Origin of the sequence: Paenarthrobacter sp. NPDC092416, assembly GCF_044755025.1 — a bacterium.
Classification (GTDB): domain Bacteria; phylum Actinomycetota; class Actinomycetes; order Actinomycetales; family Micrococcaceae; genus Arthrobacter.
In genome coordinates, this window is record NZ_JBIVQG010000008.1 from 113,007 (window position 1) to 170,677 (window position 57,671).

Sequence of the window (57,671 nt, forward strand, 5' to 3'; positions counted from 1 at the left end):
CCAGTAGTCCAGTTTTCGGTCCGCTAACCCAACTAGGTAGCAGTAGATGCCGTTTTGGGCGCTCAGAACGGCATCTGCTGCTACCTACTTTTCGCATGTGCCTTTTGCATGTGCGCGAGGCTTTGTGACTGATGTGGCTCACGGTCATCGGGCGTCCCCGCTTCGATTGGCCGAGCCTCCAGACGGTACCCTGAATGATGGTGGGTTTTAGGCCCTCCAAATCCAACGGAATATTTGGACCGTTACGGGGGTTGAGTCAGGTGGCTGCCCCGAAAGCCGCAGCATCTACTAAGGAAGAGGTTCACGCAACGTGAGCATTGCAGAAAACAGCGCATCGCAGGTGCGTGACGTCATCATCGTAGGTTCAGGCCCCGCCGGCTACACAGCCGCCGTTTACACTGCCCGCGCTAACATGAAGCCTCTGCTCATCGCCGGTTCCGTCACTGCTGGTGGCGAGCTCATGAACACCACCGACGTAGAAAACTACCCCGGATTCCCCGACGGCATCATGGGCCCGGATCTCATGGAAAACTTCGAGAAGCAGGCTGCGCGCTTCGGCACGGAGATCCAGTTCGAGGATGTCACCGAACTCGATCTCGACGGCGACATCAAGTCGGTCACCATCGGCACGGGAGAGACCTTCCAGGCGAAGGCCATCATCCTGTCAACGGGTTCCGCGTACCGCGAGCTCGGTCTTGAGAACGAGAAGCGTCTTTCAGGCCACGGCGTTAGCTGGTGTGCAACCTGCGACGGTTTCTTCTTCAAGGACCAGGACATCGCAGTCATCGGTGGCGGCGACTCGGCCATGGAAGAAGCACTGTTCCTCACCAAGTTCGCAAAGTCAGTCACGGTAATTCACCGTCGTGACACTCTCAAGGCATCCAAGATCATGGGTGACCGCGCCCAAGCTCACGAGAAAATCAACTTCATCTGGAACACCGGTGTTGAGGACGTTCTTGGCGGAGAAAAGGTCACGGGACTCAAGCTCAAGAACCTGGTGGACGGAACCGAGTCCGAGCTCGCCGTAACAGGTGTGTTCGTGGCCATCGGCAACGATCCCCGGACCGAGCTCGTGAAGGGCAAGGTTGACCTGACGCCCGAGGGAACCATCGCCGTCGACGGCCGCAGCTCACGCACCAGCATCAAGGGCGTGTTCGCTGCCGGTGACGTCATCGACCCCACGTACCGCCAAGCCATCACGGCTTCGGGCTCCGGTTGTGTGGCCGCCCTGGACGTCGAGCACTACCTCGCAGACCTGCACTCGTAAGCTGCAACCAAGCAACCATCCGAAGGGAAGAGTTATGAGCAACGCTAAAGACGTAACCGACGCAAGCTTCAGCACGGATGTCCTGGCTTCCGAGAAGCCGGTCATCGTGGACTTCTGGGCAGAGTGGTGTGGCCCGTGCCGCAAGCTCGGTCCCATCCTCGACGAGATCTCCGTGGAGTACAGCGACAAGGTTGACGTCGTGAAGCTCAACGTTGACGACAACCCCGCCATCGCTGCCGAATACGGCATCACGTCCATCCCGGCCGTGTACCTGTTCAGCGGGGGAGAAGTTAAGAGCACTGTCATCGGCGCCAAGCCGAAGCAGTTCTTCGAAAAGGAATTCGCGGACGTCCTTTCCTAGGTCTCCTAAGACTGTCTGCCAAAGCCGGCGGTTCCAGCTCCTCGTGGAGTTGGGGCCGCTGGCTTTCTTTGTGGTTGTAGATTCACATGATGATGTTGCCGCCGGCAGCCTTCGTGGTTGCACCCGCATCTGGTGAGGTACGAGCTGTATTCCTAATTGATTTTTGTTCTACCTGGAGAGCTGCACGCCGATAATCGCCGTCTAGTTGTCATACACTTCCGAATGAATCTCTGATGGGTTGCGTAAGCGGTAAATGTTCGTGGTGTCTGCTCCTGATAGGCACTGCAAGTTCTCCCTAACTGGTGTAGGCGAAACTCGCAGCGCTCCAGCATCCCGGCCCCTCCCGCCGAACCCCCACTCACATCCCGGCCCCTCCCGCCGAACCCCCACTCACATCCCGGCCCCTCCCGCCGAACCCCCACTCACATCCCGGCCCCTCCCGCCGGCCAAGTTCAAGGGCGTCATTCGGGCAGTCATTCGGTCGGTGAGCGAGGCAAGCACCCGTCCCCAAGCGTTCACACTTCCGATCTAGCCACCAATGAGCAGATCGAACGAACGGATGAGTGAACCTAACATTTCTTCGATCAGATGAGGTTGCATGCTCGACTGACGCAGCATCACTACGTTCCAAGGCGAGAGACTATTGCAGCCATAAGAGGGGCAGCAGTACATCGTCCCTGAGCGCATTCCCTAGCGTGGTTTCACGTGAAACGCCCTTCCCATCCGCCGCCTTCCTCGGCCGACTCTGTTTCACGTGAAACATGCGACATTTGCTGATCGGAAACACTCATCCAGGGACTGCCCTGCGCTCCAGCGTCTTCTCATTTCCGAGCCTTCTGCGCTTAGATGTGGCGGGCAACTTCGGAACGCCAAAGGGAAGAACCACAAAATACGGGCCGCCAGGCCCGCCTTCCCTAGACTACGCACAACCCCAACCACCGGGGACTCCCGATTGCGGGCACGTAACTCGTCAGTCTGCGGTCACACACGAGATTGGGTGGAAAAGGTGTCGACGATCGATCTCGCCGTCTATAACAGGCATCCCACCGTTGCAACTGCAGATGTTCATTCGTCGGGATAGTCGAAAGTCCGTTGGAAATGCCACTCTTGCCAGGATCTACGTTGCACTCAACCGCCCTTGATGAGCTCCTATGAGCTCCTTAGAGGCCAAACGGACGCGTGGGGCAGCCGTGCCCGCCGGGACCGCTGCGGCCCGTGAGACTGCCCGCCAGACTGCCCGCCAGATCCTACGGGGCATCGTCGTCCCCGGGAGGCGAAAGTTCCACCCTGATATCAGCAATGTGGTTCGAAGGCACTGCAGCCCATTCTTAGGGCAAACCTCGGTCATCCCGTCCCGTTGGCCTCTTCCGTCTCAGCCGAAAGCGCTTTGTGCTTCTTCTCGGGTGTCGACCGTTAGCTATGGTTACCTACTCGGCTCAAGTCCACAATGCCGCCGGACGATTCCTGGAACTGGCAGGTCTTTCGGACCTCCGTGCCGCCAGAAACGTGTCTGTCAGGAACGATATCCAGCGAAGAGCGTGAAGACTAGGAGAATTCGACAGTCTCGAAGAGAGACTGCAGAAAAGCGGACAGTCAAAGCCTCTGTCGCAAGCACGGTCGTATTCCAGGGCGTTGAGGCCCACCGTGGTATTCAGACGATGGTGGCATTCCAGATCCAAGCAACGACATTGGCCAAAGGGTCGCTGGAGGATCCGGTTCGGCGCCGGTCGAGATTGGTTTCGCGATTCCATGTAGATGCACGTAAGGACTACGGGGGAGTCAACGGCTTCCGCCGCTGACGAGTCTTTGAACCCCATGCCAACAGTCCTGCCACGCATGGACGGGCTCCCGTTAGCGGTCGGAGCCCTTTCCTCGCGAAGTCTCGTACGCACGCGTTCAGTCTGCGGTCACGCAGCCCCTGATCCCCAACCTCTGAGCCACTTTTGGACTGATTTCAAGGTGTCAGCCACCCGCAGCGTCTGATGAACTTCACTCCCACTGTCATTCACTGTTCCTCAGCCACCCCCTGCGGAGTCCCCGAAGGGCCTGGCGGTCCGGCAAAGCCTTTCACGCATTCTTCGACCGCGTGACGTCCAGTGAGCAGACTGTGGTCGAGCACCCAGGCATGCACTCGCTGCCTCCCACACGCGACGCTCTAACGGCACTCGTTAGGAAATACACCATTTTGGTCTGAGCTGGTTGGAGTTCGCCTGCTGGCTCGGCGAGTGTGTGCTGCTGTTCGTTTCACGTGAAACACTTCCAAGCATAGTTCTGGTGGATCGTTGGCAGCCCACAGCACAATTATGGACAAGTGCCGATACCCGCCTCAGCCCTCGAACCGAAGTAGCTTCGCAACGTAGCAATGGGGGAGCTGCTGGGGCGTACTCCCTACACGCGGCAACACTATAGCCGTAAAGGAAACGTTCGCTCCACAGAACGCAAGATCCATACTGGCCCTGGCCGGACGTGCAGGTGCGCATCGCCCAGGGTCCCCGACGATGCTAACCACTAGCCGTGGCCGACAGCCGGTGTGATTGATGTCGGAAACAACTCATCAGTCCCAGAAGAGCTGCGTTTGCCTCCGGCCCCGACCTAGGGCTTCCCGCAACTCACTCGTGGGTCTCACCCGAAAGGTGGCAACTCCCCAGCCTGGATCACGCGAACTGGCCGAATCCGGTGCACGCTCCCGGACCCGGCGATCCGTTTCACGTGAAACATCCAAACCGAGACACCGCCCATGGGGTTCCACCTTGCGTTGATTCAGACCTGACGTGCCGTCTCGTGCGAATACGGGTCTGCCCACCAGACGGCGCGAACCTGAGTGCGTGTTCCCGGCGATGTCCGTGCAGCCGCAGTCCCTCGTTGGTGTTCCAGAGAAGAGCGCCACTCTGTCGATCCAAAACATACTGACGTTGATGCAGTACTCACTGCTGACTTCCGCGAGCTGATCGGTGACGTCAGGCACGCTCCAGTATGGGGACGCCGATGAGAGTCTCGATGTCTCTTTCATGGACTCCAGAACCCCTAACCCTGGGCAGCCATCGGGCGGGCATCGTACAAGCTCGCACACGTCAAACATCGGATCATGTCCCGACGCGAGGGGGTGCGATACTCCGGCATATTGCTCTGGAGTGATGTCCGTGCGGGCCCTCGCCATCCGCAAACATGACTGACCGCGATTCAGTCACCACTCCTAGGGAAGCCAGACAGCTTCAGCGCATTGAGCCTAATCTCCCGCAGGGCAACGTCGCACTCTTCGCGCCACCATTCCCGTCGCTTGTGGAGTTGCCGGACTTATGCCTCGGGTGCCCTCCACGCACACGCATGCCGTCGTGAGATTAATCTCAGACAATTACCCACAGGACTTATCCCCAGAGTTATCCACAGTCATATCCACATGGTGGTCCGAGCCACGGATCGACATCACAGGAAGAGCGTCATCGCCTGTGATGCTGTTTCGGAAACGGCGATCTCCGCACGCGACGCCGACCGCTAGGAGATGATTGCGGACGCCACGTCAAAACACCGGAAATCATTCGTTTTCCGCGTCATATGACAAAAAATGAGTACCCACCGCGCGTCTTAGCGATGTTTCACGTGAAACACATCAGCGAATCGCGGATGCCGGAACCGCACGCCGCGCAGAGGCCCCACTGACCCACCTTGATAGAAGTCCGTGGATCGCAATATCCACAAAGTTATCCCCAGCGATATCCACAGGCTTATCCACCGCCCTATTCGCAAAAGTCAAATCCTTATCCTGCCTCCGCGGCCCTCTTCCACGGCAGGCGACCACAAGAGTCTCCCGTCCGTTTCACGTGAAACAGGCGCCCCTAAGGGACAAGCCGTTCGGCGCCTTCCGGTCCACGGCCATCTCGACAAGTGTCACATCCGCCGCTGACACGCTCACTGACCATGAAGTGCTGAATGTCGCGAAGTCCCGCAAGGGCTTTCGTGATCCACGCAGTTCGCGCGGCAGGGACGGACAGGTGTACAACATCAGATCAATGTCGATGAGGCACGTGAGTCGAAGGCTAGAACGCACGCCGCAGCAAACGAGAGGGGCCCCGCGCGCTCATCCATACACCCAAACCAGACAGGCCCACGGCATGGAGGAGAAGCGGCCAGGGAAGTCGAGCATAGGCCCGTCTCAGGGTCGCCCCAGAGCACGTCACTCCCACGTCAGACACAGTCCTTTGCACAGCAGCTTCAGGAGAGAATGGCCGTGGCGCGGGAGTCAAAGGATCGCGGGGTTGGGAGCACAACTTCGGAGCAGTTCGGACTGCGCCCCTGGACTGCAGCAGACCGAGGTAGGCGGGGGGTTGCTAGGCGGTGATGCCAGCGCAACCCCACGTCCCTGCTCCGTGACGACGGCTCTGTCCAATGTTGAAGCTCGTCCGTCCAGCGCTTTGTCCGCCAGCTACCAACGTCGCCTTATGGATCCCCGATGGGGCACGGGGGACTGAGCTCCCCATCGCTGTATCCCAGATGACTCTGGAGACAGACCTCGCTCTGATTTCCCACTCATAACCGCAGCCTCGACCACCCTTTGGCGCCAACACATATGGTCGGAGAGACTGTCCGATGAGGCGGGATGAATGCCGCATTTCTGATTCCCGACGCCGCCCTGCACGAGAGACGGACAGTAGCCCAGTGTTGAGAGGCGAGCGAAGGTTTGGTCATTTCCAGCCACCTGCGACAGTGTGCTATTCAAGGTCGCCGGCGCCCCCGCACACCGCAGACCGCAGACCGCAGACCGCAGACCACGCAAGGTCTTCGAGGCCACCTGCTGTACCTGGACGACCCGGTCCAGGCCACGGGTCGTTGCCATCTTCATTTCCTTGTGACATGGGCCGGAATGGTTCCTCGACGCCGACTCGGTTCGTGGCCAGGCAAGTCGGTCGATGGACTGGGGGGAATTGAACCACCGTCCGCTGTCGTTGTCCCCAGTCGCTGCCCGGTACTACCTGCGCAAAGCATCCTTGACCTCATGTCCAGAAACAGCTTCTGTCGTGTCGCATGTGGATGCACGGTAGCTCAAGCACCGGAGTTCACCTGTAGGGGCAGCTTGCAGACAGGCACGTTTGATCATCGTATGAGCATTCAAACTCACGTCGGTTGGAATTTGGGACGATGCGCTAACCGCTAGGGCAGGGCAGGAGTCTACATAGCGATCCTCATTGACGTTCCGTACTCAGCATTGGGAACTGTGCAGCTCGAACTGCTGCAGTCTGCGACCTGTGAAGCACCACTACCGGCAATTGGAGCCGGACGGAGTGCCGACCACCTTTCGGAAGCCTGGTATCCGCTAGATCATTGGTCAGATGCTGGTGGGGCCCCGGGCTGACGTCTTCGCTACCTTGGCGCAGTTGATTGCGACAACGCTCACCACAAGTCCTAGTCCAGGAAAGTACGTCATTAGGAACGAGACCCCCCGACTAGAGATCCTGACTCCGAGAAGGCTCCTAGGGAGAAGAGAATCAGGCCTTCGGTCAGTCTGCGCTGAAACCACCAGAAATGGAAAGCCGGCATCGCACTGTCTCGTATGTATCCGCCTCAGGGAATCTGAAATAGTTTGATATCGTTCCAGTCAGCCCCGATGGCCCGGGTAGGCGTCCATCCTTTATGTTTCACGTGAAACATCCGCTCGGAAACACATCATCATTGGTCAAAATGGGCTGTGCTCCTCTGCCCGAATTGCCAGCATGGGACCACCTGCCTACGCGTTTCACGTGAAACAAACGCTCACAGGGCATGAGGCGTTGTAGTGCCCATATATCCAAGACCCGCCTAGACTCCAAAAATGTCCGCCAAGCCCCAGCACGGCAAGACGCCAGAATCACGCAGTCCACATGTTCCAGGGGGCTTAGTTCCTACAGCCGGCAGCGAGAACCGGGCATCGATATGCGCAGGGGATAGTTCAGTGCAGGAAAGCCAAAAGGCTCCGCGATACGGATTAAACAGGCCAATTCTTCGCCCGTTTAGGGTCATCAAAACCATGGAACGAACTCCACGGCCTCGAAGTGGCAGTGCCAGTGGGAGATTTCATCCGTAAGGTTCGTTTCACGTGAAACGAAGAATCCAAAGCCGCAGATGATACAGAAGCACGGTATAGCGCCATAGTGCGGGACAATCCATTGCCGTAGAGGAAGAACGATGCATCAATTGTCCTAACTCAGAATCGGCAGGCCAGCCGGCCGCCCAACTACAAGACCCATGCCTCGGAGATCCAAACGACGCATACTCAACGCGTAGAAGGTAGAAAGTCTGCGTACTACGGCCGGCGCACCGACTGCCGGTCAAAGTTCCAGGGGTGTTGGCGGGACCTCAGCCACACCGCCACGCCACCACGCCACCACGCCTAACCCAGGCCTACCGCGGTCGCGAATCGACAGCGCCTACGCGGGCCAATGAACGCTGGGGGCGACCATGAGCTCACTGCGGCTCCCTGGCATATCGGACCGTGCAGGGAACGCTACGCGGGCGGCAGGACGCCGCTGACGTCCAACCAGGCCCTTTTTGCCTGTCCGATGCCCAAGAACATCATCGAGAGTAAGGACTGCACTCCACGCCAAGCACAGTTGGGTGCCAGCGGGCATCAAACAGCGCCGTACTTCAGGGCCTGGATACACGGTCGCGCAAACTAGAGTACGGCTGAGATAGCGGATATTGGCGCTAACCGTCACGAAGCCGGACTAAGCCGAACGGAGCCCACGCCTCTAAGCCGGAGGCACGGCCCTAGCCGGAAGCCACGGCAGAATGAGCCAGGATCGGTCAGATTTGGCTCCCCGGACCGTTGACGGGGCGACGCCACCGGCCAGAACCACGCCGACGCCACAAGATGCATGAGCGTTTCACGTGAAACTGCCTGCAGAGAGTCGACCGTCCACAGCAAAGGAGACGGAATCTGGCAAGAACCGCGTGGTCAAGAAGACGCCGCCAGCTCGTCGGCGATAGCAATCGAGTCCAGGGCAACAAAAATGGGGCTTGCTCCCACGGAGCAAACCCCATTCAGTTGGTCATCAAGTACTAACCCTCAGCGCTCGGACTCAATACATCCATGATTCGGTTAAGGTCTTCAACACTGGCAAATTCGATGCTCACGCGGCCTTTGCGGGCACCCAAAGTGATCTTCACGTTGGTGTCCAGGCGATCGGAGAGGGACGAAGCCAAGTAATCCAGTCGCTCATGCCGTGCGTTCGGCTTGGGGATTGCATTCTTCGCGGGCTCAGCGGGGTCCTGATACAGAGCTACTGCCTCTTCAGTCGCCCTCACGGACATACCCTCTGCAACAATCTTCTGGGCAAGGCGTTCCATAGCAGCGGCGTCAGGCAATGCCAGGAGTGCTCGCGCGTGGCCGGCCGACAGGACGCTTGCTGCAACCCGGCGCTGGACCAGCGGTGGCAACTTCAGAAGGCGGAGGGTGTTGGAAACCTGGGGGCGCGATCGGCCAATGCGGTCGGCCAATTGTTCGTGCGTGGTTCCAAAGTCCTCGAGAAGCTGCTGGTAGGCAGCTGCCTCTTCCAAAGGATTCAGCTGGCTGCGGTGGAGGTTCTCCAGCAGGGCATCACGGAGAAGGTCGTCGTCGGTGGTGTCACGGACGATCGCGGGGATCGTTTCCAAGCCGGCAGCCTGAACTGCACGCCAACGGCGTTCACCCATGACCAGCTCGTACGGTTCTCCACCCTTTTCGGTTGAAGTGCGTACAACAATTGGCTGTAGGACTCCGATTTCCTTGACGGAGTGGACCAACTCGGCCATGTCGTCTTCATCGAAGACGGACCGTGGCTGTTTGCGGTTCGGGTGGATGTCCGTCACCGGAATTTCGGCGAACCTGGCACCCGGAACCTCAACCAGTTCCACCTCTGGAGCAGAGGGAACCGAAGATGCGGTCGCCAAAGCAGCAGAAGCGTTCTTGCTGGAGGTTCGCTTGGACGCGGGCTTCGCAGCAGCTACGTCGTCGCCACCGGAGTCGCCATCGGAGTCGCTTTCGGAGGCGGCAGCAGTCGTTGTCTTCGCGGGACTCTTGGCCGGAGGCTTGACCGCAGGTGTCTTCGCAGCACCACGGGGCGCAGCCGCTGCGACACTCGGCGACTTAGGAGAAGCGTCAGTAACCGCGTCCTCGACAGGGACCTCGACCGAAGGCTCAGCCGTCTTTCGTGCTTCCGGGAAGAACAGATCCACAGGACGGGACGGTACAGCCCCATTTCCCTGTGCCGCGGCGGAACTAGGGATGAGAGCCCCAAGACCCCTGCCCAGGCCCCTTCGCTTTTCGCTCATTGATTCATCCCTCCGGTGGAATAGCCGAGCACGGACCTGCTCAGGCTGTTGCAGTGTTTCAAAGATTCTAGCGTTCAGCGATCTCGGCCGCGGCTTCCATGTAGGACAACGCGCCGCTCGACGAAGGATCGTAAGTCATGACCGTCTGCTGGTAGCTTGGCGCTTCAGAAATACGCACGGACCGCGGGACCACGGCACCCAGGACCTGCTGAGGGAAGTGTTGCCGGACCTCCGAGGCAACCTGGGCAGCCAGGTTGGTTCGGCCGTCATACATGGTCAACAGGATCGTCGAGACAACCAGGTCAGCGTTCAGGTGCTTCTGGATCATCTCAATGTTCTTGAGCAGCTGGCTCAAGCCTTCCAGGGCGTAGTACTCGCACTGAATGGGGATAAGTACCTCGCTGGCTGCACAGAAGGCGTTGACCGTCAGCAAGCCCAAGCTCGGCGGGCAATCGATGAAGATGAAGTCCAGCCTGCCCTCGCCGTGCTTCTCGCGTTCCTTCGCGTAGACGTCGATGGCCCTGCGGAGGCGCTGCTCCCGGGCAACCAAGGAGACCAGTTCGATCTCGGCGCCGGCCAGGTGGATGGTAGCCGGAGCGCAGATGAGGTTGGGGATGTCCGGGCAAGGAGCCACAACATCCTTCAAGGGGAGGTCGTTGATCAGTACGTCGTAGATGCTGTCGACATCCGCGTGATGCTCGATCCCCAGCGCCGTCGAGGCATTTCCCTGCGGGTCGATGTCGATAACCAGAACGTTGAGGCCCGCGGAGGCGAGGGCAGCCGCGATGTTCACGGTGGTGGTGGTCTTGCCAACCCCACCCTTCTGGTTGGAAACCGTGAAGATACGGGTGCGCTCCGGTTTGGGCAACTCGCGACCCACCAGACGCTCGCGTCGACGGGTCTCGTTGGCGAGCTGGCGTGCGATGGGGCTTGAATCGTCGATGGAGTCCATCACATTCTGCACGTCGTCCAAAAGAGTTTCACGTGAAACAGCAGCATCATCAACCGAATTCGTGCGCACAATCGCTGACTGAAGAGACGCCGAGGGTGCGGCCATGGCCCGCGCGGACCCCAAAGACATAAACGGGGGGATCCGCTGCGTGGAGGTTTCGCTACTGCCCACTGGTCACACTCTCACTCTCATTCGGCGCTTGCTGCCGTTCTCTAGCCTAACCGCTCAGCCGCCGACACGCGGGAAAGCAAACGACGACTAAGCAGTCTTTCCGGGCTTGTTGACGATGATCCTCACCACGGTGGTGGGTTCCTCCAAAAGCTCCTGTCCACAAACAACAACGGACGTCTCCACGCCGCCTAGCTTGCGGATGACCTTCTTGGCCTTCTCAATTTCTTCAGCCGCACTGCGGCCCTTGATGGCCACGACTTCACCACGGCCGTTCAACAAAGGAATGGTCAATCCAGCAAGGTTGGACAGCGCCGAAACAGCCCTGGCCGTGACGACGTCGGCGTCCACCAAACCCACGGCGAGCTCAGCCCGTGTACGCATGATAGTGACGTTGTCCAAGCCAAGGTCGTCCACGACTTCCTGAAGCCAAATGACGCGGCGTTCCAGTGGTTCGATCAACGTCAGCTCCAGATCCGGGCGCGCAATGGCCAGGCACAGCCCAGGCAGTCCCGCGCCGGATCCAACATCCGCTACATGACTGTCCTTGGCAATGGCGGACTCAATAACCGCACAGTTCAGGACGTGGCGGCTCCACAGACGCGGGATCTCCCGCGGCCCAATCAGGCCCCGCTCGGTTCCCGACGTCGCCAGGTGCTCCACATATCGCTTGGCGAGATCCAGACGCTCACCAAAGATCTTCTCTGCTGCCTGCAGCTCAGCTGCGGTGATTTCAACCATGATCCGTTAGTCAGCCGAAACCACGATGTGGCGGCCAGCGCCTTCGCCTTCGGACTCGGAAACGAATCCGAGGTCAGCGACGGCGTCGTGAACGATCTTGCGCTCGTAGGCGCTCATCGGTTCTAGGGCAACGGTCTCGCCGGTCTCCTTGACCTTGGCAACAGCGTCTTCGGCGATCTGCTGGAGGACGCCGGCACGTTCCTTGCGGTAGCCGTTAATGTCCAAGACCAGGCGTGAACGGTTTTCCGTGGCGGAAAGAACCGACAAGCGAGCGAGTTCCTGCAGTGCCTCAAGGACTTCGCCGTCACGGCCAACCAGGCTGTCCAAAGCGGCGGACTCTTCGTCGGCGCCGATGGAGATGTAGGTACGTCCGTTACGAACCTCAATGTCGATGTCACCGTCGATATCAGCGATATCAAGAAGTTCCTCGAGGTAGTCGGCTGCGATGTCGCCTTCCTCTTCCAAGCGGCTGGCGGTCTTGGACTGCGTCTCCTCTTGGACGTCGTCCTGGTCCCCGGTCACGGCGGTGGTTACTTCTTCAGTGCTCTCAGCAGACATTACTTCTTCTTCCTGTTCTTACGTTGTGGCTGGACGCGCTGGGCCTTGATCTCCGCGGCAGCAGCGGCTGCAGCCTCGGCTTCAGCGGCGGCGTCGGCGCTCTTTTTGCCACCCAGCAGCGGCGGCAGGCCCTTGGCAGCGCGGCGTTCCTCCAGTGCCTTGGCGGCAGGGGAACCCGGGGTGGGCATGCGGCGGATGACGAAGAACTGCTGGCCCATGGTCCAGAGGTTGGTGGTGGTCCAGTAGATGAGGACACCGATCGGGAAGTTGATGCCGCCGATGCCGAACACCAGCGGCAGGATGTAGAGCATCATCTTCTGCTGGCGCATGAACGGGCTGGCCAAGGCTTCTTCAGACATGTTCTTGGCCATGATCTGCTTCTGCGTGATGAACTGCGAAGCGGTCATGGCGAGGATCATGACGATGGACAGGGTCCAAACAGCGACCTCGTTGCCACCAGCGCCACCGTGCAGCAGCGACGCTGACAGGGGCGCACCAAAGATGCTCGAGGAATCGAACTGAACCACCTGCTGGTGGCTCATGGCACCGATTCCCTCGCCCTCGTTACGGGCTGCAGTGATGCCGGACAGCACCTGGAACAGCGCGAAGAAGAACGGCATCTGGATCAGCATCGGCAAACAAGCCGAGAAAGGGTTGGTGCCGTGCTTCTTGTACAGCGCCATCTGCTCCTGGGCCATGGCCTGGCGGGACAGCTGATCAGTCTTGCCCTTGTACTTGGTCTGAAGTTTCTTCAGGTCCGGCTGCAGCAGCTGCATACCCCGCTGTGCTTTGATCTGCTTGACGAACACAGGAATCAGGGCGGCACGGATCACCAACACGAGGCCGATGATGGACAAAGTCCACGTCCAGCCGTTCGCGGCGGGCAGGCCAATGAAGCTCAGTCCCTCGTGGAAGCCAACCATGATGATTGACACCAGCCACTTGAACGGAAACATGATTGTTTCAAAGAAGTCCATACGATATCCCTATTCGTTAGGCCGCCGAGCGGCCTTCTTCATCAGCCTGAGCAGCCAGGAACTGGTCCGGATTGTTCAGTACAACAATTGTGGGCGTCCGGCCTTCGGGCCAATGACGATGGCCAGCGGGGACATGGTCCACTCCACCAGCATTCCAAGGATGGCATTTGGCAAGCCTTTTGGCTGCAAGCCAGCTCCCCTTCACGGCGCCATGCACCGTCACTGCTTCCAAGGCATAGGCCGAGCAGGAGGGAAAGAATCGGCATACCTGGCCGTACAGGGGCGAGACGACCTTGCGGTACGTCTTCAGCAAAAGAATCAGGATGTTCCGGGGCAGGTTCCAGAGGAACGTACCGATCACCACGGCCAGGTTTCCAGGCGGAACTTCGCCGGATGCGTCGCCGGAGGCGGAGGGTTCACCAGAGGCCGACGGGTCACCAAAGGAAGGAACGACGGCGGTGCTTATGTCATGCACGCGGTGTCCCTTCCGTTGTGGTGCCGTTGCGATCCGGCGAGGCTTTGGGTGGAGCAGAGCCACCCAGTCGCTTCGTCGTCACTGCCAATGCGGCGTTGTAGTCCGAGAGCAGTTGCTCCCAGCTGGCAGATGCAGCTGCAGGCAACGCCCGGACCACCACCGCCAGGCCGGTTCCATGCGTGTGCAAGGACAGTGCGCCTGCTTCTCTCAGTCTCCTCTTAACGAGGTTCCTGGTCACGGCGTTCCCGACGGCTTTGGAGACAATGAAGCCGATTCGACTCGGCTCCCCGGCCTCGATAGAGGCCGTATATAACACTAAGTTCCGGCGTCCATTGCGGACGCCGGAACGTACAGTTGTTGAAAAGTCGGTAGACGTCCGCAGACGGTTAGGGGTGGCTAGCACCGTCGAACCCGCAAAAAGACCCTGACCGACAAGTCAGTTATTTACGCCGACAGTTCGACGCGGCCCTTGCCGCGACGGGCAGCCAGGATGGCGCGGCCGGCACGGGTGCGCATACGAAGGCGGAAGCCGTGCTTCTTGGCCCGACGGCGGTTATTCGGCTGAAAAGTCCGCTTGCTCACGTTAGTTACTCCAGTGGATCAAAGGTGCGCCCACCCGATCAAAAGGGGAAGAACTGGCCGACGCTAAGTTTTGTATGTGTCTGCCGCCGTTGCCAACCGCACGCTGAACGCACGGAGATACAACTGATCATAAAAGCGGACACAAAGGACTTCACAACGTTAGGCCAAAAAGGCACCCACAGTCAAACCGGGAGCCTCTCGCAAGTCTATCCACAGCTGTGCCCAACCGTTGTTCGCAGCCTGTGGATGAAGTGGCTCACAGGCCCGTTTCGAGAACAACAACGGTGTAATTATCCACAGGCAACTTCCCAGCTATCTTCTGGCGATTTCATCCCCTAGAGTGGCTCAGTAGCCCATTGTCCACCCGCTGTGTATAACTCTGTGGATTATCGCCCAGAACAACGCCGCCGGAGAGACTTCGGCTGCCAGCAACGCCGGCAAGCAAGTATTTAGGAACTGATTGATGACAGTAGACGAAGCAAACCACGCCAATACTGTCGGAAGTTCCTGGCGCAGGGTGCTGAGCCTCTTGGAGCAGGACGACCGGGTAACACCCCGTCAGCGTGGCTTCGTCATCCTCGCCCAGGCGCAGGGCCTGATCGGTTCCACCCTCCTGGTGGCCGTCCCCAACGAGCTCACCCGCGAGGTCCTGCAGACCCAGGTCAAGGACGCCCTCGACGACGCCCTCCGGAATGTCTTCTCGGACGATATCCGCTGCGCGATTGACGTCGACACCGATTTGGTACCAGTCCACGCAGAGCCGGAACCCGCCGTCGAACTTTCCTCGGTCCCTGACTTGGCCGCAGAGCCAAAGCCACAACCGACGCCACCCAGCACCTCACATGAGTTCGGCCGGCTGAACCCGAAGTACATTTTCGACACTTTCGTGATCGGTTCGTCGAACCGATTCGCCCATGCGGCCGCAGTGGCAGTTGCCGAAGCTCCTGCCAAGGCATACAACCCGCTGTTCATCTACGGCGACTCGGGTCTGGGCAAGACGCACCTGCTGCACGCGATCGGTCACTACGCCCGCCGGCTCTACAGCGGCATCCGCGTCCGCTACGTCAACTCGGAAGAGTTCACCAACGACTTCATCAACTCCATCCGCGATGACGAAGGCACCAGCTTCAAGACCACGTACCGCAACGTGGATGTGTTGCTGATTGACGACATCCAGTTCCTGGCCGGCAAGGATCGCACGCAGGAGGAGTTCTTCCACACGTTCAACGCCCTCCACAACGCCAACAAGCAGGTTGTCATCACCTCCGACCAGCCGCCCAAGATGCTTGCCGGCTTCGAGGACCGTATGACGTCGCGCTTCGAATGGGGCTTGCTGACGGACATCCAGCCACCGGAACTGGAAACGCGCATCGCGATCCTTCGGAAGAAGGGCCTCAGCGAAGGTCTTTCGGCACCGGACGACGCCTTGGAGTACATCGCGTCCAAGATCTCCAGCAACATCCGCGAACTGGAAGGCGCCCTGATCCGCGTCACGGCGTTTGCCAGCCTTAACCGCCAGCCGGTGGACGTGGCCCTCGCCGAAATGGTGCTCAAGGACCTGATCACGGACGACGGCGCCCAGGAAATCACTGCGAAGCAGATCCTTGACCAGACGGCCGACTACTTCAAGCTCAGCATGGAAGAGCTCTGCAGCAAGTCCCGCACACGCACCTTGGTGACGGCCCGTCAGATCGCCATGTACCTCTGCCGCGAGCTGACCGACATGTCTTTGCCGAAGATCGGCCAGGAGCTCGGCGGCCGCGACCACACCACGGTGATCCACGCAGATCGCAAGATCCGTGAGCTGATGGCTGAACGTCGTGTGATTTACAACCAAGTCACCGAGCTCACCAACCGCATCAAGCAGCAGCAGCGAGACTCCTAAATCCACATCGGGGCGCGCACTACATACCTTATTAACAGGTGCATGTGGATAAGCCTGTGGATACTTAAGGGGACAAGCGCGGTTAATGGGCTTAAAACCCTTAAGCCGTCTGTGGATCGTTAAAAACCGCCCTGGGAGTTGTCCCCATCCACACCCTGTTTAAAACCCAGTTAACGCACAGTCCATGAACAGGGCTTAACCGCGGAACGGCGCGGCGAGAGCCGGTTATCCACAGTTTCCACAGCAGTTATTAACACTACGAATCCCAAAAAATTGAAATCCCTCAAATAACAATCTCGTTGTGCCACCCACCGGACCTGCCATCGGCAGACCAATCAGCCGGGCGAGTGGTCAGCCTGCGGCTGTCCACATAGGCGGGGTTCGGACAATCGGGGATGGGTTAATCGCGGATCTTCCGGCTAAGCTGTCAGCAGCGCTCCCATCCTCGGGTCTGTTGTGTAGTTCGTTGAGTGCGGACCATGCAGGTTCCTGAGTTGGATCGCGAAATTTTGGTGGGTTCCAAGCAGGAATCCGCAGCTACACCTGGCAGCAGCAATGAAAGGCGGCACCCTTCCGTGAAGTTCAGAGTCGACCGCGACGTCCTGGCAGAAGCCGTTACGTGGACCGCGCGGTCGTTGTCTCCGCGGCCGCCCGTTCCAGTGCTTTCCGGTCTCCTCCTCAAAGCCGAGGCGGGAACCGTAAGCCTCTCGAGCTTTGACTACGAGACCTCGGCACGTTTGGAGATCCCTGCAGACATCACCACAGAGGGCACGATTCTTGTGTCCGGACGTCTCCTGGCGGATATTTGCCGTAGCCTGCCTTCCGCCCCGGTTGAGGTTGAGACTGATGGCAGCAAAGTCACTCTCACGTGCCGTCGAAGCAGCTTCCACCTCGCCACGATGCCCGAGTCTGAGTACCCGGCTCTTCCGGCGTTGCCGGAAATTAGCGGTACTTTGCCGGGCGACTCCTTCGCGCAGGCCGTTTCCCAGGTGATCATCGCCGCCAGCAAGGACGACACCTTGCCAATCCTCACCGGTGTGCGCATGGAAATCGAAGATGACTTGATCACCCTTCTCGCAACCGACAGGTACCGGCTCGCCATGCGCGAAGTGCCGTGGAAGCCCGTCACCCCCGGGATTTCCACCAGTGCCCTGGTCAAGTCGAAGACCCTCAACGAGGTCGCGAAGACTCTCGGCGGCAGTGGTGACATCAACCTCGCCCTCGCAGACGACGATAGCCGCCTCATTGGCTTCGAAAGCGGTGGACGCACCACCACTTCGCTGCTGGTTGACGGCGATTACCCGAAGATCCGCTCGCTCTTCCCGGATTCCACGCCGATCCACGCTACGGTTCAGACCCAGGAACTCGTTGAAGCTGTTCGCCGCGTGTCCCTCGTAGCTGAACGCAACACCCCTGTCCGGCTCGCCTTCACTCAGGGCTTGCTGAACCTAGACGCCGGTACCGGCGAAGACGCGCAGGCGTCCGAGGAACTCGAAGCGCAGTTGTCCGGCGAGGACATCACCGTGGCCTTCAACCCGCACTACTTGGTAGAGGGCCTGAGCGTCATCGAAACCAAATTCGTGCGTTTCTCGTTCACCACAGCTCCCAAGCCGGCCATGATCACGGCCCAGGCTGAGGCAGATGGCGATGACCAGGGCGACTACCGCTACCTCGTGATGCCGGTTCGACTGCCCAACTAACCAGCCTGCCAACCAGCCACCTCCACCAGCGCAGAAAAGAGTTCACGCCGTGCACATCGGACTGATCGGCCTTGGCAAAATGGGTTTCAACATGCGCGAACGCATGCGGAACGGCGGTATTGAGGTCACTGGCTTCGACCGCAACCCGGACATCACGGACGTGTCGTCCGTGGACGAGCTCATTGCTGCGCTTCCGACTCCACGGCTGGTCTGGGTCATGGTGCCGTCCGGCGAGATCACGGACGCCGTTGTGACTGAACTTGGCGGGAAACTCAGCCCGGGCGACCTGGTGATCGACGGCGGTAACTCGCGTTTCACGGAAGACCAGAAGCACGCTGCTGCCCTCGCCGAAAACGGCATCCGCTTCGCTGATTGCGGCGTTTCCGGTGGCGTTTGGGGCCTGCAAAACGGTTACGGGTTGATGGCCGGTGGCAGGGATGAAGACATTGAGCTGGCGATGCCCGTGTTCGATGCCCTGCGTCCCGAGGGCGAACGTGCCGACAGCTTTGTCCACGTTGGCGGCGTCGGTGCAGGTCACTACGCCAAAATGGTCCACAACGGCATAGAGTACGGCCTCATGCAGGCCTACGCCGAAGGCTACGAACTGCTGGCCGCCAAAGACATCGTGACGGACCTCCCGGGAACCTTCCGGGCCTGGCAAAAAGGTACCGTTGTGCGGTCATGGCTCTTGGACCTCATGGTCAAGGCACTCGACGAAGATCCCGGCCTGGCCTCGATCGACGACTACGTGGAAGATTCAGGCGAAGGCCGCTGGACAGTTGAAGAAGCGATCGCCAACGCCGTGCCGGCTCCTGCCATCACGGCCGCATTGTTCGCCCGCTTTGCTTCCCGCGAAGATAACTCACCGGCCATGAAGATGGTCTCGGCGCTGCGTCACCAATTCGGCGGACACGCCACCCGTCCGGCCAACTAGGCCGCAGGAGTCCAGCAAACGGCGTGTATCTTGAACATCTTTCGCTGACCGATTTCCGCAGCTATGCCCAGGTGGACCTGAAACTCGGTCCAGGAGTCACAGTGCTCGTAGGTTCCAACGGCATCGGCAAGACCAACCTCATGGAAGCCATTGGGTACCTGGCTACCCTCAGTTCGCACCGCGTCAGCACTGATGCGCCGCTGCTTCGTTTCGGCACGGAACGCGCAATGATCCGGGCCAGGTTGGTCCGGGGCGAGCAATCCACAGTCATTGAGCTCGAAATCAACGCCGGCCGGGCCAACCGCGGCCGCATCAACCGCGGAAATCCCGTCCGTGCCAGGGACATCCTGGGTATTTGCCAGACCGTCCTGTTTGCTCCCGAGGACCTTGCACTGGTGAAGGGGGATCCTTCCAACCGTCGCAGGTTCCTGGATGAACTGCTGGTGAGCCTGATTCCGCGGCACGCGGCCACCCGTAGCGATTACGACCGTGTCCTGAAACAACGCAACGCCCTTCTGAAATCAGCACGGGCGGGCAAGTTCACTTCCGGGCACGAGGCCACGCTCGACGTGTGGGATCAGCACATGGCACGCGCCGGGGCTGAGCTCCTGCACGCCCGCCTTGAACTGGTGGAACGTTTGCGTCCGCACCTGAACAGCGCTTACGCGCAGTTAACGGATGGTTCAAAAGACGCCGGTGCCGTGTACCGGTCCACGATCCAGGGCGTACTGGACGACGACGGCGGTCCAGCCGAGCGCCCCACGGAACCTTCGACGTCGGGCGAGGACCTTAGGCTGCTGTCCGTGGAAGAGCTGACCGAACGCTATATCCAGGCATTCGTCCTGTCGCGGAAAAAGGAACTGGAACGCGGAATTTCGCTGGTGGGACCGCACCGCGATGAACTGGAACTCGTGCTCGGCCAGGCACCGGCCAAGGGCTACGCATCGCACGGCGAAACGTGGTCCATGTGCCTGTCGCTCCGCCTCGCTTCGTATTACGTGATGCTGGATGATGCACGGACCGGTGGCACGGCTCCGATCCTTATCCTGGATGACGTGTTCGCCGAACTCGATGTCCAGCGGCGGCGTAAACTTGCAGCAATAGTGGCCAGCGCTGAACAGGTGTTGGTGACAGCCGCCGTCGACGCCGATATCCCCGAGGAGCTGGCCGGACGGCGCGTAACCGTTGTTCCGGGAGGCATCGATGGCGAAGGATAGCCGCGACGGACTTCAACCCGGACGGGATCCGGACGAAATTGATGCTGCCCAAGCGGCGTTGAACCGAATGCGCGATGCCGCCGCTGCCCGGGGCGAAGTGCGGCAGCGGGCTCCCCGCCCGGGGTCCGCCCCGAAACGAAAGGGCCTCCGGGATACCCGGGGTTTCACCCAATTTCATGGCAGCGGCCGCGATCCCTTGGGACTGGGCAAAGTTGTTGGCCGGCTTGTGGCTGAACGCGGTTGGACCTCGCCGGTTGCCGTCGGCTCGGTCATGGCGGAGTGGGAGACCTTGGTTGGTCCGGACATCTCCGCACATTGCACCCCTGAGAGCTTTACGGACACCACCTTGCACGTTCGTTGCGACTCTACGGCCTGGGCTACACAGCTGCGGTTGTTGAGTTCGAGCCTCCTGGAGATGTTCCGCAATGAACTCGGCGAAGGTGTGGTGACCAGCATTCAGGTGCTTGGACCGTCGGCGCCAAGCTGGCGCAAAGGTGGCCGCAGCGTCAACGGCCGGGGCCCCCGGGACACTTACGGCTAAACGGCGTGCAGGGCGTTTCAACGCCCCTGAGCCGTATAGGCCCCCATCGGGACCACCACAGGGCCATTGAAGATAGGGCCAGCGGCCTCCCACGGGCATATTCAGCTCTCGGCTGCCCCTGCATTTGCAAGGATCTCGGCTTTTCCACGATAGAATTGGGCTAGATAACTGAGCGCCGGTGAAACGTCGTCGGGGTACTGCCGCCACTTTAGTGGGAGTTGACACCCTCTTCGTCGGAGTAATCGGCGCAATCAGTCACGTGCCCGTAGACGGCCGCGGTTACCCCGTGGACATCTTCGGGAACGGCCGTCATCGATTACAGAGGAGTCGAAAGCGCCTGTGGCTAACGACAATGCAGAGACCTTGGCAGTAGAGCCCGCAGAGGAGAATGCCCCTAAACCGGACACGCCCTCAGAAGCGGCGCCCAGGGAGTACGGTGCCAGCGATATCACCGTGCTGGAAGGCCTCGAAGCGGTGCGCAAGCGTCCCGGCATGTACATCGGCTCCACTGGTCCCCGTGGTTTGCACCACCTGGTTTACGAAGTGGTGGACAACTCTGTTGACGAGGCCTTGGCCGGTTACTGCAGCCACATCGAGGTCATTTTGCGGGCCGATGGCGGCGTCAATGTAGTTGACGATGGCCGCGGTATCCCCGTGGACATCCACCCCACCGAGGGCAAGCCCACGGTTGAGGTCGTCATGACCATCCTGCATGCCGGCGGCAAATTCGGAGGCGGTGGCTACGCGGTCTCCGGCGGCCTCCACGGTGTGGGTATCTCTGTGGTGAACGCCCTGTCCCGCCGTGTGGATACCGAGGTCCGCCGCCAAGGTCACGTTTGGCGCATGTCATTCGCCGACGGCGGCAAGCCGCAGGGTGAACTCGTCAAGGGTGAAGCCACTGAAGAGACTGGAACGTCCCAGACGTTCTACCCGGATGGCACCATCTTTGAGACCACCGAGTTCGACTTCGAAACCCTGCGCGCGCGTTTCCAGCAGATGGCCTTCCTCAACAAGGGCTTGAGGATCACCCTGACTGATGAACGCCCCGTGGCGCGCGATGGCGATGAAGATCTTGACCTCGACGCCGTAGCCACCGAGGGCGAAGTCGCCGCGGAGCACCGGACAGTTGTGTACCAGTACGACGACGGCCTGCTGGACTACGTCAAGCACCTGAACTCGAACAAGAAGGTGGACATCGTCCACGAGGATGTCATCGCGTTCGAAACCGAAGACACCGAGCGGCACATCGCCGTCGAAATCGCCATGCAGTGGACCACCGCGTACTCCGAAAGCGTCCACACTTACGCGAACACCATCAACACCCATGAGGGCGGAACGCACGAAGAAGGCTTCCGCGCCGCGATGACCTCGCTCATCAACCGCTACGCGCGCGAGAAGACCATCATCAAGGAAAAGGAAGACAACCTCACGGGTGACGACATCCGTGAAGGTCTAACTGCCGTCATTTCGGTCAAGCTCTCCGAACCGCAGTTCGAAGGCCAGACCAAGACGAAGCTTGGCAATTCCGAGGTCAAGGGCTTCGTGCAGCGCGTGGTCACTGATCAATTGGGCGATTGGCTGGAGCGCAACCCGGGCCCGGCCCGTGATGTCATTCGCAAGGCAATTTCAGCTGCCCAGGCCCGCATGGCAGCACGCAAGGCCCGCGATAACGCCCGCCGCAAGAGCCCGCTGGAATCCTTCGGCATGCCGGGCAAGCTGTCCGACTGCTCCTCGAAGGATCCCTCGCGTTGCGAGGTCTACCTGGTGGAGGGTGACTCGGCCGGCGGTTCGGCCAAGCGCGGACGTAACCCTGAGACCCAGGCGATCCTGCCACTGCGAGGCAAGATCCTGAATGTGGAGCGGGCCCGTCTGGACAAGGCACTCGGCAATGCTGAAGTGCAGTCCATGATCACGGCCTTCGGCACAGGTATCGGCGAGGACTTCGACATCTCCAAGCTGCGCTATCACAAGATCGTGCTCATGGCCGATGCTGACGTCGATGGCCAGCACATCACCACCTTGCTGATGACGCTCCTGTTCCGTTACATGCGCCCGCTCATCGAAAACGGCTATGTGTACCTTGCGCAGCCGCCGCTGTACCGGATCAAGTGGTCCAACGCAGCTCACGACTACGTCTTCAGCGACCGTGAACGTGATGAAACCATCCGCAAGGGTGCTTCGATGAACAAGCGGCTCCCCAAGGACAACGGCATCCAGCGTTACAAGGGTCTGGGCGAGATGGACTACACCGAGCTGTGGGATACCACCATGGACCCGGACCGTCGAACACTGCTTCAGGTCACCATGGATGACGCGTTGGCCGCAGACCAGACCTTCTCCGTGTTGATGGGCGAAGACGTCGAATCCCGCCGAAACTTCATCCAGCAGAACGCCAAGGACGTCAGGTTCCTCGATATCTAGGACCCACAAGGACCTTCATATTCCAGAACCGACATATACCTGAAACGGAAAACTTAGACTATGAGCGACGAAACTCCCGAAGTCCCGGCGGAACCGACTGATGCCGTTGACGCTGTTCTTGAAGGCGATGTGCTGACTGACCGCGTGGAGCAGGTGGACCTGCAGACCGAAATGCAGCGGTCCTACCTCGACTACGCCATGGCCGTTATCGTCGGCCGAGCGCTTCCCGACGTCAGGGACGGCTTGAAGCCTGTTCACCGCCGCGTTTTGTACGCGATGTTCGACGGCGGTTACCGCCCGGACCGTTCTTTCAATAAGTGCGCTCGTGTTGTGGGCGACGTCATGGGTACTTACCACCCGCACGGCGACATGGCGATCTACGACGCACTGGTCCGCCTGATCCAGGACTGGACCATGCGATACCCGCTGGCGCTTGGCCAGGGCAACTTTGGTTCACCGGGCAACGACGGCGCTGCTGCACCGCGTTACACGGAAACCAAGATGGCGCAGCTGGCCATGGAGATGGTCCGCGACATCGACGAGGAAACCGTCGACTTCCAGGACAACTACGACGGCAAGAACCAGGAACCGACCATCCTGCCGGCGCGTTTCCCCAACCTGCTGGTCAACGGCTCCTCGGGTATCGCCGTCGGCATGGCCACCAACATTCCGCCGCACAACCTCCGCGAAGTAGCCGAAGGTGTCCAGTGGGCCCTCGACCACCCCACGGCAACGCGCGAAGAGCTGCTCGAAGCGCTCCTGCTGCGCATCAAGGGCCCGGACTTCCCCACTGGTGCAACCATCCTGGGCCACAAGGGCATCGAGGACGCGTACCGCACGGGCCGCGGTTCCATCACCATGCGTGCTGTGGTCAACGTTGAGGAACTCCAAGGCCGCACCTGCCTGGTGGTCACGGAACTGCCGTACCAAGCCAACCCGGACAACCTGGCCATCAAGATCGCCGAGCTGGTCAAGGACGGAAAGATCCAGGGCATCGCGGACCTCCGCGATGAAACCTCGGGCCGCACAGGCCAGCGCCTGGTGATCGTGCTGAAGCGCGATGCCGTGGCCAAGGTGGTCCTGAACAACCTGTACAAGCACACGCAGCTGCAGGACAACTTCTCCGCCAACATGCTGGCAATTGTCGACGGCGTTCCGCGCACCTTGAGCCTGGACGCGTTTATCCGGCACTGGGTGACGCACCAGATGGACGTCATCGCCCGCCGGACCCGGTACCGCCTGCGCAAGGCCGAGGAAGAAGCGCACATCCTGCGTGCCCTCCTCAAGGCCCTGGACATGCTGGACGAGGTCATTGCCCTCATCCGTGCGTCCAACACCACCGAGGCTGCCCGCGAGGGACTCATGGAGCTCCTTGAGATCGACGAGCTCCAGGCTCGTGCCATCCTGGACATGCAGCTGCGCCGTCTGGCTGCCTTGGAACGTCAGAAGATCCAGGACCGCCACTCCGAGCTCGAAGCAATGATCGCCGAGTACAACTCGATCCTTGCTTCCGAGGAACGGCAGCGCCAGATCATCAGCGAAGAGCTTTCCGAGATTGTCGCCAAGCACGGCGACGACCGCCGGACGCACATCCTGATGGGCTTCGATGGCGACATGTCCATGGAGGATCTGATCCCCGAAGAGGAAATGGTTGTCACCATTACGCGCGGTGGCTACGTCAAACGGACCCGCAGCGACAGCTACCGGTCACAGCAGCGCGGCGGCAAGGGCATCAAGGGTGCCCAGCTGCGCGGTGACGACGTCGTTGAGCACTTCTTCGTGACTACCACGCACCACTGGCTGTTGTTCTTCACCAACCTCGGCCGCGTGTACCGCGCGAAGGCTTATGAACTGGCCGAAGCCGGCCGCGATGCCAAGGGCCAGCACGTTGCCAACCTGCTGGCATTCCAGCCGGACGAGCACATCGCCCAGGTCCTGGACCTTCGTGACTACCAGCAGGCTCCGTACCTGGTGCTGGCCACCAAGAACGGTTTGGTCAAGAAGACGCGCCTGGAGGACTACGACACCAACCGTACGGCGGGTGTCATCGCCATCAATCTGCGGGACGAAGACGAGCTTGTCTCGGCTCAGCTCGTGAGCGAAACAGACGACCTCTTGCTGGTATCCCGGAAGGGCCAGTCCATCCGGTTCACGGCTACCGATGACGCCCTGCGTCCCATGGGCCGTGCGACCTCCGGTGTGACGGGTATGAAGTTCCGTGAAGATGACGAACTTCTGGCCGCTGACGTGGTTCAGGACGGCTCGTTTGTCTTTGTGGTCACCGAGGGCGGCTACGCCAAGCGGACAGCGGTGGATGAATACCGCTTGCAGGGCCGGGGAGGCCTGGGTATCAAGGTAGCCAAACTTGCTGAAGACCGAGGCGACCTTGTGGGTGCCTTGATCGTGCAGGAAGAGGATGAAGTCCTGGTGGTCATGGAGGGCGGGAAGGTTGTCCGTTCCGCCGTCAGTGGCGTCCCTGCCAAGGGCCGTGACACCATGGGCGTGATCTTCGCCAAGCCGGATAAGAACGACCGCATCATTGAGGTTGCCCGCAACAGCGAACGCGGTTTGGAAGGCGAAGAGTCCGAGGACGGACACGACGATGACGTAACGTTGGCTGCAAACGAAGGCGCTGTTGACGCGTCCGAAGAGGCAGTAACGGAAAACGACGCAGACCCGGATACCGAAACGGGCGCGGAGCTGAACGAAGACAACACCGGAGGTAACGAGTGAGTAATTCCGACTCATATCCCAAGCCGAGCACAGGTGTCCCCGGCGGACTCCGGCAGCCCTCGGGCGCAACGCAGGCTGGAGCGCCCGCGCGTCCCCAGCAGCGGCCCGGCACCGCATCAGCTGGAGCAGGACCGGCCGGCGCACGCCCAGCCGGATCCGGCCAGCGGCCTGCCGGCGCCAACCCTGGACAGCGGCCCGCAGGTGCTCCAGGGCAGCGCCCGGCCCAGCCCGGCCAACGTCCCGCTGGTGCCCCCGGCCAGCGCCCTGCCCAGGGCGCCCCGGGCTTGGTGAAGCCGGCCCCCAAGGCCAAGGTTCGCCGCGCAAGGCTTCTGGTCAGCAAGGTGGACCCGTGGTCCGTCTTGAAGATGGCGTTCCTGCTGTCGGTGGCCCTCGGCATCGTCACAGTGGTTGCCGCGATCGTCTTGTGGACGGTCTTGGACCTCACGGGCATCTTCAACCAGGTGGACAGCCTCCTGGGCACCCTGGCGGGATCCGAAGGCAGTGGCTTTGAACTGAAGAAGATTGCTTCGCTTGGACAGGTGGCTTCCTTCGCAACCATCATCGCCGTGGTGAACGTGGTCCTGCTGACCGCCCTGTCCATGCTCTCGGCGGTGCTTTATAACATTTCTGCAACGTTGGTTGGCGGCATCGGCGTTACGCTGACCGACGACTAACAAAAAACCGCGGAAACAGGCCGAAAATGGCGGATTTCCGCCGCGAAATTGCCTCGATTTGAGATCGGGCCGGGATGTGCTGTACAGTCATATCTCGGCCCGATGAGGCATCGGGGCGTATAGCTCAGGCGGTTAGAGCGCTTCGCTGATAACGAAGAGGTCCCAGGTTCAAGTCCTGGTACGCCCACGGAACCTACGAGGTTCAGGTAACACTGAACGGAATGAGGTGCTTGTGAAGAAGTTGCTGATTGTGGCAGCTGCGATCGCAGGTGTCCTGCTCTATAAAAAGGTGCAGGAATCCGAAGCCCGGAAAGAACTCTGGAGCAAGTCGACCGATTCGGTCAACTAGCCAAGAGGCCGGGTCTGGAACTGGTAAAAACCACTCCAGACTTAGGGTATGATTGACGGGTTGCTTCTTATGGGGGCATGGCGCAATTGGTAGCGCACCTGCTTTGCAAGCAGGGGGTTCGGGGTTCGAGTCCCCGTGCCTCCACCATAAGGAAAGTCCCGGTCAGAAATGACCGGGACTTTTGCATTTAACCAACGACGAAAAAGACAACCCGAATAAGTGGCGGATAAGCCGTCGGAACGCCATGATCCGGCACCTGGTTGGGCGGGATGGTCCTACTTGCCTGAATCCACCGTTTTCAGGGCCCGCTCCAGGAACGTCTTCAGTTCGCTGTCTCCCAGGATCGGTGTGACCACGCCATAAGCCAACGTGGGTTGTGTCCGGGCGGCCGCATCCGTCATAGCGGCCTCCACCTTCGTCCGTGCCTCCGTTGCCGCCTTGGCGTCCCCGCGCTTGGCAGCGTCGAGCATGGACAGGGCATCCTCGACGCCGCGACCGTAGCGTGCCGCCGCTGAGGCCCAGTGGGTGGCATCCTTACTGAAGCCTGCCACCTCCATGCGGGGCAGGAGTTCGGGCAGCCGCTGCAGCAGCTCAGCGCGAGCCTTCAGCCCCCCTGTAGGTGACTTCCCGGCGTCGTACTCGGCCCAGAACTGGTCAATATCGCGCCGCAACTCGGGAGCGGAGGGCGTGAGTTCGTCGTCCTGCCATTCCTGGTTGAGATCCACGAAGGCCCGCACGGCCGCTTGCACGTCCGGGTCCGGTCCGGCGATCTGGCTCAAGGCAGCGTGCATGGAGGCCTTGGGGTCATATGCTGGTCCATTCCATGCCAGATCTGCATAGTTGAAGATGGCCGGGAAGGACAGGTACGGCTCGATCATGGGGTTGGTGACGATGCCGCGGATGGCGTCGTGAAGCGCGGAGTCGCGGCCGATGACCGGTGCCATGAAGAGATGGTCCTGCGAGAAGTCATTTACCGGGTAGTTGTCCCAGATCAGGATGTCCCGGGGGTTGCCGGAACTCCCGTAGGTTCGGCGTGCGGCTTCCGCCGATTCCCTGGTGATCCGGTGTGACACGACATCCTCGCCCGTCCACTGGACCACGATGTCGGGATGCAACCCGGCCCCTAGGGCCCTCTTGTACGGATTGCCCTCCGAGCCGTCGTAGAACGTGGGCACCGTTTCGAGGGGCTGGATGTCTGGCCGACCAGCGATGAACCGCTGATTGACGTCATTGAGATAGGAGGCCTGGGCCCTTGCCAGATTGGCCTGCCCCGAACCGAATTCCCGGACGTCATCGGAGCACTGGACCTTGGTTGCGATGTCGTCGAGCGGGATGACGAACGAGCGGACGCCGAGGTCATAAAGGGATTCAAGTTTGGTGACGGTGTCCTCGAGGTCCGCTTCCCGGGAATAGCAAATGTCGATTCCCGGCGACAGTGCGTAGCTGAACCGGATGTGATTGGCGGTCGCCGTATCGATGACTTCCTTCAACAGCTCCAGCTGCTGATCGCTGTACAACGAGCGCCAGCGATCCCGGAGCAGAGGATCGTCCTTGGGCGAATAGACGTAGGTATTCATCTTTTGCCGTCCGGCGAATTCCAGGACGTCCAAGCGGGCCTGGTGGGACCACGGAGTGCCATAGAAGCCCTCGATCACACCCCGTGCCTCCATCAGTGGCCAATCACTGATGGTGGCTGCCGCCACCGAGCCGTCTTTGAGCAGCTGGCGCAGCGTCTGGACGGCGTGGAAGACGCCGTCGTCATCCCGTCCGGCGAGCACGGCGGCTGGTACTCCCTGCGTTGTCCCCGTGGCGAGGACGTAACCCCCGGGATGTCCCAGGGCCTGCTTGTTTTCCGCAGCGTCCCGCTGCCCGAACTCAGCCAGGAGAGCGCTGACGGACGAACCGCTGGCTGCGACGCCAAGGAAAATTGCCGACGACCCGGGTTCCGGCTCGGCCAGCGTAGAAACCACCTCGGTGGTTCCTCCGGCATCGGCCACCAGGTCCTGCACCGCGGACACAGACGGCTGGTCTGTCCCGGGTGCCGCCACCACATACACCCGGCCTTTCAACGGGACTGAACCGCCCCCACTGGGCCGGACGTGCTGCGGGACGGGAAAGATGTCCGGAACTCCCTCCACACGACCACCGTCCCCGCTCTGGCCTCCACCTGATCGGCCGTTCCCTGACGCCACCAGCCAAGCAGCCACCACAAGGACGGCCACCAGCACCGCTGCCGCCATGAGCAGCAGGACGGACCGCCTCCGCTTTGAGCGTCCGCGGACTGGTTGTGATGTCAATCCGGTGTCTCCCTGGGTTTTGTCCTGGCCGGCCCAGCGGCCACGCCAAGTGGAAGTGCTGTGTCAAGACAATCACACTGTCTCCCCCGCAGATAGGGCGTGGGCCTTATCCTCACCGCACTAGTGTTGATTCGTGAACCTTCTCATTTCCGCCCTCGGTGTGCTGGGCGTCGCTTCGTCCGGACCGCTGATCGCAGGCACTCTCGGTGCCACCTCAGTGACCGCCCTGGCGATCGCCTTCTGGCGGAATGCCATCTCCGCGGTGGTGATGGCGGCGCCGGTGGCCATTCGTGAGCCACAGCAGTTCCGGCAGATCACGCGGCGCGAATTTGCCTGGTCTGCGGTGGCTGCCGCGGCTCTTGCCTTCCACTTCGCCTGCTTCATCACGGCCCTGCAGCTGACCTCCGTGGCTGCCGCTACAGCCCTTGTTTGCCTCCAGTCGGCATGGATCGCCATCTTCCAACTGTTCCGTGGCACCCGGCACCGCTGGCCCGTCCTGGTCGGCTTGGGTATTGCCTTTGGCGGCGTCGTAGCGATTACCGGATTCGACATGGGCTCTTCCCCGGAAGCGCTGCTGGGTGACGTGCTGGCAATCGCCGGTGGAGCCTTGGCCGGACTGTACACACTGGCCGGCGGCAAGGCCCGGCAATCGATGGGCACCGGGACATACACGACGCTCTGCTATGGCATGTGCGCTGGCATTGTTGCCGTTCTCGCCTTCGCGGGCGGCCAGCCGTTGACAGGGTTCGACGCCGGAGGCTGGCTGGGTATTGTGGCCATCACCGTCTGTGCGCAGCTGGTTGGGCACACAGCCTTCAACCACTTGTTGGCCACCATGAGCCCGCTTTTGGTCTCGATGATCATTCTGCTGGAGATCCCGGGAGCGGCCATTCTTGCCGCGATCTTCCTGGGCGAAACTCTTCCTGCGGGGACGTATGCCGGACTCGCGTTGATCCTGGTCGGGCTGGCCGTCGTCGTGGCAGGGCAGCGTCGCGGCAAAGCGCAAGCAGGCCGACGGGAAGCTGAGCTGGGAACTGACTGAAGGACCGGCGTCGGGCGCTTAATCGCCCAGTCGGTGCTTGGTCCTGGTAACTACAGGCCGGCGCGGCGGGCGCCCTGAGCGGCATTGGCTGTGTGGATGGCCCGCAGCAACTTGGCCGGGAAGTACACCGAGAAGAACACCACCATGGGCGCTTTCAGGGCCATCTTCTTGACGTTGTGTGCTTTGTACGTCCGATCGAAGCGGGTCACGTAGTAGCGGTAGTCACGCGGCGAATCCTCCAGCCGGCGGGCTGACATCCCTGAGACCATCTGCGGCCAGTACTGAACCCTGAGATCGTGTTCGGCAAGGTGCAGCGAGAGGTCGATGTCCTCGTGCATCTCGTCCTTCTCATCCAGGCATGCCTCGTCCTTGATGGTTTCCCAGGCGGAGCGACGAAGGGCCATGTTGGAGCCGAACAGGAAATGGTATTGGTGCTTGGCCAGCCGAAGCATGAGCTGGCGCATGTTGTTGTCTGCTTTGAGTCCAAACCGGCGCATCGGCATGTCGTAGTAGACCACCGGACCCGTGGCTGCCTGCACCGACTGATCGACGAACGCGTTCTGAACCTGCTCAACCCAATCGGGTTCAAGGACGGAATCGGCATCGATGCGACCAATGATCTCCCCCTTGGCGCTGTTCAGGCCGAAGTTCCGGGTGGGAATGAGGCCTTGGGTAGTGTCCTGGCGGAGCAGGATGATGGGGCTCTCCGGGTACTCCTGCTGCATCTGGCGCACAATCCTGGCCGTGCGGTCTGTGGAGAGATTGTCCACCACGATGATTTCCTCAGCCGGTACGGACTGGTAGATGGCCGCAATCAGGCACTGGCGTATGACGCTTTCCTCGTTGTACGCCGGGATGACAATTGAAACGCCCGGAGGTTCCGGAGCGTCCTTCTGGGCACCCTCAAAGGGTTTATCAGCTGACATCACCTCAAATCTAACACCAGCACAAGCGACTCTTCAGGACGCCAGGGTTACAAGGTGACAAACACTGAAGGGACCCCCGCCGAAGCCGGGATCCCTTCAAAGAGTGCTGTAGCAGCCGCACGAAGGCGGCCATCAGTCAGCGGTTCAGCTGTGTGATTCCTTGCCGTCGGAGTCCTTGTGCAGGCTCGCCGCGATGTTCTTCACTGCAGTCTTGGCATCTGTCGCCACCTTGGCGGTGGTGTCCTTGACGTCCTCACTGGCTTCCTTGGCTGCCTCGGCAACGTCAACCGAAGCCTCTGCTGCTGCTTCCTGGGCGTCGGTGGCAGTCTGGGCCACAGCCTCGCTGGCGGCGGCTGCGGGAGCCGGCTTCGGCGTCACCGGAGAAGGTGTCTTCCACGGATCTTCCACGGGCTTGGCTGCCTTCCAGGCCGCAACACCGGCAGCGACGGCTGCGGCGATGACCGTAACGATCAGCAGGCCGCGCTTCTTGGGCTTCCGTTCCCGGGTCAGCTGGGTGGAGACAGCCTTGGTGGCCTCTTCAGCAACGGATTTCAGCTGCTTTCCAGCGGCCTGCGCCTGATCCTGCACGGAGTGCACCACGCCGGAGTCCACCAGCTTCTGGGCCACGGCGTCGACCTGTGCCGGGGCATTCTCCAAAGCGTGGTGAACGGCTTCGGAAGCTTGTCCCAGTTGTTCAGACAGCTTGGGCAAGTACTCATCCACTACTTTGTCCCGTGCATGACCAAGGGCAGGAGTGGCCTTGTTGAGGGCTTCCTGGATCTTGGGCGTGGCATCCTCCACTGCGTCATGGATCTTCGGCGCGAGGTGCGCCAGTCCATCCTGAATGCGCGGCGTTACCGTTGCGACGCCGTCGGCGAGGTTGTGCGCGGCCGACTTCAAGCCCTCCTGGATCTTGGGAGAAGCGCTGTCAATTCCGTGCTGGAGACGGGGAACCGCCCAGTTCACGGCAGCTTCAACGCGGGGCGCAGCCCAGTCGCGGGCGTTGTCCACGCCAGCCGTTACGGAGTGTTCAAGGTCGCGGGCAATCCGGTCTGATTTCTTCACAACTACCTCCCGATACACGTGCTCGTTTGTTGCTAGCCTACGTCGCTTGGGGAACACCGGCTATTCATCTGACGGATTCGGCCCGGATTTCACCGAGCGCGGAACCGGCATGACGTCAGCCCCGGCGTTGACCCTGCATGGAAGAATGGCCCTATGACCAACGCAACCGCAAAAGCAACAATCCACACGTCCCTCGGCGATATCGTGGTTGACCTCTTCGGCAACCACGCCCCCAAGACGGTCGCCAACTTTGTTGGCCTGGCCACGGGTGAAAAGTCCTGGACGCACCCGGAAACCGGCGAAGACAAGACCGGAACGCCGCTGTACAACGGCACCATCTTCCACCGCATCATCAAGGATTTCATGATCCAGGCCGGCGATCCGCTGGGCCGCGGCATCGGCGGACCGGGCTACAAGTTCGACGACGAAATCCACCCGGAACTGAACTTCAACTCCCCGTACAAGCTGGCCATGGCAAACGCCGGCATCCAGATGGGCAAGGGAACCAACGGTTCACAGTTCTTCATCACCACGGTCAACACCGACTGGCTCTTCGGCAAGCACAGCATCTTCGGTGAGGTCACCGACGAAGAATCGCGCAAGGTGGTTGACGCGATCGAGGCTGTCCGCACCGGCATGGGCGACCGTCCGGTTGAGGATGTCGTCATCAACAGCATCGACATCGAACAGCTCTAAGAACAGTCTGAATCTGAGCTCATGAGTTACGGAATCCCGTCGGCCGAGCCGTCCGCAGATATCCCGGTGTGCCCCCGGCACCCGGACAGGCCTTCCTATGTGCGGTGCCAGCGTTGCGGGCGCCCTGCATGCCCGGAATGCCAGCGGACGGCCGCCGTCGGGTTCCAATGCGTTGACTGCGTCAACGAACAGAAACGTACGACGCCGGTCTACAAGTCCCCGTATGGCGGTGCCTTGGCGATCGGGCGGCCTTTGGTGACGTACGTGATCATCGGTCTCTGTGTGCTGGTTTACGTCCTGCAGTGGGTTGTGCCCGGGGACGTGATCTTCCAGGAGTTCGCGTTCGCCAATTATGCTGCCGCCAGCGAGCCGTGGCGAATGCTCACGGCTGCCTTCCTTCACTCGCAGGGGTTCCTCCTGCACATCGTCCTGAACATGTACACGCTCTGGATCTTCGGACAAGCCCTTGAGCCTTTGCTCGGGCGGATCCGATTCGTGGCCGTGTACTTGCTGTCCGCCGTTGGTGGTTCAGTTGGCTACCTCCTCCTGACCCCCACACTTCCGATTGTTGGCGTGGTTGGAGCCTCCGGGGCCATTTTCGGCCTCTTCGGCGCAATGCTTGTTGTGCAGCGCCACCGGGGAGGCGATACCAGACAGCTCTGGGTACTGATCGCCATCAATGGGGCCATTGGATTCTTTGTGCCAAGCATTGCCTGGCAGGCCCACCTGGGTGGCTTAATCACCGGTGGCCTCGCTGCGGCTGCGATTGCATACGCACCCAAGGGCAAGAACCAGGCGCTCCTCCAGGCCGGCGGGCTCGTGCTCGTTGCGGGCCTGCTGGCTGTTGTGTCCTGGTTCCGCATTACCGCTGGCTAGCTGGTTTTGGGCAGATAATGCCCTTTGGAAGCGGTTATAGGCGCGGGTGCTGTACACAAACTTGCGCTGCGCGTCAGCGCAGGAGTTCGTCCAAGCGCTCCATCGACTCCACAATGCCTGACTCCATGCCGGTGGCCAATGCCATATCCCGGGCTTCCACCGACAGGAAAACCGAGCGCTGCACCAGCCTGGTCCGGCCGCCGAGGTCCTCGAACCAGGTGGTGTCCAAGCTGACTTGGTCCGGGGCGCCGTCGAACTCGAACGTCTGGATGAGGAGCCGTGGCTCCTGGACGTCGTGGAAGACCCCGCGGAACCCGAACTCCTTTCCGTCCACATCGGTGTGGAAGTACCGATAGGTTCCACCCGCGCGGGCGTCGAATTCCTCGATCCTGATGGTGAGTCGGCGTGGGCCCAGCCATTGCTTGACGAGTTCGGGGTCTGTGAACGCTCTGAACACCCCTTCCGGTGCCGCGTCGAATTCCCTGCGGGTCTCCATGAACGGCGTACCTGGCGGTGCCTCGATAACAGTGTCTTCCTTGGTGGTCATGATTTCGCCTTTTCTTGGGCTGCCAGCAAATCGTCGAGCCGCTGGAAGCGTTCCTCGGCCCTGAGCCGGTAGCCCTCGATCCACGCTGCCAATGGTCCCAGCGCGGCCGTGTTCAGGTGGCACGGACGGCGCTGGGCGTCCCTGCTCCTGGTGATAAGCCCTGCACCTTCAAGCACTTGGAGGTGTTTCGATATGGCTTGCAGGGTCACAGGAAACGGAGCCGCGATCTCGTTGACAGTGGCGTCACCTTTGGCCAATCGTGCGACGATCTTCCGCCTCATGGGGTCAGCCAGAGCCATGAACGCACGGTTGAGACGGTCCTCTTCTGCAAGGATTTCCTGGGCCGCGGTGACCTCTGCTGCTTGATTCATACTGCTCCCCTGCGACGTACCATCCTGATCTGTATTCAAGCGATTGTTTTAACAACTATTTCCTTGAATACATCAAAGGCTACGCCGGTGCTGATGGCCGGTCAATGGCACTTTCAGGAGCGTTATCCACAACTGTTATCCACACTGTGCGTAACTTACATGGATGTAGTTATTCAAGATCGCCTGATCTGGGCCTCTCAAGCCGTAGATATCCCCGGAATGGTATGAATCTGTCCACAGCTGTGGATAACTTTGTCCCCGTCGCGTGTTGTTTTGTGGACAACTAGGGCACTGTGAGCCTGGATGTGGATAACCCTGTTAATCCCGCCCGACACGGGCCACTATCAACAGGCTTATCAACAATGTTAATAACTTACATAGCTGTAGTTCAGGACAAGCAGTACCCGCTCCAGGCCTGTCATTGCGCGGATCTTCACAGTGAAACCCACAAGTTGTCCCCATCTGTGGATAACTTGTGGGTATGGCCCTGTTGTTAAGTGGGTAAGTCGGCTGAGCTTCTGAGGGCGCCCCCGCTCCAGGCCGGACTGCCGTACGCGTGACAGTTGGTGCGCGCAACGGGGCTGAATGATGGTCTGCGTGAAGCCGGCAACGCCAAGTGGGTGAACATTCGGTGAAGCTGCGAACGCTATCCACAGCGTCATTCACAGTGGGTATAACTCTCGCCCGCCGCCGAACGACCGAAAATACTCCCGATGCCGGGGATTTTGGGCCGAAATCAGTGGATGTCCACATAAGTTATCCACGCCTGTGGATAAAGTTACACACTTTTGTGGACAACAACCGCGCTCTGTGAGTTCAGTGCCAGACGCCGGATGTCCCCCGGCGATGGCTGTCTACCAGGTGGGTGTCGATAATCCCGATGGCTTCCATCAGCGCGTACATAGTAGTGGGACCGACGAAGGCGAAGCCCTTCTTGCGGAGTGCCTTGGACAACGCGATGGATTCCGGCGAGGTGGTGGGGATATCGGCAAGGGTCTGCGGAGACGGAGTTGATTCAGGCTTGAAGGACCACACGAAATCAACCAAACCGCCTTCCTCGCGCAACGCTATGGTGGCCTTCGCATTAGTGATCGCTGCCAGGATCTTCAGGCGGTTGCGAACAATGCCGGCATCCAGCATGAGCCGCTCGACATCGGCTTCTGTGAACTCGGCCACGCTCTCTGGATGAAAGTCCAGGAAGGCCTTCCTGAAGGCGTCGCGCTTACGGAGGATGGTGGCCCAAGAGAGGCCGGCTTGGAAGGCCTCGAGGCTGATGCGCTCGTACAGGCCCTGTTCGTCACGAACGGGCATGCCCCATTCTTGGTCGTAGTAAGCCTGCATGAGCGGATCCGAGGCAGCCCATAGGGGACGTGCCAGGCCATCGCCGCCGATGATGGTGCCGCTCTCTGCCGGGGTCATTTCTACTCCTCTGCGGCCCGCTCGGAGTGGGCCCGCCTTCAAAAGATGCTGTTGGGGACATTCTGCCCGGTGGTTACGACAATTCTGGGCCCGGCGGCTAGGACAGTCCCGTGACGCGCATGGTGATGTTTATCCGTCCATGGGACAGTCCAGAGCTGTCAGGTGCCGTGTCCGGGAGGACTTTTGGTATCCCGTGATAGGCAAACCGAGAGGCACCGCCAAAGACAAACAGGTCCCCGGAGCGGAGCTCGACGTCGGTATAGGGTTTGGTCCGCGTTTCGGTGTTGCCGAAACGAAACGTACAGGTGTCCCCAATGCTCAGCGACACTACGGGTGCGTTCGACCGCTCGTCCTTGTCCTGGTGCATCCCCATGGCGGCGCCGTCGTTGTAGAAGTTCACCAGTGCGGCGTCCGGCGTGTAGTTGACGGCCAACTCGGCCAAGGACGGATCCTCAACAATCTCCGGCGAGTAGGCCGCGGCAACGGCTTGACGCCCCAAACGGACCATCCAGTCGGGAAACTCAAGGACGCGGCGACCATTCACGTCGCTTGCTTCCCTTGAGTAGCTGTAGGGCTTCCAATGCCAGCCCAGGCATACGGTGCGAACGGACATCTGATGGCCGCCCGGCAGCGTGGCGGCGCGAAGAGGGACCGGACCCTGGGTCCATTCGCCGTAGCGGTCCACAATCCACCGCTGCTGCTCCGGAGTCAGCCAGCCCGGCACCTGGACTGCACCCGGGGCAATCAGGCGCGGCCCGGCGTCGTGCGTGTCCTGACGAACCAGCTCTAAAGGAAACAGGGCGTCGTCGCTCATGCCGCCGCCTCAAGGGCGAGGAGCGTGCGCTTGGCATCGACCCCACCCAGGTAGCCGCCGAAGCTGCCGTCGGATTTCACCACACGGTGGCACGGAACAACCACAGGCAATGGGTTGGTGGCGCAGGCCGTGCCGACCGCGCGAACGGCTTTGGGGCTTCCGGCGGCCAATGCCACCTGCGCGTAGCTTTCTGTGCTGCCGTAGGCGATGTCCGGCAAGTGGTGCAGAACGCTGAGTCGGAACCCGCGTGACAGACGGAAATCCAAGGGAAGATCGAAGGCCCGTCGAGTTCCGCGGAAGTATTCGTCGAGTTCTCGTGCGGCCTCATCAAGCCGCGCAGGAGCCTCCAGAATCCGCGGGCTCACGTTGTCCGCCAGAAGCTGCAGCACGGCGTCGTGGTTCTCCAGATCGAAAGCCACCCGAAGGATGCCCTGTTCGGTGGCGGCCAGCAGAAGCCTGCCAATGGGCGACTCGACAACCCTGTAGGCGATGTCCAGGCGGTGAAGCTCTTGGGCTTGCCGGGCGAGTCGCGCATGCAGGCGGTCCAGTGCTGGAGCGAGCTCGTGGTCGAGAGGCTCAAGAAGCGCGGCAACGGATGTCTGGTCAGGTACTGATTCGAGTGTCAACGGATTTCTCCTGTCATGGAGGAAGCGTGCTCGGCCGTGAGCGCAGTGCGGAGTGCTTTGACGCCGTCCGCCCCCGCCCGCCGTGCGGCCTCTGGTGTGCCGCCCACCAAGGCGGCGATGTCTTTGTAGGGAATCCCGGCCAGGTAGTGATAAGCCACGGCTTGCCGCTGTTTTGGCGGCAATTGCCCGACGGCGTCAAGCACCTCGGCGTGTCCGTCACCTGGGATGCCGAGCAGCGAGGGACGCTCCGGTGGTTCGTCGACGGGAACGGCGCGGCGATTCCGTGCCCGGATCAGGTCGATGGACTTCCTATGGGCAATCGTCACCAGCCAAGCCTGGACATTGGCGTTCGCAGGAAGCTCGGGATACGCCTGCAAGGCTGCCAGGAAGGTTTCGGACCAGCCGTCCTCTGCGTCGTGCTCACCCAGCACCGCACGGCACACCCTGAGCACGGTGCCGCCGTGCTCTTGGACGATTGCCTCGAACGGCCTCTTCGGCCCGGCCGGTTGCCTGGGCTGCATCAGAAGAGTTTGCTTTCCTTCACCGCAGCTGGCTCCTCCAGCTCAAGGAGGAAACGCTTGTTCTCAAGTCCGCCGGCATATCCGGTGAGTTGCCCGTTCCGGCCCACGACTCTGTGACACGGGATGATGATGCTGATGGGATTGCGGCCAACCGCTGAGCCCACGGCCTGCGCCAAGTGAGGGTCGCCCATCTCGGCAGCCAGTTCCCCGTAGCTGACGGTTTCCCCGTAAGGAATATGTTGGAGCCGCTCCCAGACCTTCTCCTGGAAAGCATTGCCCCGCGCTTCGAAAATCACGTCGAAACGTTCGCGCCCGTCGTTCAGATACTCGTCCAGCTCTTTACTGGTCTGCGCGAAGACAGGATCATCCATGCCGGCAGGGGCGCCAAAATGCCCAGGTGGCGGCATATGCCAGTGGCCCTCGAAGAATACGCCCGTCAAAAAGTCCCCGCGGGCCGTCAGCGTCAACTGCCCCAGCGGAGAATCCATGGTGCTGTGCCTGGTGTTCATGTCCTGTAGACGTTCCGCGGCACCGATATGTGAGGTTGGAGTTTCCTACGAGCGCCAGCGGGTGGTCATGAGGAAGCCCACGATCGCAATGCCGAAGCCTGCCACGATGTTCCAGGAAGCCCACTCCTGGACGGGGAAACGGCCCTCGGTGATGTAGAACGTGATGATCCAGAGCAGGCCAAGGATCATGAGGCCAAACATTACCGGCTTGTACCAAACCGGGTTCGGCTTGTACTGCTGCGCTGCGGAAGTCTGCTGGTCCTGACGGGCAGGCCGCTTGCGGGGCTTGGACTCGGGCACGGATCCTCCTGGGCTGTCGAATAAAACCCGTGGGTGCTCGCCTTGGTATCCTGCAGGAAGGAAGATTCCAGCGGTCAACGGCCACGCGGCATTCCGGGTTCGTACTAGCTGTCAAGTCTAGCCGGAACTCGGGGCACGCCCGCGCCGCCCGCGCCCGAGACGAGGAGACCCCGTGGCGCACCAGCAGACGACGACGGCTGCTGCCGTGCCGTCGGACGGCCAGTCGCGGGGAGGGCCTCCCAAGCGCCGTCTTCGTACCTCGGACGTCATCCGTAAAATCAGCCAGATCCTGGGCGAACTCCTGATCACCGGCGGGGTCATTCTGCTCCTGTTTGTCGGTTGGGAGCTGTGGTGGACCAATGTTGAAGCTGATGCGAAGCAGACTGAGGCAGTGAAGAGTTTCGCGCAGGAATTCACTGGACCGGTCACTCCGGCCACACCATCCGCACCTGCGGATTACGGGCAGCCAGTGGTAACCGCCGCACCCGGCTACGGAAAGACGATCGGGATCATGTACATCCCGCGCTTCGGTGCGGACTACACCCGGCCCATCATCGAGGGCACCGGTTCGGATGTCCTTGACACCCTTGGACTCGGCCACTACGGGAACACCACCATGCCTGGAGCTCCCGGCAACTTCGCCGTTGCCGGCCACAGGCAGACCCATGGGGCTGTTTTGGACAGCATCCACACGCTTGTTCCCGGAGACAAGATCTACGTTCAAACGGCTGACGGCTACTACACGTACGTATTCCGCAATAACCAAATCGTGCTGCCAAACCGCTCCGACGTCCTCATGCCTGTGCCAACGCAGCCCGGGGTCCAGCCGCAGGAAAGCATCCTGACCATGACAAGCTGCAACCCACGCTTCGGCTCCCAGGAACGCATCATCGCCTACTCCCTCCTGGACAGCTGGCAACCGGCCTCAGCAGGACCGCCGTCGGAAATCGCCGCCCAAGTAGCCCAAGCACAAGGAAAGGGGTAAGAGATGTACGCATGGATCTTCCGCCACCTGCCCGGACCCCTCTGGGTACGGATCCTCACATCCCTGGCTTTGGTGGCAGCAGCGCTGGTCCTTATGGTCCAGTTCCTGTTCCCTTGGATTTCGCAGTTCACCACTTTGACCGACTCAACGATTGGTTCAGTACAGCAGCCATGAGCACTACAAAAATCCTCGTCGTCGACAATTACGACAGCTTCGTCTACACATTGGTGGGCTACCTTCAGGAACTCGGCGCAGAGACCACCGTGGTCCGCAACGACGACGTGACCCTCGCTGAGGCCACCGAACTCGCCGCCGCGCGCGACGGCGTCCTGGTCTCACCGGGCCCGGGTACGCCTGCTGAAGCCGGCGTCTGCATCGAGCTCATCAAATGGTGCGGCGACCACAACAAGCCCATGTTCGGTGTCTGCCTGGGCCACCAGGCCCTCGCAGAGGCCTACGGCGGCGTGGTGACCCACGCGCCCGAACTCATGCACGGGAAGACCTCTCCGGTCCAGCACGACGGCAAGAGCGTCTTCGCAGGCCTCCCCTCGCCCGTCACAGCCACCCGGTACCATTCACTCGCTGCCGTACGCGACTCGATCCCCGACGTCCTGGAGATCACCGCGGAAACCACCAACGGCGTCGTCATGGGGCTGCAGCACAAGACAGCCCCCCTGTGCGGCGTCCAGTTCCACCCCGAATCCGTGCTCACTGAGGGCGGCTACCAGATGCTGGGCAACTGGTTGGAATCCCTCGGCATGACCGGTGCCGCCGAACGCGCGTCGAAGCTGAGCCCGCTGATTAAGCAGTAGCTTGCCAGGCTGCCGCGGCCGGTTTCAGCTCTTCTTGGACTCCGTGGGCTTGGGACTTGGCGTTTCCGTTGGGTTTGTGGTGGGTTCCGGTGCGGGGGCTTTTGCCACCGTCACCGTGATGGCCGCGCCCTGATCCACCTCGGTGTTGACCGCAACGCTCTGTGCGGTGACCTTGCCGGGCGCTACTTGTGTGTTCTCTTGCTCGACAACGTTCATCGTCAGGCCGTTTTCCTTCAGGAGGGCAGCCGCTTCATCCTGCGTCAGGCTGATCAGCTGCGGCATCAGGACCTTGCCACTGGATACCAGCAATTCGACGTTGGTTCCGGTGGCGATGGCACCGGCGGGTGCCGGAGCAGTGTTGATGACCAAGCCGATGGGGACCGTGGCGCTGTGGGTCCTGGTGGTGGTGATGTCTCCGGTAATCCCAAGCCGCCTCAGGGCGTCGCGCGCGTCTCCCTCGGTGCGCCCGACGATGTCCGCCGGAATGGTCACCGAGCTGGGTCCGCTGGAAATGTTCAGGATGACTTCCGCATTTTGCTCCACCATGGAACCAGCCGTTGGCGACGTGCCGATGGCCATGTCCTTGGCCACCTTGTCATTGGGAACACGAACTGATTTGGGCACCAGTTTGGCTGAGTACAGTTCCTGCATCGCCTGGGCCTCGGCCATGTTCGCAACCACCGGCACGGCGACTTTCGCGGGGGCCTGCGGTTGGAGGTTCATGATGCTGTAGATCCAGAATCCTGCACCGGCGAGGATGATGAGCGTGAAAATCAGCAGCGTTGCCGTCCACGCACGACGGCGGGACTTCTGGCGCCGGGACCGCTCACGTTCGGGTGGGAGGTCCAAGGGAAGGGCGCCATCGGGCTGCTCACCATAGGCGTCCGGCTGATCGTTGTACGTCTCGTACGCGTCGGTGGCCTGCAGCGACATCGTGTCGAACGCGCGGTCGTCCGATTGCCCTGCGAGCTCCCTGGCGTCGAGGGCGCCTACTGCCGTGGGGCTCAGCAGTTCCGTGGACGGGTTTTTCGCATCCACAAGGTCGTTCGGATCGGTTGGTGCCTCGCTCGCCGACAGCGCCGGGACCGCGATGCCGTTGCTTGCTGCACGCAAGGCCCGCCGGAAGGCAGCGGCGTCCTGGAAACGGTCGGCGCGTCCCTTCTGCAGCGCTTTCGCCACTACGGAGTCCAAAGCCTCGGACACGTCAGGATTGTGTGTGCTTGCCAGGTCTGGAGTTTCGCGGACATGCTGGTAAGCCACGGACACCGGGCTGTCGCCGACAAACGGTGGCCGGCCCGTCAGCAGTTCGTAGAGGAGGCAACCGGCTGAGTAGAGGTCGCTGCGGGCGTCCACAGTTTCGCCACGGGCCTGCTCCGGCGATAGGTACTGTGCAGTGCCCACCACTGCCTGCGTCTGGGTCATGGTGGCCGCGGAATCCGCCATGGCACGGGCTATGCCGAAGTCCATGACCTTGACTTCACCGGTGTCGCCGCAGACCATCACGTTGGCGGGCTTGATGTCACGGTGCACAATCCCGGCCCGGTGGCTGTATTCCAAGGCTGCGAGCACACCAAGCGTGTAGCCGACGGAATCGTTAACGCTCAGCTCGTTTGCCTTGATCATGTCCCGAAGGGTCCGGCCGGAGACGAACTCCATCACGATGTACGGCACCCGGACGTCCTCTCCAGGCCCGCCAGGTACGGAGTACTCGCCAGTATCGAAGATGGCGACAATCGAGGGGTGGTTCAGCGCTGCGACCGCCTGGGCCTCGCGTTTGAACCGCGCCTGGAACTGAGGATCACGTGCCAAGTCCGCACGCAGTACTTTGACGGCAATGGTCCGTCCCAGCAACGTGTCCGTTCCCCGGTAGACGTCGGCCATGCCGCCACGACCGATCAAGTCACCGAGTTCGTACCGACCATTGAGGATGCGCTCAGAAGACACAGGAGTGCTCTCCTCTCTGTGCGCCGGACCGGGCCGTGGGGTAGACATGGCGCTTACTTAGTTGCTCGGGCTGCCGCTGGGCGTGGCGGACCCGGAGCCGGGATTGGTGGGAACAATGGAGCGGGACAGGTGATAAGTGACCACGGAACCGGCGGCGACCCTTGTCCCGGCAGCGGGTTCGGACCTGACAAACGTGCCCGGTGCCTGTCCAACTGCACCGTTCACCGGATCGCCCGGTACCCAGCGCAGGTTTGCTCCCTCGATGAGTGCCCGGACCTGGTCTTCGGTAGCGCCGACGCCGATGGTGGGAACTGAAACCATTTCCGGTCCCTTGGAGTACTGGACCGTGATGGTGGTTCCGGGGTCGACGCGGCCCGTCGGGTTCAACTTGGTGACTGTTCCGACGGGGGCATTATCAAAGACTTCCTGGCCGTCCACACCCAAGCCGAGGCCTGTGAGCGCTGCACGTACTGTCTCGAACTGCTGCCCCAAGTACTCCTCAGGGATCAGGTTGATCTGCTGCGGAGTCGACTGGGTTGGCGTCGGGGCAGGCGAGGACTGCGTCTGGGTAGGAGTCGCGGAGCTGGACGTGGGACTGGATGAGCGGCTGGCGCTGCTCGACGTGGACTCGCTCGGTCCCGGGCTGGGCGAGAAGAAACCGGACTGGGTGATCAGGAATCCAATCAGCGCAAAGAGCACCAAGAGGATCAGACCCACGAGGGGCCAGGTCCACGGGCTGCGCTTTTTGCGCTCAGGTTCCGGCTCGTCGTACCGGTCCTCATCGTCGTATGTTTCTTCAGCGTCACTCAACTGGCGCTCGGCCTCCAGCGCGTTGGCACGCGACAGCGGGTTGGAAGCCGCAGCTGCCGACATACCGGCAGCTGCACCGGCTGCGCCCGCAGCGGCACCGGCGCCCAGCACCGGAAGTGCGGAAGTCGCCGTCGTGGACTGCTCTTTGCCGAACGGTGAGGTGACCACTCCAGTAGGAGCCGTGGCTGTGTTGACCGGGGCCGTGATGGGGCCGGTGGTGCCCTCAAAAAGGAGCATTCCGGGGACCGCGGCGTGTGCAGCGGCGATATCGCCGTTGCGGATGGCTTCGGCAGCTTCAGCCAGTTTGATGGCGTTGGCCGGACGGTTCTTGGGGTCCTTGGCAAGCATGGACATCAACAGTGCACGAACCGGCGTGGGCAGCGTTTCCGGAAGCGGCGGCGGCGCGTCATTGACTTGGGCAAGGGCAATGGCGATTTGGGATTCGCCGGAGAACGGACGGTGTCCAGTGAGGCACTCATAACCGATAACGCCCAAGGAATATATGTCCGAAGAGCCTGTTGCCGTCTGCCCCGTGGCCTGCTCGGGTGCCAGGTACTGAGCAGTGCCCATGACCTGACCGGTTTGCGTCAGCGGAACCTGATCCGCCAAACGGGCAATGCCGAAGTCGGTGACCTTCACCCGGTTCTCGGGTGTGATCAGCAAGTTGCCGGGCTTGATGTCGCGGTGCACCAAGCCTTGGGCGTGCGCCACAGCCAAGGCGCGAGCGGTCTGGGAAATGATGGAAAGCGTCATGTCCGGCGACAGGACCTGTTCACGTTCCAGGAGGCCGCTCAGCGGGTGTCCGGGGACGAGCTCCATCACAAGGTAGGCCGAACCTGCCTCTTCGCCGTAGTCGAAGACGTTGGCGATGCCCACGTGGTTGAGGAGTGCGGTGTGACGTGCCTCGGCGCGGAAACGCTGAAGGAAGCCGGGGTCTCCCGTGTATTCCTCCTTGAGTACCTTAATGGCAACGATCCGGCCAAGGATTTGGTCCTTGGCTTTCCAGACCTCGCCCATGCCGCCAATCGCAATGCGACTGGTCAGCTGGAACCTGCCGCCGAGTGTGATTCCCGAAGTAGGCCTCACTTATTCAACACCGCCTCAAAAATCTTCTTTGCGTTCGGACTGGTTAGCTTGGCGCCAGTGAGCACATCCACACCTTCCATGACGATGGTGACGGCCACTTGCGGATCGTTCGCCGGGGCGAACCCGGTAAACCATGAGTTGTTCAAACCTGAATCCCCGAGCTCAGCGGTACCGGTCTTGCCGGCTACCTGCACGCCCGGAACGGCGGCACCCTTGGCGATGCCGTTGGAGACCGCACTGGTCATCCACTCCGTGATCTGACTCGCGATCGGCTGCGTGGTGCTGGTGCGCAGGGTTTCGGGCTTGGTTTCGCTGATGACGCGAAGGTCGGGCGCGCGGACTGTCTTCACCAGGTTCGGCTTCATCTGCACACCCCCATTGGCGATTGCCGCCGTCATCAGGTTGATCTGAAGGGGCGTGGCCTTGACGTCGCGCTGCCCAACAGCTGACTGGGCCAACTGGGCCTGGTCAAGGTCGGGTGGGAACACACTGATGGCCTGTTGGAGCTTGAGCTGATCGCCGAACGAGTCGCCGAAGCCGAACTTCTCGGCTTGCTCCCGGATGGCGTCCTGGCCGAGGTCCAGCGCGATGCTCGCGAACGGCGTATTGCAGGACTGCTCAAGCGCGAACACGAAGGACGCGGTTTCGCGCACGTTGCAGTTGCCGCCCGCGTAGTTGGGCAGGCTTGCACTGGATCCAGGCAGCGGCAAGCTACTGGGGTTCGGCAGTTCGCTGTCCTTGTTGTACTTGCCCGAGTTCAAGGCCGCTGCAGTATCGACGAGTTTGAAGACCGAGCCGGGAGACAGCAAGTTGCCGGTGGGACCACTGACGTTCTGGTTCAGGTTGATGCCTGGAATCTGGTTCAGCGCGGCATAGTTGTCCCGGGCGGCAGTGGTGTCGTGCGTAGCGATCAGATTCGGATCGTAGGACGGCTTGGAAACCATGGCCAGAATGGCACCGGTCTTCGGGTTGGTCACCACGATCGAACCGCGCTGTCCCTCAGGGATGAGGTCATAGGCCAGCTGTTGGATGGCGGGATCCAACGTCAACTCCACCGACGCGCCCTTCGGCTCGTTGCCGAGGAACATTTGGCTGACGCGGTCCAGGAACAGTTGGTCGGAGTTGCCCGCCAACGTGTCTCCCAGCGACTGTTCAAGGCCTGTGGAGCCAAAGCCCTTGGAGAAGTAGCCGGTGATGCCGGCGTAGAGCTCGGGCTGTGTGTACTTGCGCTGGAACGCGCACGATTCAGTTGCCGGTACGGACTCGGCAATCGGCTTGCCGGCGACGATGATCGCGCCGCGGTCATTGCAGAAGCTCGCCAGGATGGCGCGCTGGTTCCATGGGTTGGCATTGAGGTCGTCCGCGCCAATGACCTGTACATAGCTGATGGCACCGAAAATCAATGCGAACATGGCGACGGCAGCCATCCAGGAACTTCGTATGGCCTGGTTCATTGTTGCTTCACCGCCTCTGTTGGTGCGCCTGCCGTCGGAGCCACAGTGGGCTTCCGTGCGGCCGGATTGTTGCCTGTTGCAGGTTTGCTGGGTGCTGCTTTGCTTGCTCCGGACTTGTTCGACACAGAAGCCAACGCAGCAGGCGGTTCATCCATCATGGGAGTCGTGTCCACCGGTCCGCGGGCCGTATTGGAGATCATGAGCAGCAGGCCCACGATGATCCAGTTGGCCAGGAGCGAGGACCCACCAGCGGCCAGGAACGGGGTGGTGAGACCGGTCAGCGGGATGAGTCGTGTGACACCGCCGATCACCACGAAGCACTGGAGGGCAATCGCGAATGAGAGTCCGCAAGCCAGCAATTTACCGAACGCGTCCCGGGTGCCCAGAGCCGCCCGGAAGCCACGCGTGAAGAGCAGCAGGTACAGCATCACCACGGCAAAGAGGCCGATCAAGCCCAGTTCCTCACCGATGAGTGCCACAATCATGTCGCTGTTGGCGAAAGGCACCAGATCGGGCCTGCCTTGGCCGAGGCCAGTGCCCACCAATCCGCCGTCCGCCATGCCGAAGAGTCCTTGGACAATCTGTCCGCTGCCACCCGGCGACCTGCCGAAGACCTCGGGCGTGAAGGCGTTGATCCAGCTGTCGATGCGGAAAGCGACGTGCGAGAAAATGCGGGAGGCGATGAATCCGCCGCCAAGGATCAGGGCAACGCCAATGACCACCCAGGAGATGCGGCTGGTAGCGACGTAGATCATGACGATGAAAAGGCCGAAGAACAGCACGGAGGAGCCGAGGTCGCGCTGGAACACCAGGACGCCGATGCTCACGAGCCACGCCGTGATCATGGGACCGAGGTCCTTGAATCGCGGGAACTGCATGGGCCCGATCTTCCGGCCCGCCAGCAGGATGAGGTCCCGGTTGGAGGAAAGATAACCGGCGAAGAATATGGCCAAAGTGATCTTGGCGATTTCACCGGGCTGGAACGTCATGGGGCCAATGCGGATCCAAACACTCGCACCGAGTACTTCACCGGCAGAGATTCCGGGGACCAGCGGAAGGATCAGCAGGAACGCACTCGCTGCCAAGGAAATGTAGGTGAAACGCCGCAGGATGCGGTGGTCCTTCAGAAACCAGATCACGGCAATCGAGACAGCCATGGCTATGAGGGTCCAACGCAGCTGGTTGTTCCCTGTGTCATCCGTGGGGCCGTCCATGCGGTGGATCAGTGCCAGGCCCAAACCGTTCAGTGCAACCACGATCGGAAGTATTACCGGGTCGGCATATTTGGCGCGGAGCCTCAAGACAACGTGGAAGGCAAAGGCCGCGACGGCGAGCAGGCTCGACTGGAACCAGAAATCGCGGTCCAGCCCGGATTCGGAATTGATGCTGACAAGGGCGCTTGCCCCAATGCCCACAGCCAACGCCAGGACGATGAGCAGGAGCTCAACGTTGCGGCGGGGCTTGGGTGCAGTCTCGGTCTGGATCATTTGGCCGCCTCGCAGGGAGTCGGGACAGGGGACGGCGTAGGAGTGGCAATGGCCGCTGTACTTGGCACGGGGACAGTCGAGGTGGGCGTAGGCGTGGCGGATGTGCTCGGGCAACTCGCAGAGGTGCTGCCGTAATTCTTCAGGTTCTCCACAATGCGCTGCGCGTCTCCAAGATCTGCTGCGGGAACGGTTTGGCGTACGCTTTGCTGGCCGTATTCAGGAAGTGATTCCACCCGGATGTCCGTGACGGCCTCGAGCCTGGATAGCTGGATGGGTCCAAGCCGTTGCGAGATGCCGTTGTAAATGGCCACGCGCTGATCGAACTCGCCGACGTAATAGCGGGTTTGGGTCCAGGCATAGCCGAGCCACAGGCCCACCACGACTCCAAGCACCACGAACGCGGCGACAGCCGGTGTGAGCCAGCGGAGGCGGCGCCTAGGTACTTCGTCGATGTCCAGCCGGTCCTGTTCGGCCTTGTGCGTCAGGACCGTGGCAGCCCTGCGGGCCACGCTGCGTCCGGCGACAGTGGGGATGGAGCCGGTTTCGGCGGCCGTTGCGGCGGCGCCGACAAGTTCGTGGGGCCGGCTGGCCAGTTCCTCGCGGAGGACTTCCGCGGAGAGGTGCTCGCCAAGATGCGGATCCGTGGTGGCGGGAGGTTCTTTGCCGGATTCGGGTTCCGCTGCGTCGGCGGCCTTCAGCGGGGTGGCGTTGTTTTTGGACCCGGGTTCCCCGGCATCGTCTTCGGCCGCCTTTTCGGCGACCACTTCCGTGGCGTCTTTTGAAGCCGAAGGGACTTTGGGCTCGTCCACGGCGGCAAGCGCCGCGGCAGGAACGACGTCGACGGCGGCCGTGCTGACGTCGTCGTCGGTTTCTTCCGCGATCTCCAACATCACTACGGTGACGTTGTCCGGGGCGCCGGCTTCAAGGGTCAGGTCAACCAGGATTTCCACGCATTCGCGGAGGTCCTTGGTTTCACGGACCATGCGTTCCACGACGTGGCCGGCCACGTAGTTCAGGCCATCTGAGCAGAGCAGCCAGCGTTCGCCGGGCTCAACGTCCAGAACGTCCAGGTCGAGCTCCGGGCTGGCGTCGACATCCCCCAGGACGCGCATGAGGACGTTCTTGTGTGGGTGCGTCTCGGCCTCTTCGGGGCGCAGGCGCCCTTCGTCGATGAGCCGCTGGACGAACGTGTGGTCTACGCTGACCTGCTCGAATTTCTTGTTGCGCAGGCGGTAAGCGCGGGAGTCGCCGATGTGGGCGAAATGGAGCTTGCGCCCTTCCAGCAAGAGGGCGGTCACCGTGGTGCCCATGCCGGAAAGCTTCGGATTGAGGTGCACCAACTCCGAAAGCAGCGAGTTGGCGGTCTGGATCTCGTCAGCAAGAACCGTTTCTGCGCCGTCCGGGTAATCGTCATGATCCAGATGGATCATGTCCAGGACGGTGGAAGCGGAGGCGACATCGCCGCCGGCGTGACCACCCATGCCATCGGCCACGACGGCAAGATGGCGGCCCACATAAGCGGAGTCGTCATTCTTGGAGCGGATCCGGCCGACGTCGGAACGCGCGGCGTAGCGCATGATCAGGGGGCGCTCCGCGGGCTTTTCCTTGCCTTCGGTGGTCTCGGGGGAGGCCATGGACTACGGCCTCAATTCGATGACCGTCTTGCCGATTCTCACGGGGACGCCAAGCTCCACCGGCAGGGCGCGGGTGAGCTGTTGATCGGCCAGGTAGGTGCCGTTGGTGGAGCCGAGGTCCTCAATGAACCAGCGGCTGCCTTGGGGGAACAAACGTGCGTGACGGCCTGACGCGTAATCGTCCTCAAGGACCAGGGTGGCCTCCTGGGCGCGGCCAAGCAGAATGGGGCTCGCAGCCAGCGGCACTGTGGTGCCCTTCAGCGGACCTTCCGTGACCACGAGGTTCCGCGCGTGCTGAATGGCTGGTGGCGGCGCCGCTGCCAACTCGGGGTGCTTGCGGACTTCGCGGGCCGTGGGGGCGCCGGTTACAGCCTTGCGGCCGATCATGAAGTCGCGGCGCATGGTGGACACGATGCTGAAAATCAGGACCCACAGCAGCAGAAGGAACCCGAACCGCAGCGCTGTAATAGTCAGTTCGCTGATGTCGTTCACGCGTGGCCACCCGAGGTCAGGGGGAGGAGGCGAAAAATGATCTTTGTACGTCCCATCGTGATGGTTGAGCCGTCAGTGAGTTCCACGCTGCCGTTGACCTTATGGCCATTGACGTAGCTGCCATTGGTGGAGCCGAGATCAACGGCCCACGTGCTGCCGTTCTGCGTGCGAACCTCGAGATGTTTCCTGGACACACCGGTGTCATCCACCAGAATGTCAGCTTCAGAAGAGCGCCCCAGAATGACGGACTGGGCGTTCAGCGAGTAGCGTTGCCCGCCAATATCGAGGACAGGCTGGACGCGGGTGGGCTGCCGTGCAGGAGCCGCAGGAACGTTGGGCCGTGGAGCCGGGGGTGCGGGAGCGGCGGCGTCGGACGATTTCTCGGTCCGGGAGTTGATCTCGAAGTGTCCGGCACGTTCCTGGTCATTGCGGCGGAACGAAATTCGGACGGGACCTTGGAGCGTGTAGCCCTGGCTGCGGACGTGCTGAATAACGACGTCGCAGAGTTCCTCAGCCAGCGGAGTTCCCCATTCCTGGGCCCTGGTGAAATCGTCATCGCTGAGCATGACGTCAAATACATTGGGAGCGAGGGTGCGGCCTGCGGCGATGGTTATGGACTTGTTGTCCAATTCCCGCCGGAGCTTGCTTGCGATTTCCACCGGTTCAACACGTGCCCGCGACCCCGTGGAGAAGACGTTGCGGACTGCCTTTTCAATGCCGCGCTCGACTTTGTCCAGCAAACCCATGGTCCTTCTCCTTTCCTTGCCGCGACACCCGTGGTGCCTGCTCCAACAGCCTGTCCGCGCACACACTGAAGTGCGCGCCGCATGGCCCTTCCACTTCCCGATACTACTGGGCATGACTGTGAATGGCCTTAATTCACAACGCCCGGCGACCCGGAAAAGTTCGGTTCGGGCCCGTCATCACGGGGGACGCGTGGCGCGAAATTCCCGCGCCGTTCAGCCGATGTTAGGGGGCGGCTTTGGCTCGATTGGTGTTTTGCACGGAATGTCCGTTATGCTTGATCTCGCTGCTTTTGAAGGAAACGAAGCTGGGAGACCGGCAGAATGTCCTCAAAAGAAGTTGCGCGCGAGTGGCGGAACGGCAGACGCGCTGGCTTCAGGTGCCAGTATCCGAAAGGGTGTGGGGGTTCAAATCCCCCCTCGCGCACGCAGAGGAAAGAGCCCCGGTCTTAGGACCGGGGCTCTTTTTGTTATCTTCCCCCAACTGAGTCGCATTAGTGCGCGTTCTGAGCGCTCAAAACGCGCACTAATGCGACTCAGTTGGGCTGCGAAGCGGGAGGTCAGCCGCGCGCGGAAGTCTTGAACCGGCGTCGTGAATTGCTCAGGTGAAGTCGCATTGCTGCCGCAGCGGCAACTTGGTCGCGGTCGGCAATGGCTGCATAGATGGACGCGTGCTCGTGAACCACTTGCGCGAAGCCTTCCGCCGAATCTTCCTGATCATCTGTGACCAGGCGTGTGCGGGGCATGGTGATCATGGTTTGGCCCAGGGCGGTGATGCAGTCCGTATAAAAGGGATTGCCGGACGCTGCAGCTACGGCCCTGTGGAATTCAAAGTCTGCTTTCATGGCGTGCGCCGGATGGCCGGAGCTTGCGGTGAACTGTTCCAAGGCGCCATGCGCCGCCTTCAACTGCCGGTCCGTGTGGTGAAGTGCTGCCAACGCGGCTGCCTCGGTTTCGACGCCGATCCGGAAATCGAGCATCTGGAGGCGGTCTTCAACGCTGACAACCGGTCTTGTTCCGGGCGCTTGCGTGGGACCGTCTGCAGGCGGGGTCAGCGCGAAGCTGCCCCGCCCACGTTCGGTTTCCACCAGTCCCTCGGCCTGCAGGCGGGTCAGGGCGGAGCGGACCACGGTCCTGCTCACCCCGTACTCGCTGATGAGGGTGTTTTCGCTGGGGAGCTTCTCACCTGGCTGGATGACGCCGTCGACGATGCGGTTGCGAAGGTCGGCGGCGAGGTCCGTGGTCAGGTTTCGGCTCATGGCTTCAAGGTTACGCGCCGAACTCCACGGATTCCGTGGTCCAAGCGCGGGCCTGCCCGCTCAGCGTGACGCCAAGTCCGGGGCGGTCCGGGACGATCATGCGGCCGTTCTTGGTCTCCAGACGCTCCTCGAACAACGGGTCGAGCCAGTCGAAGTGCTCTACCCACGACTCCCGGGGGTAGGCAGCGGCGAGGTGAAGGTGGATTTCCATGGCGAAGTGCGGTGCCAGTCCCAGGTCGCGTTCGTCGGCAAGGGCGGCGAGGCGCAGGAACTGGGTGATGCCGCCGACCCGCGGGGCGTCCGGCTGGATGATGTCGCAGCCGTTGGCATTGATGAGGCCCTTGTGTTCCGCGACGGACGCGAGCATTTCACCCGTGGCGATGGGTGTATCGAGCACCTGGGCGAGGTGCGCGTGGCCCTCGAAGTCGTAGGCATCCAGCGGCTCCTCGATCCAGATGAGGTTGAATTCCTCGAGTTGGCGGCCCATGCGGAGCGCTGTGGCACGGTCCCACTGTTGGTTGGCGTCCACCATGAGCGGGACGTCCCAGCCGATGTGCTCGCGTACGCCGGCAACGCGGCGCAGGTCCTCCTTGGAGTCCGGCAGGCCCACCTTGATCTTGATGCCGCCGATGCCTTCCTCGATGGACCGGGTGGCACGTGCCTTGACCTCGTCCAAGGTGGCGTTGAGGAAGCCGCCGGAGGTGTCGTACGTCTGAACGGAGTCGCGGTACGAGCCCAGCAACTTGGCCAGGGGGAGTCCGGCGCGCTTGGCTTTGAGGTCGTAGAGCGCGATGTCGATGGCGGCCAGGGCCTGCGTTGCCACACCGGAGCGCCCAACCGAGGCGCCGGCCCAGAGGAGCTTGGTGTAGATCTTGCCGATGTCGTTGGGGTCCTCGCCGATGATGCCCTCAGCAACCTCCTTCGCGTGGGCGTACTGGGCCGGGCCGCCGGCGCGTTTGGAGTAACTGAAGCCGATGCCGCTGTGGCCCTGTTCGGTGGTGATCTCGGCAAACAGGAACACTACTTCGGTCATCGGCTTCTGGCGGCCGGTGAAGACCTTGGCGTCGCTGATCGGTACGGTGAGGGGCAATCGAGCCGTGGACAGCTTGACGTGCCGGATGAGATCTACGGGGCTCATTGATTCTCCTAAAGAGTCTGGGCATCATTGCCTGATACTTAGGATACAAGTGTATAACTTGTAATACAAGAGATTGTGTTCCGAGAGCTCTGGCAAGCCGTCACGCCGGTGCCTAGACTGACAGCACAATCGGCGGAGCTCCCGCAGATGGCGGGGACCTGTTCCGCCGGAACCTGATCCAGGGAGCATCATGCGTCACTCAAACCACAGCACTGTCAGTGCTCGGGGCGGATTCCCGCGCCGAGCCTCGTCACGGCCCCGAACCAGGGGTGTGCGCCGCGCCGTTGTGGGCGTCGTCGCCCTCGTGCTCGCGGCCTTCTTCGGCCCGGCGCCGCTGGCCTCCGCCGCCCGGGCCGCGGATTACCTCATCCCCCTGCCTGGAGCCTCATCGGCCGAAGGAATTGCCGCCGGCGCAGGAACGACGTTCTACGCCGGAGACCTTGGACGCGGAGACATCTTCCGTGGCGACGTCCGCCAACATACGGCGTCGCTCTTCATCGACGTGCCTGATGGCAGGGCGGCTGTCGGGATGACCGCGGATGTGGGCAACAGCCTGTTGTTTGTCGCTGGGGGCGGGACTGGGCAAGGTTACGTCTACAACACGGATACCGGCGAGACGGTCGCCGTGCTCCAACTGACCACTGGTCCAGCGTTTATCAACGACGTCGCACTGACCCCTGAAGGCGCCTGGTTCACGAATTCCGTGGCCGCTGAACTGTACCTTGTTCCGGTTGGGCAGGATGGCGAACTCGGCAGTGTCCGGACCCTTCCTCTGTACGGTCCCGCGGCTGACACCTCGTCGCAGTTCAACCTCAACGGCATCGCAGCAACTCCGGATGGCGAGAGCCTCATCGTCGCCCATTCAGGAAACGGCGCCCTCTACACGGTCGACCCTGCTACGGGTGCAAGTGAAATAATCGACGGCGTCAGCGTTCCCGCCGTCGATGGCATCGTAGTCAAGGGCAACCAGCTTTGGGCGGTGCAGAACATGCTCAACCAGGTCAGCAGGTTCGTGTTGGACGATGACCAGGAATCCGGGAAGCTGAAGGGTGTCATCACCAGTGGGCTCTTCCAGACTCCGACGACGGCGGCCCTGTTCGGTGACACGCTCGCCGTGGTGAACGCAAAGTTCTTCCAGCCGGGGTCCACAACGTTCGAGGTCGTGGTGGTTGGCGCCCGCTAGAGGGCGGTGGGCGGGCCCTGACGACCTCCTCAAAACCTACCCGCGCAGTGCCCCGAACCCCGCGATCAGCGCCTCGAGCCCCAAGCTAAAAGCAACATCCGTCGGCCGTGTATGCCGCTCCGCGGCGAGCCGGTCCACAGCGGCCGTGAAGTTGGGGACCTGCTCGGCGAGGCTGCCGGCGTCGAAAATGTCCTCCGGCGCGGTGACGTCGTAGGCGGCCCCGAACACGAAGGCTTCCAGAGCCACGATCGCCGAGATGATCTTTTCTTCAGGGAACCCGGCCTCGCGGAAACCGGCGGTCACGGCCTCGTACATGGCCAGGGTCTTCGGGGCGTTCGCCACCGGCAGCACGGCAATAACCGGGATCAGCGGCGTATGCTCCGAGAACACATCCCGGTAGGACCAAGCCCAGCGGCGTACGGCAACATCCCACGGCTCCGCCCCAAATGCGGACACATCAACCATGGCGGCCAAGTGGTCCTCAAGCAGCAACAAGACCTCATCCTTCGAGGTCACGTGGTTGTATAGCGCAGACGGTGCTACGCCGAGTGAGCGCGCCAGGGCCGCCATGGTGAGTCCGTCGTAACCCTTGCTGCTGATTAACTCGAGCGCCGCCGTCGTAATGCCGTCCTGATCCAGGATCCGAGCCATCGGCCGGCCGGCGCGGCGCCGCAATGGGCCTGTGGGCTGGGCCGAGGCGTCTGGAGCGGGGGTGGGTGCGGGCATCGGAGGCCTTTCTGCTGCCTGTGTCCCCAGCATTATTCCACCGGGTCTTCACACCGGCCGACTCCAGCGCTATTATGGACATAAATGAATGCCATTCATTTATTGGTCAGCCAACAACGGACGGCCACGGAGAGGACATCATGCAGAATCTTGATCGCGACGTTGTGATCGTCGGTGCCGGACCGTCAGGGCTGACGGCGGCACGCGAACTGAAAAAGGCCGGACTCAGCGTCGCAGTGCTTGAAGCGCGCGACCGCGTGGGTGGCCGCACGTGGACCGACACCGTCGATGGCGCCATGCTGGAAATCGGCGGCCAGTGGGTTTCCCCGGACCAGACGGTCCTCATGGAACTTCTGGACGAGCTGGGTCTGAAAATGTACTCGCGCTACCGCGACGGCGAATCTGTCTACATCGGCGAAGACGGCAAGCGCACCCAGTACACGGGCGACACGTTCCCGGTCAACGAAACCACCAAGGCCGAGATGGACAAGCTCGTCTCCATCCTGGATGAGCTCGCCGCGGAGATCGGTCCCACCGAGCCCTGGGCACACCCCAAGGCCCGTGAACTGGACACCATCTCCTTCCACCACTGGCTCCGCCGGAACTCCAACGACGAGGAAGCCTGCAACAACATCGGCCTCTTCATCGCCGGCGGCATGCTCACCAAGCCGGCACACGCTTTTTCCGCACTGCAGGCAGTCCTCATGGCAGCCTCTGCCGGGTCCTTCACGCACCTGACGGATGAGGACTTCATCCTGGACAAGCGCGTTATCGGCGGCATGCAGCAGGTTTCGCTGTTGCAGGCAGCCGAGCTGGGTTCCGACGTCGTACTTAACAGCCCGGTTCGCACCATCAATTGGGACGCCGACCGCGTGACGGTTGAGTCTGAGCAGGCCACGGTAAACGCACGGTATGTGATCATGGCGGTGCCGCCGAACCTGTACTCGCGCGTTTCCTTCAACCCGCCGCTGCCGCGTCGCCAGCACCAGATGCACCAGCACCAGTCGCTGGGCCTCGTCATCAAGGTGCACGCCGTCTACGAGACGCCGTTCTGGCGTGAAGCCGGACTGTCCGGCACGGGATTCAGCGCTGGCGCGCTGGTCCAGGAGGTCTACGACAACACCAACTACGGCGATTCCCGCGGCACCCTGGTGGGCTTCGTGTCCGACGAAAAGGCCGACGCCGTCTTCGAACTCAGTGCCGAAGACCGCAAGAAGGCAATCCTCGAATCAATCGCCGGATTCCTGGGCGACAAGGCCCTGACCCCCGAGGTCTACTACGAATCCGACTGGGGCTCCGAGGAATGGACCCGCGGCGCGTATGCGTCCAGCTATGACCTGGGCGGCCTGCACCGCTATGGCAAGGACCAGCACGCGAACGTGGGACCGATCTACTGGTCCTCGTCCGACCTCGCAGCCGAGGGATACCAGCACGTTGACGGCGCCGTCCGCATGGGGCAGGCGACTGCCGCCCGCATCGTCGAGGCTCACAAGCTGAGCGCGCTCCCCGTCGCCTAGCTACTTCCGCCGAGTTGGCACTTCACGCCGGGATGGGTGTGAAGTGTCATCTCGGCGTGGATAGTCCGGCTCGCGGCACCCCTGCCGCGCGTTCCGCTTCGATCAGTGCCTGGGCAAGACGCTCGACGGCGGCCCGGTAGTCGGTGCCGGCAGTGACCCGGCAATGCTCGGCTTCCCTCATGGCCAGAGCAAGTGCCGCGGTTTCCGCCTTGGCGATGTCCGTCATGGCCGGATAGTCGATCGCCTGCCCAGGATCGAGTTCATAGCGACGCCACTGCTGGAGAATGCTCGCGTGGCGGGCCGCTGCTTCCGCGAAGCCGGCACGACGCCCGGGCTCGGCTGCGTGGATCCGGTCCACCCGGCGACTGGAGGCCAATGTTCCTGTTGCGGTGGCCACCGCAACGAAGACCATGATGAGTCCAGCTGGTGCCCACTCCACGGCAGGAACCAGGATGGCGGGAAGAATCACCACCAGGCCCGCGAAGAGATCCCAGAAGATCGTGTCCGGTTCCGGGCCGCGCCCACGAGTGAGTTTTCTGTGGAGGACAAACGTGGTTGCCGCTGTTGCGAGCACCAAGGCTAGGCCCCACAGGAGCATCATGGCGGGCATTGGACCACCTCCAAGCGAGTACGCACTGCTGTGATTTCAGTATGCGCCTGTGCCTTCGCGGACGCGAGGCGCGGGTGGGGTCCTGCCGTGGAACCCCGCCTCGCGGACAATTCACCCTTGCGCGCGGGGGTGTGGTGTCCGGCTGAGGGTGTTCCCACGCTGCCATCCCGTCGTACCCGGGGCGTAGCCTAGGCAGCATGAGACTGAAAATGTGCAGCATCCACGTCAAAGATCCAGCCGCAGCTCACACGTTTTATACGGAGACGCTGGGCTTCGAGACACTGATGGCCATGCCCGAACATCATCTGTTCATCATCAAGGATCCCGGCGCCGACGCCGGTTCGGTGGGACTGTTGCTGGAGCCCAGCGACAACCCGATCGGCGCGGACTACATGAACGCCGTGTACGACGCCGGTATGCCGGCAATCGTCTTCGGCGTACCCGATGTGCAGGCCGAGTTTGAGCGCTTGGTTGCAGCTGGCGTGACGTTCAAGGGCGAGCCCTCCGAGGATCCTTCCGGCATCAGCGCAGTGTTCGACGACGGCTGCGGCAACTGGGTTCAGCTGCATCAAGACTGATTAAACAGCTGTGGCCGGGACCTCAGCCCCGGCCACAGCCCAGCAAAACCTACGCGTGGTCGCGCTTGGAAGCCTTCGGGGCGTCGCGCTTGGCGGCAGCGTTGTCCTTGGCTTCCTTTGTGGCGGCCTTCTTCGCAGCCTCGTCCTTGACGCGCTGTGCTTCGGCGCGGACGGCGGCGTGCGTGGCGCGCTCTACAACCAGCCACTGCGGGGGAGCCTGCAGCAGCTCGGTGATTTCCGCCGTCGTGAGTGCTTCTTCAACGCCGCCGCGGGCGAGGCCGCTGATGGAGACGTTCAGCTTCTGCGCGACAACCGGGCGCGGGTGCGGGCCGTTGCGGCGCAGGTCCGCGAGCCACTCCGGCGGGTTGGCCTGGAGTTCGGCGAATTCC

52 protein-coding genes and 3 tRNA genes (2 of these 55 cut by a window edge) are annotated in these 57,671 nt (G+C 61.6%); 24 read left to right on the forward strand and 31 right to left on the reverse strand.

Annotated elements, in window-relative coordinates:
• From ACIQC5_RS15735 to trxA, 3 genes are all read left to right on the forward strand, one after another.
• Positions 1-7 carry the final stretch of an ABC transporter substrate-binding protein gene (locus tag ACIQC5_RS15735; RefSeq protein ID WP_400284171.1) on the forward strand. 1,703 nt of this gene lie to the left of the window's left edge, so 7 of the gene's 1,710 nt are visible here — the last part of the coding sequence; the start codon falls outside the window, past its left edge; it ends in the stop codon at positions 5-7.
• 303 nt (positions 8-310) lie between these two features.
• Positions 311-1,267 (forward strand): thioredoxin-disulfide reductase, encoded by a 957-nt coding sequence (gene trxB / locus ACIQC5_RS15740; RefSeq protein WP_400284174.1) that lies wholly within the window; start codon positions 311-313, stop codon positions 1,265-1,267.
• A gap of 34 nt (positions 1,268-1,301) precedes the next feature.
• The gene (trxA, locus tag ACIQC5_RS15745; protein WP_024818839.1) at positions 1,302-1,628 is read left to right on the forward strand and encodes a thioredoxin; all 327 of its coding nucleotides are present in this window, start codon (positions 1,302-1,304) and stop codon (positions 1,626-1,628) included.
• Positions 1,629-8,657: 7,029 nt separating this feature from the next.
• On the opposite strand, the gene ACIQC5_RS15750 is transcribed toward trxA, so the two are convergent.
• The 8 genes from ACIQC5_RS15750 to rpmH all read right to left on the reverse strand — a co-directional run bounded on the left by ACIQC5_RS15750 (position 8,658) and on the right by rpmH (position 14,361).
• Positions 8,658-9,908, reverse strand: coding sequence for a ParB/RepB/Spo0J family partition protein (locus tag ACIQC5_RS15750; RefSeq protein ID WP_400284178.1), 1,251 nt, complete (start codon positions 9,906-9,908; stop codon positions 8,658-8,660).
• 67 nt (positions 9,909-9,975) lie between these two features.
• Positions 9,976-11,031, reverse strand: coding sequence for a ParA family protein (locus ACIQC5_RS15755; protein ID WP_400284181.1), 1,056 nt, complete (start codon positions 11,029-11,031; stop codon positions 9,976-9,978).
• A gap of 87 nt (positions 11,032-11,118) precedes the next feature.
• On the reverse strand, positions 11,119-11,769 hold the full coding sequence (gene rsmG, locus ACIQC5_RS15760; protein WP_400284184.1) for a 16S rRNA (guanine(527)-N(7))-methyltransferase RsmG: 651 nt from the start codon (positions 11,767-11,769) through the stop codon (positions 11,119-11,121).
• A 6-nt stretch (positions 11,770-11,775) separates the two neighbouring features.
• Positions 11,776-12,327 carry a protein jag gene (locus tag ACIQC5_RS15765; protein ID WP_400284187.1) on the reverse strand — a complete coding sequence of 184 codons (552 nt, stop codon included), beginning with the start codon at positions 12,325-12,327 and terminating at the stop codon, positions 11,776-11,778.
• Complete coding sequence (yidC, locus tag ACIQC5_RS15770; RefSeq protein ID WP_400284190.1) at positions 12,327-13,304, reverse strand: membrane protein insertase YidC; 978 nt, start codon at positions 13,302-13,304, stop codon at positions 12,327-12,329. The genes ACIQC5_RS15765 and yidC overlap by 1 nt, the downstream gene beginning before the upstream one ends.
• A gap of 16 nt (positions 13,305-13,320) precedes the next feature.
• Positions 13,321-13,674 carry a membrane protein insertion efficiency factor YidD gene (gene yidD / locus ACIQC5_RS15775; RefSeq protein WP_400284520.1) on the reverse strand — a complete coding sequence of 118 codons (354 nt, stop codon included), beginning with the start codon at positions 13,672-13,674 and terminating at the stop codon, positions 13,321-13,323.
• Positions 13,675-13,771: 97 nt separating this feature from the next.
• Positions 13,772-14,182 (reverse strand): ribonuclease P protein component, encoded by a 411-nt coding sequence (gene rnpA, locus ACIQC5_RS15780; RefSeq protein ID WP_400284193.1) that lies wholly within the window; start codon positions 14,180-14,182, stop codon positions 13,772-13,774.
• Between the two features lie 41 nt (positions 14,183-14,223).
• Complete coding sequence (rpmH, locus tag ACIQC5_RS15785) at positions 14,224-14,361, reverse strand: 50S ribosomal protein L34 (RefSeq protein ID WP_011776797.1); 138 nt, start codon at positions 14,359-14,361, stop codon at positions 14,224-14,226.
• Positions 14,362-14,824: 463 nt separating this feature from the next.
• On the opposite strand from rpmH, the gene dnaA reads away from it, so the two are divergent.
• The 11 genes from dnaA to ACIQC5_RS15840 all read left to right on the forward strand — a co-directional run bounded on the left by dnaA (position 14,825) and on the right by ACIQC5_RS15840 (position 26,962).
• Entirely contained in the window at positions 14,825-16,246 is a 1,422-nt protein-coding gene (gene dnaA / locus ACIQC5_RS15790; RefSeq protein WP_400284197.1) for a chromosomal replication initiator protein DnaA, read from the forward strand.
• 575 nt (positions 16,247-16,821) lie between these two features.
• Positions 16,822-17,946, forward strand: a complete 1,125-nt coding sequence (gene dnaN / locus ACIQC5_RS15795) for a DNA polymerase III subunit beta (RefSeq protein ID WP_400284523.1) — start codon at positions 16,822-16,824, stop codon at positions 17,944-17,946.
• Positions 17,947-17,995: 49 nt separating this feature from the next.
• Positions 17,996-18,880 (forward strand): phosphogluconate dehydrogenase (NAD(+)-dependent, decarboxylating), encoded by an 885-nt coding sequence (gnd, locus tag ACIQC5_RS15800; protein ID WP_400284200.1) that lies wholly within the window; start codon positions 17,996-17,998, stop codon positions 18,878-18,880.
• Positions 18,881-18,903: 23 nt separating this feature from the next.
• A complete protein-coding gene (gene recF, locus ACIQC5_RS15805) occupies positions 18,904-20,097 on the forward strand; it encodes a DNA replication/repair protein RecF (RefSeq protein WP_400284203.1) in 1,194 nt (397 codons plus the stop codon).
• Positions 20,084-20,638, forward strand: a complete 555-nt coding sequence (locus tag ACIQC5_RS15810; protein WP_400284206.1) for a DUF721 domain-containing protein — start codon at positions 20,084-20,086, stop codon at positions 20,636-20,638. Before recF ends, ACIQC5_RS15810 begins: the two co-directional genes overlap by 14 nt.
• A 339-nt stretch (positions 20,639-20,977) precedes the next feature.
• On the forward strand, positions 20,978-23,059 hold the full coding sequence (gyrB, locus tag ACIQC5_RS15815; protein ID WP_400284209.1) for a DNA topoisomerase (ATP-hydrolyzing) subunit B: 2,082 nt from the start codon (positions 20,978-20,980) through the stop codon (positions 23,057-23,059).
• 60 nt (positions 23,060-23,119) lie between these two features.
• The gene (gene gyrA, locus ACIQC5_RS15820; protein ID WP_400284212.1) at positions 23,120-25,792 is read left to right on the forward strand and encodes a DNA gyrase subunit A; all 2,673 of its coding nucleotides are present in this window, start codon (positions 23,120-23,122) and stop codon (positions 25,790-25,792) included.
• The gene (locus ACIQC5_RS15825) at positions 25,789-26,466 is read left to right on the forward strand and encodes a DUF3566 domain-containing protein (protein WP_400284215.1); all 678 of its coding nucleotides are present in this window, start codon (positions 25,789-25,791) and stop codon (positions 26,464-26,466) included. The genes gyrA and ACIQC5_RS15825 overlap by 4 nt, the downstream gene beginning before the upstream one ends.
• A 113-nt stretch (positions 26,467-26,579) precedes the next feature.
• Positions 26,580-26,653 (forward strand) — tRNA-Ile (locus ACIQC5_RS15830).
• Positions 26,654-26,698: 45 nt separating this feature from the next.
• On the forward strand, positions 26,699-26,815 hold the full coding sequence (locus ACIQC5_RS15835; protein WP_400284218.1) for a DLW-39 family protein: 117 nt from the start codon (positions 26,699-26,701) through the stop codon (positions 26,813-26,815).
• A gap of 71 nt (positions 26,816-26,886) precedes the next feature.
• Positions 26,887-26,962: transfer RNA gene (locus ACIQC5_RS15840), tRNA-Ala, on the forward strand.
• Between the two features lie 128 nt (positions 26,963-27,090).
• Here ACIQC5_RS15840 and ACIQC5_RS15845 read toward each other — a convergent pair.
• Positions 27,091-29,112 (reverse strand): beta-N-acetylglucosaminidase domain-containing protein, encoded by a 2,022-nt coding sequence (locus ACIQC5_RS15845; protein WP_400284221.1) that lies wholly within the window; start codon positions 29,110-29,112, stop codon positions 27,091-27,093.
• A 133-nt stretch (positions 29,113-29,245) separates the two neighbouring features.
• On the opposite strand from ACIQC5_RS15845, the gene ACIQC5_RS15850 reads away from it, so the two are divergent.
• Positions 29,246-30,154 (forward strand): DMT family transporter, encoded by a 909-nt coding sequence (locus ACIQC5_RS15850; protein ID WP_400284224.1) that lies wholly within the window; start codon positions 29,246-29,248, stop codon positions 30,152-30,154.
• Positions 30,155-30,204: 50 nt separating this feature from the next.
• Here ACIQC5_RS15850 and ACIQC5_RS15855 read toward each other — a convergent pair whose 3' ends face one another.
• Both ACIQC5_RS15855 and ACIQC5_RS15860 read right to left on the reverse strand, forming a co-directional pair.
• Positions 30,205-31,080, reverse strand: coding sequence for a glycosyltransferase (locus tag ACIQC5_RS15855; RefSeq protein WP_400284227.1), 876 nt, complete (start codon positions 31,078-31,080; stop codon positions 30,205-30,207).
• A gap of 144 nt (positions 31,081-31,224) precedes the next feature.
• Positions 31,225-32,145, reverse strand: coding sequence for a hypothetical protein (locus ACIQC5_RS15860; RefSeq protein ID WP_400284229.1), 921 nt, complete (start codon positions 32,143-32,145; stop codon positions 31,225-31,227).
• A 153-nt stretch (positions 32,146-32,298) separates the two neighbouring features.
• Here ACIQC5_RS15860 and ACIQC5_RS15865 point away from each other — a divergent pair, with 153 nt between their 5' ends.
• Positions 32,299-32,841: a peptidylprolyl isomerase gene (locus ACIQC5_RS15865; RefSeq protein WP_400284232.1), complete on the forward strand. Its 543-nt coding sequence runs from the start codon at positions 32,299-32,301 to the stop codon at positions 32,839-32,841.
• Positions 32,842-32,862: 21 nt separating this feature from the next.
• Complete coding sequence (locus ACIQC5_RS15870) at positions 32,863-33,717, forward strand: rhomboid family intramembrane serine protease (RefSeq protein ID WP_400284235.1); 855 nt, start codon at positions 32,863-32,865, stop codon at positions 33,715-33,717.
• 73 nt (positions 33,718-33,790) lie between these two features.
• Here ACIQC5_RS15870 and ACIQC5_RS15875 read toward each other — a convergent pair whose 3' ends face one another.
• The 8 genes from ACIQC5_RS15875 to ACIQC5_RS15910 form a co-directional block, all read right to left on the reverse strand.
• Positions 33,791-34,264 carry an SRPBCC family protein gene (locus tag ACIQC5_RS15875; protein WP_400284238.1) on the reverse strand — a complete coding sequence of 158 codons (474 nt, stop codon included), beginning with the start codon at positions 34,262-34,264 and terminating at the stop codon, positions 33,791-33,793.
• Positions 34,261-34,635 (reverse strand): ArsR/SmtB family transcription factor, encoded by a 375-nt coding sequence (locus ACIQC5_RS15880; RefSeq protein WP_400284241.1) that lies wholly within the window; start codon positions 34,633-34,635, stop codon positions 34,261-34,263. The genes ACIQC5_RS15875 and ACIQC5_RS15880 overlap by 4 nt, the downstream gene beginning before the upstream one ends.
• An 816-nt stretch (positions 34,636-35,451) precedes the next feature.
• The gene (locus ACIQC5_RS15885) at positions 35,452-36,054 is read right to left on the reverse strand and encodes a DNA-3-methyladenine glycosylase I (protein WP_400284243.1); all 603 of its coding nucleotides are present in this window, start codon (positions 36,052-36,054) and stop codon (positions 35,452-35,454) included.
• Positions 36,055-36,151: 97 nt separating this feature from the next.
• Positions 36,152-36,868: an alpha-ketoglutarate-dependent dioxygenase AlkB family protein gene (locus tag ACIQC5_RS15890; RefSeq protein WP_400284246.1), complete on the reverse strand. Its 717-nt coding sequence runs from the start codon at positions 36,866-36,868 to the stop codon at positions 36,152-36,154.
• The gene (locus tag ACIQC5_RS15895; RefSeq protein WP_400284249.1) at positions 36,865-37,494 is read right to left on the reverse strand and encodes a methylated-DNA--[protein]-cysteine S-methyltransferase; all 630 of its coding nucleotides are present in this window, start codon (positions 37,492-37,494) and stop codon (positions 36,865-36,867) included. The genes ACIQC5_RS15890 and ACIQC5_RS15895 overlap by 4 nt, the downstream gene beginning before the upstream one ends.
• Entirely contained in the window at positions 37,491-38,015 is a 525-nt protein-coding gene (locus ACIQC5_RS15900) for an RNA polymerase sigma factor (protein WP_400284252.1), read from the reverse strand. The genes ACIQC5_RS15895 and ACIQC5_RS15900 overlap by 4 nt, the downstream gene beginning before the upstream one ends.
• Positions 38,015-38,524, reverse strand: a complete 510-nt coding sequence (locus ACIQC5_RS15905) for a methylated-DNA--[protein]-cysteine S-methyltransferase (protein WP_400284255.1) — start codon at positions 38,522-38,524, stop codon at positions 38,015-38,017. The genes ACIQC5_RS15900 and ACIQC5_RS15905 overlap by 1 nt, the downstream gene beginning before the upstream one ends.
• Before the next feature lie 45 nt (positions 38,525-38,569).
• Positions 38,570-38,824 (reverse strand): cell division protein CrgA, encoded by a 255-nt coding sequence (locus ACIQC5_RS15910; protein ID WP_400284258.1) that lies wholly within the window; start codon positions 38,822-38,824, stop codon positions 38,570-38,572.
• A gap of 172 nt (positions 38,825-38,996) precedes the next feature.
• Between ACIQC5_RS15910 and ACIQC5_RS15915 the strand changes: the two genes are divergently transcribed.
• The 3 genes from ACIQC5_RS15915 to ACIQC5_RS15925 are packed head-to-tail and all read left to right on the forward strand — an operon-like array spanning position 38,997 to position 40,621.
• The gene (locus ACIQC5_RS15915; protein ID WP_400284261.1) at positions 38,997-39,809 is read left to right on the forward strand and encodes a class E sortase; all 813 of its coding nucleotides are present in this window, start codon (positions 38,997-38,999) and stop codon (positions 39,807-39,809) included.
• A gap of 3 nt (positions 39,810-39,812) precedes the next feature.
• Positions 39,813-39,983, forward strand: a complete 171-nt coding sequence (locus ACIQC5_RS15920) for a hypothetical protein (protein ID WP_400284264.1) — start codon at positions 39,813-39,815, stop codon at positions 39,981-39,983.
• Positions 39,980-40,621 (forward strand): aminodeoxychorismate/anthranilate synthase component II, encoded by a 642-nt coding sequence (locus ACIQC5_RS15925; RefSeq protein WP_400284266.1) that lies wholly within the window; start codon positions 39,980-39,982, stop codon positions 40,619-40,621. The genes ACIQC5_RS15920 and ACIQC5_RS15925 overlap by 4 nt, the downstream gene beginning before the upstream one ends.
• A 24-nt stretch (positions 40,622-40,645) precedes the next feature.
• On the opposite strand, the gene pknB is transcribed toward ACIQC5_RS15925, so the two are convergent.
• The 7 genes from pknB to ACIQC5_RS15960 are packed head-to-tail and all read right to left on the reverse strand — an operon-like array spanning position 40,646 to position 50,274.
• Entirely contained in the window at positions 40,646-42,613 is a 1,968-nt protein-coding gene (pknB, locus tag ACIQC5_RS15930) for a Stk1 family PASTA domain-containing Ser/Thr kinase (RefSeq protein WP_400284269.1), read from the reverse strand.
• Positions 42,614-42,622: 9 nt separating this feature from the next.
• Positions 42,623-44,461, reverse strand: coding sequence for a protein kinase (locus tag ACIQC5_RS15935; protein WP_400284272.1), 1,839 nt, complete (start codon positions 44,459-44,461; stop codon positions 42,623-42,625).
• Entirely contained in the window at positions 44,458-45,915 is a 1,458-nt protein-coding gene (locus tag ACIQC5_RS15940; protein WP_400284275.1) for a penicillin-binding transpeptidase domain-containing protein, read from the reverse strand. The genes ACIQC5_RS15935 and ACIQC5_RS15940 overlap by 4 nt, the downstream gene beginning before the upstream one ends.
• Positions 45,912-47,402, reverse strand: coding sequence for an FtsW/RodA/SpoVE family cell cycle protein (locus tag ACIQC5_RS15945; RefSeq protein WP_400284278.1), 1,491 nt, complete (start codon positions 47,400-47,402; stop codon positions 45,912-45,914). The genes ACIQC5_RS15940 and ACIQC5_RS15945 overlap by 4 nt, the downstream gene beginning before the upstream one ends.
• Positions 47,399-49,036 (reverse strand): PP2C family protein-serine/threonine phosphatase, encoded by a 1,638-nt coding sequence (locus ACIQC5_RS15950; protein WP_400284281.1) that lies wholly within the window; start codon positions 49,034-49,036, stop codon positions 47,399-47,401. The genes ACIQC5_RS15945 and ACIQC5_RS15950 overlap by 4 nt, the downstream gene beginning before the upstream one ends.
• A 3-nt stretch (positions 49,037-49,039) precedes the next feature.
• Entirely contained in the window at positions 49,040-49,519 is a 480-nt protein-coding gene (locus tag ACIQC5_RS15955; protein ID WP_400284526.1) for an FHA domain-containing protein, read from the reverse strand.
• 5 nt (positions 49,520-49,524) lie between these two features.
• Positions 49,525-50,274, reverse strand: a complete 750-nt coding sequence (locus ACIQC5_RS15960; RefSeq protein WP_400284284.1) for an FhaA domain-containing protein — start codon at positions 50,272-50,274, stop codon at positions 49,525-49,527.
• A 341-nt stretch (positions 50,275-50,615) separates the two neighbouring features.
• On the opposite strand from ACIQC5_RS15960, the gene ACIQC5_RS15965 reads away from it, so the two are divergent.
• Positions 50,616-50,698 (forward strand) — tRNA-Leu (locus ACIQC5_RS15965).
• A gap of 133 nt (positions 50,699-50,831) precedes the next feature.
• Here the strand turns inward: ACIQC5_RS15965 and ACIQC5_RS15970 are convergent.
• Positions 50,832-51,530, reverse strand: a complete 699-nt coding sequence (locus ACIQC5_RS15970; RefSeq protein ID WP_400284287.1) for a FadR/GntR family transcriptional regulator — start codon at positions 51,528-51,530, stop codon at positions 50,832-50,834.
• Between the two features lie 10 nt (positions 51,531-51,540).
• Entirely contained in the window at positions 51,541-52,668 is a 1,128-nt protein-coding gene (locus tag ACIQC5_RS15975; protein WP_400284289.1) for a mandelate racemase/muconate lactonizing enzyme family protein, read from the reverse strand.
• Between the two features lie 190 nt (positions 52,669-52,858).
• Here ACIQC5_RS15975 and ACIQC5_RS15980 point away from each other — a divergent pair, with 190 nt between their 5' ends.
• Positions 52,859-53,851, forward strand: a complete 993-nt coding sequence (locus tag ACIQC5_RS15980; RefSeq protein ID WP_400284292.1) for a hypothetical protein — start codon at positions 52,859-52,861, stop codon at positions 53,849-53,851.
• 36 nt (positions 53,852-53,887) lie between these two features.
• Here ACIQC5_RS15980 and ACIQC5_RS15985 read toward each other — a convergent pair whose 3' ends face one another.
• Positions 53,888-54,610, reverse strand: a complete 723-nt coding sequence (locus ACIQC5_RS15985) for a TetR/AcrR family transcriptional regulator (RefSeq protein ID WP_400284295.1) — start codon at positions 54,608-54,610, stop codon at positions 53,888-53,890.
• A 107-nt stretch (positions 54,611-54,717) separates the two neighbouring features.
• On the opposite strand from ACIQC5_RS15985, the gene ACIQC5_RS15990 reads away from it, so the two are divergent.
• Positions 54,718-56,094 (forward strand): flavin monoamine oxidase family protein, encoded by a 1,377-nt coding sequence (locus tag ACIQC5_RS15990; RefSeq protein ID WP_400284298.1) that lies wholly within the window; start codon positions 54,718-54,720, stop codon positions 56,092-56,094.
• Positions 56,095-56,140: 46 nt separating this feature from the next.
• Here the strand turns inward: ACIQC5_RS15990 and ACIQC5_RS15995 are convergent, their stop codons facing one another.
• Positions 56,141-56,704, reverse strand: coding sequence for a hypothetical protein (locus tag ACIQC5_RS15995; protein WP_400284301.1), 564 nt, complete (start codon positions 56,702-56,704; stop codon positions 56,141-56,143).
• 197 nt (positions 56,705-56,901) lie between these two features.
• On the opposite strand from ACIQC5_RS15995, the gene ACIQC5_RS16000 reads away from it, so the two are divergent.
• Positions 56,902-57,282: a VOC family protein gene (locus ACIQC5_RS16000; RefSeq protein ID WP_400284303.1), complete on the forward strand. Its 381-nt coding sequence runs from the start codon at positions 56,902-56,904 to the stop codon at positions 57,280-57,282.
• Between the two features lie 49 nt (positions 57,283-57,331).
• On the opposite strand, the gene ACIQC5_RS16005 is transcribed toward ACIQC5_RS16000, so the two are convergent.
• Positions 57,332-57,671: the 3' portion of a DUF5997 family protein gene (locus ACIQC5_RS16005; protein WP_400284306.1), read on the reverse strand. It continues 110 nt past the right edge of the window; only the last 340 of its 450 coding nucleotides appear in the window; the start codon falls outside the window, past its right edge; its stop codon occupies positions 57,332-57,334.

Excerpts from the sequence above, each read along its gene's own strand:
- trxA (WP_024818839.1), top strand. The coding sequence starts at position 1,302 with ATGAGCAACGCTAAAGACGTAACCGACGCAAGCTTCAGCACGGATGTC.
- ACIQC5_RS15750 (WP_400284178.1), bottom strand. The coding sequence starts at position 9,908 with ATGAGCGAAAAGCGAAGGGGCCTGGGCAGGGGTCTTGGGGCTCTCATC.
- rsmG (WP_400284184.1), bottom strand. The coding sequence starts at position 11,769 with ATGGTTGAAATCACCGCAGCTGAGCTGCAGGCAGCAGAGAAGATCTTT.
- ACIQC5_RS15765 (WP_400284187.1), bottom strand. The coding sequence starts at position 12,327 with ATGTCTGCTGAGAGCACTGAAGAAGTAACCACCGCCGTGACCGGGGAC.
- yidC (WP_400284190.1), bottom strand. The coding sequence starts at position 13,304 with ATGGACTTCTTTGAAACAATCATGTTTCCGTTCAAGTGGCTGGTGTCA.
- dnaA (WP_400284197.1), top strand. The coding sequence starts at position 14,825 with ATGACAGTAGACGAAGCAAACCACGCCAATACTGTCGGAAGTTCCTGG.
- ACIQC5_RS15810 (WP_400284206.1), top strand. The coding sequence starts at position 20,084 with ATGGCGAAGGATAGCCGCGACGGACTTCAACCCGGACGGGATCCGGAC.
- gyrA (WP_400284212.1), top strand. The coding sequence starts at position 23,120 with ATGAGCGACGAAACTCCCGAAGTCCCGGCGGAACCGACTGATGCCGTT.
- ACIQC5_RS15855 (WP_400284227.1), bottom strand. The coding sequence starts at position 31,080 with ATGTCAGCTGATAAACCCTTTGAGGGTGCCCAGAAGGACGCTCCGGAA.
- ACIQC5_RS15865 (WP_400284232.1), top strand. The coding sequence starts at position 32,299 with ATGACCAACGCAACCGCAAAAGCAACAATCCACACGTCCCTCGGCGAT.
- ACIQC5_RS15870 (WP_400284235.1), top strand. The coding sequence starts at position 32,863 with ATGAGTTACGGAATCCCGTCGGCCGAGCCGTCCGCAGATATCCCGGTG.
- ACIQC5_RS15875 (WP_400284238.1), bottom strand. The coding sequence starts at position 34,264 with ATGACCACCAAGGAAGACACTGTTATCGAGGCACCGCCAGGTACGCCG.
- ACIQC5_RS15880 (WP_400284241.1), bottom strand. The coding sequence starts at position 34,635 with ATGAATCAAGCAGCAGAGGTCACCGCGGCCCAGGAAATCCTTGCAGAA.
- ACIQC5_RS15885 (WP_400284243.1), bottom strand. The coding sequence starts at position 36,054 with ATGACCCCGGCAGAGAGCGGCACCATCATCGGCGGCGATGGCCTGGCA.
- ACIQC5_RS15890 (WP_400284246.1), bottom strand. The coding sequence starts at position 36,868 with ATGAGCGACGACGCCCTGTTTCCTTTAGAGCTGGTTCGTCAGGACACG.
- ACIQC5_RS15900 (WP_400284252.1), bottom strand. The coding sequence starts at position 38,015 with ATGCAGCCCAGGCAACCGGCCGGGCCGAAGAGGCCGTTCGAGGCAATC.
- ACIQC5_RS15905 (WP_400284255.1), bottom strand. The coding sequence starts at position 38,524 with ATGAACACCAGGCACAGCACCATGGATTCTCCGCTGGGGCAGTTGACG.
- ACIQC5_RS15920 (WP_400284264.1), top strand. The coding sequence starts at position 39,813 with ATGTACGCATGGATCTTCCGCCACCTGCCCGGACCCCTCTGGGTACGG.
- ACIQC5_RS15925 (WP_400284266.1), top strand. The coding sequence starts at position 39,980 with ATGAGCACTACAAAAATCCTCGTCGTCGACAATTACGACAGCTTCGTC.
- pknB (WP_400284269.1), bottom strand. The coding sequence starts at position 42,613 with ATGTCTACCCCACGGCCCGGTCCGGCGCACAGAGAGGAGAGCACTCCT.
- ACIQC5_RS15940 (WP_400284275.1), bottom strand. The coding sequence starts at position 45,915 with ATGAACCAGGCCATACGAAGTTCCTGGATGGCTGCCGTCGCCATGTTC.
- ACIQC5_RS15945 (WP_400284278.1), bottom strand. The coding sequence starts at position 47,402 with ATGATCCAGACCGAGACTGCACCCAAGCCCCGCCGCAACGTTGAGCTC.
- ACIQC5_RS15950 (WP_400284281.1), bottom strand. The coding sequence starts at position 49,036 with ATGGCCTCCCCCGAGACCACCGAAGGCAAGGAAAAGCCCGCGGAGCGC.
- ACIQC5_RS15960 (WP_400284284.1), bottom strand. The coding sequence starts at position 50,274 with ATGGGTTTGCTGGACAAAGTCGAGCGCGGCATTGAAAAGGCAGTCCGC.
- ACIQC5_RS15970 (WP_400284287.1), bottom strand. The coding sequence starts at position 51,530 with ATGAGCCGAAACCTGACCACGGACCTCGCCGCCGACCTTCGCAACCGC.
- ACIQC5_RS15975 (WP_400284289.1), bottom strand. The coding sequence starts at position 52,668 with ATGAGCCCCGTAGATCTCATCCGGCACGTCAAGCTGTCCACGGCTCGA.
- ACIQC5_RS15980 (WP_400284292.1), top strand. The coding sequence starts at position 52,859 with ATGCGTCACTCAAACCACAGCACTGTCAGTGCTCGGGGCGGATTCCCG.
- ACIQC5_RS15985 (WP_400284295.1), bottom strand. The coding sequence starts at position 54,610 with ATGCTGGGGACACAGGCAGCAGAAAGGCCTCCGATGCCCGCACCCACC.
- ACIQC5_RS15990 (WP_400284298.1), top strand. The coding sequence starts at position 54,718 with ATGCAGAATCTTGATCGCGACGTTGTGATCGTCGGTGCCGGACCGTCA.
- ACIQC5_RS15995 (WP_400284301.1), bottom strand. The coding sequence starts at position 56,704 with ATGCCCGCCATGATGCTCCTGTGGGGCCTAGCCTTGGTGCTCGCAACA.
- ACIQC5_RS16000 (WP_400284303.1), top strand. The coding sequence starts at position 56,902 with ATGAGACTGAAAATGTGCAGCATCCACGTCAAAGATCCAGCCGCAGCT.